Here is a 45,023-nt window from a genome sequence, read left to right on the forward strand (position 1 = left end):
GTCGACGTCGAACTCCTCGAGGATCCGGTCGTGGTACCGGCGGTAGAACTCGACCTCGGAGAGCTCGTCCGCGGCCACGCGCTGGGCGTCGCGGGCCATCTCCGCGCCGAGTTCGGCGTCGAACTCCGTCTCCTCGAGGAGCTGCCTGTCCTCCTCGTCTACGGTCGTGTACATCGATTCGTCGTCGGTGCTCATGGTGGAAGTGGAGTCGGTACCCCCCGCTCGCGGACGGGGGTCGCGGGACCGCCGTCGGACCCGCCGCGGACGTCGACGCGCGACTGACGCCGCAGGACCGGGTTCGACATTCCCGGTGATGCTACGCGATCCGGGGGGTCAACCGTGACTCAAATTCCAAACCCCTGGCAACGCCGCCGAAGATGTTCGATCTCTCGCATAAAAGATCGTGTCACAGCCGAAGACAGCCCGGAGCGGGTGAGGGGGCGCGTGGTCCGCTCCGCCGAGCCGGAACTACTTTTAAATGCCTCTCCGAACGCCGAGGACATGACCGACGAGACCGACGCAGGCGCTTCCGACGCGGACTCCCCGGCCTCCGACGCCGAAAGCGAGGATCCGAACGACGGGGCCGGCTACCACGTCGAGGCCGCGGCCGAGGACGTCGCGGACGCGGTCCTCCTCCCGGGGAACCCCGAGCGCGTCGACAAGATCACGGCGCTGTGGGACGACCACGAGGAGGTCGCGCGCCACCGCGAGTACCGCACCGCGACCGGGACGTACGACGGCGCGCCGATCTCCGTCACCTCCACGGGCATCGGCTCCCCGTCGGCCGCCATCGCCGTCGAGGAGCTGGCGCGCGTCGGCGTCGACACGTTCATCCGGGTCGGCTCCTGCGGCGCGATCCAGCCCGAGATGGACGTGGGCGATCTGGTGATCACGACCGGGGGCGTCCGCCAGGAGGGGACGAGCGACGAGTACGTCCGCGAGGACTACCCGGCGACCGCCGACGGCGAGGTCGTCTCCGCGCTGGTCGCCGCCGCAGAGCGGCTGGGCCACGAGTACCACACCGGCGTCACCATGAGCGCCGACTCCTTCTACGCCGGGCAGGGCCGCCCCGGGTTCGAGGGGTTCGAGGCCGCCGGCTCGGACGAGCTCGTCGCGGAGCTCCGCGACGCGAACGTGAAGAACATCGAGATGGAGGCGTCCGCGATCCTCACGATCGCCAACGTGTACGGGCTTCGGGCGGGCGCGGTCTGTTCCGTCTACGCGAACCGCGTGACCGGCGAGTTCCGGACGGAAGGCGAGTCGCGCGCCGCCGAGACCGCGAGCCTCGCGGTGAAGCTGCTCGCGCGCATGGACGAGGCGAAACGCGAGGCGGGCGCCGACCGCTGGCACGCGGGTCTCTCGCTGTAGCCGCCGCCCGCGACCCCGCCGCGTTGGCGATATCTGTCTGCGAGCGTTCCAAAGCGACTTTATCCGCGGGCCGCGGAGCGATACGCATGAGTACACAGGTCGTCGTCGTCGGCTCCGGGTACGCCGGCGCCGGGGCGGTGAAGGCGTTCGAAGACGAGGTCGGCGAGGGCGAGGCGGAGCTCACCTGGATATCCGAACACGACTATCACCTCGTCTTACACGAGGTCCACCGCGCGATCCGCAACCCCGCGGTCGAGGACAAGATCACGATCCCCGTCGACGAGATCAAATCGCCCCGGTCCGACTTCGTCCAGGGCCGGGTCGTCGACGTCGACACCGACGACCGCGTCGTCGAGACGGACGACGGGACCACCGTCGACTACGACTACCTCCTCCTCGGCGTCGGCTCGACGACCGCATTCTTCGGCATCGAGGGGCTGAAGGAGCACGCCCACCAGCTGAAGGGGCTCGACGACGCGAAGGCGATCCACGAGGACGTCCGCGAGGCGGCGGCCGAGGCGACCCGCTCCGACCCCGTCGAGGTCATCGTCGGCGGCGCCGGTCTCTCCGGCATCCAGACCGCCGGCGAGATCGCCGAGTACCGCGACAAACACCGCGCGCCGATCGAGATCAAGCTGGTCGAGGGACTCGACGAGGTCTTCCCCGGCAACGACCCGCAGATCCAGGGCGCGCTCCGCCAGCGGCTGGAGGACGCCGACGTGGAGATCCTCACCGGCGACTTCATCTCGAAGGCCGACGAGGACGCCGTCTACCTCGGCGGCGGCGACGAGGAGGAGCCGGCGGAGCTCGGCTACGACGTGCTGATCTGGACCGGCGGCATCACGGGCCAGCCGGAGCTGGAGAACGTCGAGGTCGAGAAGGACGAGCGCTCGAACCGCGTCCACGCCGACGCCGATTTCACCACCAGCGACGACCGCGTGTTCGCCATCGGCGACACCGCCCTCGTCGAGCAGGGCGACGACGACGTGGCGCCGCCGACCGCGCAGGCCGCCTGGCAGGCCGCCGAGGTCGCCGGCGAGAACCTCGCGCGCGCCGCACGCGGCGCGCCGCTCCGCTCGTGGACCCACGAGGACAAGGGGACCGTCATCTCCGTCGGCGAGGACGCGGTCGCCCACGACGTGATGGGCATGCCGATCAAGACGTTCGGCGGCACGCCCGCGAAGCTGCTGAAGAAGGCCATCGCCACGCGCTGGATCAACAAGGTCTCCTCCGCGAGCCGCGCGTTCGGCGCGTTCGGGGATATGTAGGCGCGGGCGACTCGCGACGGCGACGCGTCTCTCGGCTTCGACTTCCGACTCTTTTCGACGAGAAGCAGTTAGAACTGCGGCAGACAGCCGGTCGAAGAGCCTCGTTCCGCAGTCAGTGTTCCGCCGGCTCGTCGGGCGCCCGCATGTCGTCGATCCGAAGGATGAGCACGTTCGCGGTGTCGTCTTTGCCGTCGACGGTGCCGTCGATGACGAGCTTCGAGAGCGGCGTCGGGCCGACGGTGACGCTGTCGCCCTCGTGGAAGTCGCGGACCGACCCCTGGACGTGGATCTCGGCGCGACACAGCTCGGGGTGGTGGACGCTGGAGAGGTCGATCCCGTCGACGTTGACTCCCTCGACCTCCTCGCCCTCGTGGTAGATCGGGACGTCGGCCGGCTCGTCCATGCGCTGGATGTCGAGCGCCTCGTAGGCGTTCGAGGTGGGCTTGTAGCCGCCCTTCGGACCAGGTACCCCTTCGACCAGCTGGAGGGCCTTGAGGCTCTGCATCTGGTTGCGGATCGTCCCCGGATTACGGTCGACCTCCTCGGCGATCGCCTCGCCTTTCACGGCGTCCTCCTGTTCCCCGTACAGGTTGATCAGGGCCGAGAGGATGCTTTTCTGGCTCGATGTGAGCTCGATCGATGACATGGTCGCGAATACATCACGCCCCCGCTTAAATGCGATGGAACTCGCTTATAAATGATCGTGTGGAATCCGCTCGGTGGCCGGATACAGCCGGTTCCGACCGACCGGTTCACTCCCCGCGAAGCCGCTTCATCCGGACGTACGCGATCGGACTCGAGAGCGCGACGACCACGCCGACGCCGATCAGCGCGACCCCGAGATCCGCCGCGACGAACGAGACCGCGGCGCCGACGAGTCCGACCGCCGCGCCGGTGAACGCGACCGCGATGGTCGCGCCGATCGGCTCGATGTCGCCGGGGTCGACCGAGTAGGGATCGGAACTGCCCATGAACGCCCCGTGGCGGGCCGGGCGCAAAACGGTGTCCGATCCGGCGAGGGGGGGACGGTGGGGTCGCCGGCGAATCCAGGGCGACGCGAGCGCGCCGATCCCCACCATTCAAGCGCCGGCGCGCCGCGTAGCCGGTATGACCACGGTCAGGATCATCGGCGCGCCGACCGACTACGGGGCGAACCGACGCGGGGTCGACATGGGACCGTCGGCGATCCGATACGGCGGACTCGCCGACCAGCTCGCCGGCGCGGGCGTCGAGACGGTCGACGCGGGCGACCTCCTCGTCCCGCGGGCCGAGGAGCGCGATCCGGACGCGGACGCGCCCAGCGAGGGGAAAGCCAAGTTCCTCCGCGAGACGGCGGACGTCTGTCGACGGCTCGGCGACGAGGTCGCCGCGACGCTCGCGGACGGCGAGGTGCCGCTCGCGCTCGGGGGCGACCACTCAATCGCCATCGGGAGCCTCGTCGGGTCCGCGCGCGACGCCGATGTCGGCGCGGTATGGTTCGACGCGCACGCCGACCTCAACACGCCCGCGACGACGCCCTCGGGGAACGTCCACGGGATGCCGCTGGCGGCCGCGCTCGGGATCGGCGAGTTCGCGGACACCGAGTGGGCGAACGCGCCGGGGCTCTCGCCGGAGAACGTCGCGCTCGTCGGGCTTCGGTCGGTCGACGGCGCGGAGGCGGAGCTAATCCGCGACCGCGGCTTCGCGGCGTACACGATGTCGGACATCGACGAGCGGGGGATCACGGACGTCACCGAGGAGGCGCTCTCCGTCGCCTCGGCCGGCGTCGACGGGATCCACGTCAGCCTCGATCTGGACTGGCTCGACCCGAACGCGGCGCCCGGGGTCGGCACGCCCGTCCGCGGCGGCGTCACCTACCGGGAGGCGCACAGCGCGATGGAGATCGTCGACCGGACGGACGCGCTCCGGTCGATGGAGCTGGTCGAGGTGAATCCGACGCTCGACCAGCACAACGAGACGGCCGAGCTGGCGACGGAGCTGGCGGCGAGCGCGCTCGGGAAGCGCGTCCTATAAATCGAGGGCGGTCGAGCCGACCGAGCCGAACGCCTCAGACGCCGCGGTCCAACTCTTCGACGACCTGCTGGAGGTCCGCCGCGGCCTCGACGTCGCCTTTGATCTCCTCCCGGCGGCGGACCGCCGCCGAGTCGGCGTCGTACGCCCGGACGAACTCGGCGCGGGTGTGCTCGTCGAACGCGTGACGGATCGCGAAGTAGCCGTCGGGGACGATGGTGCCGCACACCTTGCACTCGTGGCGCTGGTGGTCGTTCGTCTGGTGGACGATCGCCGCCTCCACGTCGTCGAAGGCGGCGTCGCAGTCGCCGATGCCGCACGTCCAGCGAGGGGCCATACCCGAACACTCGCCCGAGGGGGATTAACGGTTTCCCAAGCCGTCCGGTTCTTCTCCCGGCGTCGACCGGCGCTCGCCGACGGGGCGCCCGGCCCGCGGTCGCGGCACCGTCGTCGTCGAACGATACGCCTTTGCGCGGGCGCGACGACCGTTCGACCGTGACCCGATCGAGAACGCGCGTCGACGCCCACGTCAAGGTGCTCGACGACGAGGTCGTCGCCCGCGCGAAGGCCCGCGGGATCGACGCGCTCGTGTACGCGCCGCACTTCACGCGCCTCCCGACGATCCGCGAGCGCGCCGCTCGGCACTCCGACGACGAGCTGACCGTCGTCCCCGCCCGCGAGGTGTTCACCGGCGACTGGGGCAACCGGCGCCACCTCCTCGTCTTCGGTCTCTCCGACCCGGTCCCCGACTACATCACCTTCGAGGGCGCGATGGCCGAGTTCGAGCGGCAGGACGCCGCCGTGCTCGTCCCGCATCCCGGTTTCGCCACCATCTCGCTCACGCGGCCCGAGGTCGACGCCCACGCCGACCGAATCGACGCGGTCGAGACGTACAACACGAAGCTGCTGCCACACCAGAACGCCCGCGCGCGCCGGACCGCCGAGGCGGCCGGTCGCGTCGGGTTCGGCTCGTCGTACGCGCACCTCCCCGGCACGGTCGGCGAGGCGTGGACCGCCTTCGAGGGCGACCTCGACGACGAGGAAGCAATCGTCGACGCCTTCCGCGACCGGCGCCCTCGGAAGGTGATCCATCGCGGCGGGGCCGGCCACCGGCTCCGCGGTCTCGTCGAGTTCGCACACCTCGCGTACGAGAACACGTGGGCGAAGCTCGACCGGATGTTCCTCTCCGGCAACGAGCCGACCCTCCCGTCGAACGTCGCCTACGAGGGACGGTTCGACGACGTGAGCGTGTACGAATAGATAGCCGTGCGGTGGCGCGTGCCTGCGAGGCCGCCCCGCGGCCGAGCCGCGAGGGACCGAAGGTCCCTCTGGAAGCCGGCGCGAAGCGCCGGCGACAGCACGCGCGAGGGAGTCGCTGGCGGCGCCAGCCGCCAGCGACGAGGCTGGGGAGGCGTGAGGTGCGGTCCCGCGAGCGATCGGAGAGAGCGAGCGGGAGTACGGAAGTCGCAGCCCGCGAAGCGAACGTAGTGAGCGAGCAGGAACGTCTTCCGGCGGTTGCGGTGTTGTGCGGGTGGGACTCAAAGGGGCAGCCGCGAGGCGGGCGCAGGCGATGTAAGCACCGCAGGAGCGAGCAACGCGAGCGACGAGGAGCGAAGCGAGCGTGCGCCCGCCTCGTGGCTGGGGCTTTGGAGGTGTTCACCGGCAATCTACAGCCGATTATTTATAAATAACCGCCTGGGGCTTTGGCGGTGTTCTCGGACCCACCGATCACCACGCGACGGTCACCATTGCTATCTACTTATAAGCCGAATCCGGCCGCGGCCTCCGAGACCGCGGAGAGATCCAGATCGAGGGTGAACAGGTAGGTGTGGATCGCCCAGAACGCCGCCAGCTCGATCGCGGTGATGATCACGGTGACGAGGTCGGCGTACTTGCTGCTCGTCGTCACGCCGCTCGGCATCCCGAACTCCCTGTCGGAGAACGGGTGGAACAGCGCGATGCCCCGCCGGCTCCCGACCACGTCGAGGACGTAGTGCGTCAACACGCCGATCCAGACGTACTGGAGGTTGCCGAAGAAGATCGGGTACGCGAGGAAGATCGCCAGCACGGGGAGGCTGTGAAGCGTCTTCCGGTGGCGCCCGAAGGCGGTGTCGACGTCGGGGAACAGCGCCCCCAACACAACCGGGACGGTGATCTCCGCGACGGTCGTCGCGGTCGCCGCGTCGAGACCCGGTTCGACGATGAAGCCGAGTCCCAAGGCGAGCAGCAGGCCGTTGAGGACGTGGCCGCGTTTGTTCATACCGTTCGCTTCGCGCGTCGACAGGTCAAACCACCGGATCGCGGCGACGACTGTCGGGCGCGCTTCCCTCCGATCCGCCGGGGCGCCGCTCGCGGGTCGAAAGAGCCACGGCGGGCGCGCTCGACCCGCCCGTATGGAGTACGAGGAGCCGAAGTTCTTCCACGTGATGCAGTACGCCGCGGCCGCCGCCGGCGACGTTATCGACATGGTGAGCGGCAACCCCGACTGGGAGCCGCCCGCCGCGCTCCGCGATGCGCTCCGCGAGTACGCCGACCTGCCGCCCGCCGACTTCCAGTACCCGCCGAGCGACGGCCTCCGCGAGCTACGGGAGGCGATCGCGACCCGCGAGAACGTCGCCCCCGAGCGCGTGGTCGTCACCAACGGCACCGGCGAGGCGAACTACCTCGCGATGGCGCGCGCGCTCGACCGCGGCGCCGGCGACGAGGCGCTGCTCACCGACCCGGTGTACCCGTACTACCCCGGGAAGACGCACCTGCTCGGCGGGGAGCCGACGCTCGTCCCGACCGCCCGCGACGGGAGCCTCGACCTCGACGCGGTCCGCGAGGCGGCGAGCGAGGACACCGCGCTCATCGTTCTCAACACGCCGAACAACCCGACCGGCGCCGTCTACGAACTCGACGCGATCCGGGAGGTCGTCGCGGTCGCCGAGGCGGTCGACGCGCTCGTCGTCGTCGACGAGGTGTACGACCGGTTCGATCTGTCCGGCTCGTTCGAGTCGGCGCTGACGCTCGGCTCCGACCGCGTCGTCGTCACGAGCGGCTTCTCGAAGTCGATGGCGATAACCGGGTTCCGCGTCGGGTACGGGATCTTCCCCGAGGCGCACGTCGACGACGCCAAGACGCGGCACATGCTCGTGAACGTCACCGGGGCGCGCCCCTCCCAGTACGCGGTCTACCACGCGCTCGTCGAGACGCCGCCGGAGTACTACGCCGAGTCGCGCGGCCTGCTCGCGGACCGCGTCGACGCCTTCACGGACGCGCTCGACGCGGCCGGCGCGGAGTACAGCCGCCCGGAGGGGGCGTTCTACGTCCTCGCGCGCTTCCAGGGGTTCCCCGGAACGATGGCGAACGTCAAGCGGCTGGTCGACGAGGCCGGCGTCGCCGGAATGCCGGGCGAGGCGTTCGGCACCGCTCGCGACGAGTGGATCCGGTTCGCGCTAGTGACGCCGCGCGCGACGGAAGCCGCCGAGCGGCTCGCGGACTACTTCGCCGACGGCGCGCCCGGTCCGAGGTGAACGACCTCCGCCGTGCGCCGCGGGACGCCGATCGGGACGGCAGCCGATCCGTCTCGCGTCCCGATGACTGAATCGTTCCCACGACTCCGCCGTATTCAAATACGCGCGCGAAGACCAACGCGTATGGAGCAGATCGACGACCAGTACGCGCCCGCGGACGTCGAGACCGCGGTCGACGAGTACTGGGACGACCACGACGCCTACGAGGCGGCGAAGGAGGCGCACGCCGACGACCCGCCGTTCTTCTTCGTGGACGGCCCGCCGTACACCTCCGGGCAGATGCACCTCGGAACGGCCTGGAACAAGACGCTGAAAGACGCCGTCATCCGGTACAAGCGGATGACCGGCCACCGCGTCACCGACCGTCCCGGCTACGACATGCACGGGCTCCCGATCGAAGTGAAAGTCGAGGAGGAGCTCGGCTTCGAGAACAAGCGGGACATCGAGGAGTACGGGATGGAGGCGTTCATCGAGCGGTGCAAGGAGTTCGCCGTCGAGAACCGGGCGGCGATGGACGAGGACTTCAAGTCCATCGGCGCGTGGATGGACTGGGACGACCCCTACGAGACGATAGACCCCGAGTACATGGAGGCCGCCTGGTGGGCGTTCTCCGAGGTCGCCGACAACGGTCTCGTCGAGCAGGGGAAACGCTCCATCTCGCAGTGTCCGCGCTGCGAGACCGGGCTGGCCAACAACGAAGTCGAGTACGAGGACGTCGAGGACCCCTCGATCTACGTGAAGTTCCCGCTCGCCGACCGCGAGGGGAGCCTCGTCATCTGGACGACGACGCCGTGGACGATCCCCGCGAACACCTTCGTCGCCGTCGACGAGGACCTGACCTACAACGCGGTCCGCGCGGAGAAGGACGGCGAGGAGGAGGTGCTGTACGTCGCGGAGGAGTGCGTCGAGGACGTACTTCAGGAGGGCCGATACGAGCGCTACGAGGTCGAGACCGAGCTGACCGGCGACGAGCTGGTCGGCTGGGCGTACGACCACCCGCTCGCCGACCGCGTCGCCGAGTACGCGGACTTCGAGGGCGCCGGGCAGGTATACGCCGCCGACTACGTCGAGGCGGACCGCACCGGGCTCGTCCACTCCGCGCCGGGCCACGGGGAGGAGGACTTCCACCGCGGCACCGAGCTCGGCCTGGAGATCTACTGCCCCGTGGAGCCGAACGGCGAGTTCACCGAGAGCGCCGGGGAGTACGCCGGGCAGTTCGTCCGCGACGCCAACGACGACATCGTCGACGACCTCGTCGCCGACGGCCACATGCTCGCGCACGGCACCGTCGAGCACAGCTACGGCCACTGCTGGCGCTGTGACACCGGGATCATCCAGCTGGTCACCGACCAGTGGTTCATCTCGATCACGGACGTGAAAGCGGACCTCCTCGACAACATGGAGGACTCCGAGTGGCACCCGGGGTGGGCGCGGGACAACCGCTTCCGCGACTTCATCGAGGACGCGCCCGACTGGAACGTCTCCCGCCAGCGCTACTGGGGGATCCCGATCCCCATCTGGGTGCCGGAGGACGCCGACTCCGGGAACCTCGACGAGGACATGATCGTGATCGGCACCCGCGAGGAGCTCGCCGAGCGCGTCGAAGAGGACGTCGACCCCGAGTCGATCGACCTCCACCGCCCCTCCGTCGACGACCTCACCGTCGTCGAGGCGGGGACGACCTACCGACGGATCGACGACGTGTTCGACGTGTGGATCGACTCCTCGGTGGCGTCGTGGGCGACGCTCGGCTACCCGAGCGACGAGGCGGCCCACGAGGAGCTGTGGCCCGCGGACCTCATCATCGAGGCGCACGACCAGACGCGCGGCTGGTTCTGGTCGCAGCTCGGGATGGGGACCGCCGCGGTGGACCAGATACCTTACGAGGAGGTGTTGATGCACGGCTTCGCCAACGACGAGGACGGCCGGAAGATGTCGAAGTCGGTCGGCAACATCGTCACGCCCGAGGAGGCTATCGACCGCGCCGGGCGCGACCCGCTCCGCACCTACCTCCTCAGCCACGACCAGCAGGGGGTCGACCTCGCGTTCGAGTGGGACGGACTCGGCGAGATCCAGGGCAAGCTCAACATCCTCTGGAACGTGTTCCGGTTTCCGCTGGAGTACATGGCCCTCGACGGCTACGACCCGGCCGACGCCGACCTCTCCGACGGCGAGCTCGAGTTCGTCGACGAGTGGGTGCTCTCGCGGCTCCAGTCCGTGGAGACCGAGGTCGCGGACGCTTGGGACGACTACCGGGTCAGCGACGCGGTCAACGCCGTCATCGAGTTCGTCACGCAGGACGTGTCGCGGTTCTACGTGAAGGCGGTCCGCGATCGCATGTGGGAGGAGGCCGACTCCGCCTCGAAGCGCGGCGCCTACGCCACGCTCGCGACCGTCCTCGACGAGGTGATCCGGCTGCTCGCGCCGATCGCGCCGTACCTGACCGAGCGGATGTACCAGCGGCTCGACGGCGAGGCGACGACGGTCCACGCGCTGTCGTACCCCGAGCCGGACGCGGCCCTGCGCGACCCCGACCTCGAACGCGACGTGGCGGTCTTCCGCGACGTCGAGGAGGCCGCCGCGAACGCGCGCCAGCAGGCGGGCCGCAAGCTCCGCTGGCCCGTGCCGCGCGTCGTCGTCGAGACCGACGACGAGACGGTCGCGGGCGCGGTCGACCGGCTCGAAGCGCTCATCGCCGACCGCGTCAACGCCCGCGAGGTGGTCGTCACCGACGCGTTCGACGAACTGGTCGAGACCGCGGAGCCGCAGATGGCCGCCATCGGGCCGGCCTTCGGCGGCGACGCACAGCGGGTGATGGAGGCGGTTCAGGGTGCGACCCGCGCCGCGGTCGAGGGCGGTGAAGTCGCGGTCGACGGCGAGCCGGTCGACCTCGACGACGAGATGGTCGAGTACGTCGCGGAGCCGCCGGAGCACGTCTCCGGCGCCGACTTCGAGGGCGGCACCGTCTACGTCGACACCTCCTTGACCTCCGACATCGAGTCCGAGGGGTACGCCCGCGACGTGATCCGCCGGATTCAGGAGATGCGCAAGGAACTCGACCTGGACGTGGAGGCAAGGATCCGCGTCGGAGTCGACGTCGACGACGGCCGCGTCGCCGGCTTCGTCGACGACCACGCCGACCTGATCGCCGGCGAGGTGCGCGCCGACGCGTGGCTCGACGACCCGAGCGACGCTGCGGACGCCGAGGGCGGTCTCGTCGAGGAGTGGGAGGTCGAGGGAATCGCGGTCACGATCGGTATCGAACCGGTCGCGTAGCGGTTTCGACGGCTCGGGCGTGCGGTTCGGTTCCCCGGTCGGAGCGGGTCGGTCGACCTGCGGCCGCCCGCCAATCACGCCGCCGCCGAAACCTATAGGTGCGTTCTTTACTCACGGTCGACCATGCATGTCCGGGCGGCCCGGCCCGACGACGCGGAAGTACTGCGGACCGCGGTCTCTCGAGCGCGCGAGGAGACGGTGTTCGACGACATCGGCGCGCCTTTACTCGACGTGTCCGCCGCGGGCGTCCGCGAGGCCGCCGCCGAGGCCGAGTGGACGTTTCTGATGGAGAGCGACGGGGACGACCCCGTGGGGCTGGCGATCGCACACCCGGATCCCGGCGGAACGGAGGCCGAGCTGCTGGCGCTGTGGGTTCACCCGAACCGTGTCGGAGAAGGCGTGGCGAACGAACTCCTCGCCCGCGTCGGAAACGCACTGGCTGACCGCGATATCGAGGTGCTCCGCGCGACGGTCCCCCCGGACCGCCCCAGCGCAGAGGAGTTCTTCAGCACGCACGGGTTCGCGCCGCGAGGGACCCGCCGAAGCCCGGCGGGCGACGAATCGGTCGTCGTCGCGGACCCGCGCGAACTCACCTGACGCGGTCGAACCGGCCGCCGCCCTGTCGGGTCGCTCGCTTACTTCAGACGCTCCTGGAGGAACGACGGGTGGGCCGCGGTCACGCCCTCGACGCCGAGCAGCTTCTCGGAGATGACGTCGCCGAGTTCGTCGCCGTCGCCGGCTCGCACCTCGGCCATCAGCATGTGGTCGCCCGAAGATGTGTACAACGCCTGAACCTCGTCGAGCGACTTCAGCTCTCTGGTGGCCTCCACGTACTGGCCCGAATCCACGTCCATCCCCACCATGGCGATCGACTGCGAGGAGAGCTTCTTCGGGTCGACCTCCGCGGAGTAGCCGACGATCACGCCCCGGTCTTCGAGGCGGTCGATGTACTTGCGCACCGTCGGCTTCGAGACGTCGGCTCGCTCGGCGATCTCTCCGCAGGACGCCTGCGCGTCCTCTTCTAACACGGAGAGGATCCGTTCTTCCGTCGATACCGTACTCATACCACTCCGTTTGTCACCAATGAAAAAATACCTTGCGAATCAAAAAACGAACTCACCGCGCCGTGAACGGCCGTCGACCCCGTTCAGGCGTGTTTGTCGAGGAACATGTCGTGGGAGCGCTCCCACTCGTACTCGTCGTCCCAGTAGCGCTCGGCGAGCGGTTCGTCGGGCATCTCGCCGATCGCCTGCTTCTCCTCGGTGTACGAGGGGCGGTCCTCGTCGACGTAGAAGCGACCGGTGAGCACCTCGCCCTCGTAGAGCGACTCCTCGGTCTCGCGCATCATCTCCTGGGCCTCGACGCGGTCCGTCTTGTCGAACTCGTAGTCGTCGGACTCGTTGACGTCGATGTACGGGACGTACTGGCGCGCGTCCTTGTTCCAGGTCGGACACTGGGTGAGGAAGTCGACGTGCGCGAACCCGTCGTGTTCGATCGCCTCGATGATGATCTCCTTCGCCTGGTTCGGGTTCACCGCGGCCGTACGGGCGACGTAGGAGGCGCCGGCGTTCAGCGACATCGAGAGCGGCTTGATCGGCTCCTTGGCGCTGCCCGAGGGCTGCGTCTTCGACTTGTGGCCCTTCGGGCTGGTCGGGGAGGTCTGCCCCTTCGTGAGCCCGAAGATCTCGTTGTTGAACACGATGTACGTCATGTCGTGGTTCTCCCGGGCCGTGTGGATGAAGTGGTTCCCGCCGATCCCGTAGCCGTCGCCGTCGCCGCCGGCGGCGATCACTTCGAGGTCGGGATTCGCGAGCTTCGCGGCGCGGGCCACGGGCAGCGAGCGCCCGTGGATCGTGTGGAACCCGTACGTGTCGAGGTAGCTGTTCAGCTTGCCGGAACAACCGATCCCGGTACACAGCAGGGTCTCCTCAGGCGTGCGCCCGACCTCCGGGAGCGCCTGCTTGAGCGCCTTCAGGACGCTGAAGTCACCGCAGCCCGGACACCACGTCGGCTGCGGCTCCACGCCGGGGGTGTACTCGTCGCGGTCGATCTCTCGCTCCTCTCCGATTGCTGAAAACGTGCTCATTGGTTAGTCACCTGCGGCTGGGACGAAGGTGGTCTGATGGCCGGACGCGTCGCCGTCGCCCTCGACGACCGCGGCCTCGAACCCGTCGACGATCTCCGCCGGCTCGAACGGGTTCCCGTTGTACTTCAGCAGGCTCGACAGCTTCTCGCCGTAGCGGCCGAGGTTCTTCTGGACGAGCCCGCGGAACTGTCCGGACGCCGTCATCTCGACGACGAGGACCTCGTCGACGCTCTCGACGAACGCCGCGACCTGCTCGGTCGGGAACGGCGCCATGTCGGAGACGCCGTACGACTTCACCGAGACGCCGGCGTCGTTGAGGCGACCGACCGCCTCCTCGACGGTGCCCTGCTGGCTCCCGAACGTGAGGATGCCGTACTGGGCGTCCTCGGGACCGGCGTAGGAGCCGGTGTCCTCGGTGTCGAGGTCGGCGCGGATCGCCTCCAGCTTCTCCGTGCGGCGGTCGATCTGCGCGACGCGGTTGTCGGGCGACTCGGCGATGTGACCGGTCGGGTCGTGCTCGTTGCCGGTCGCGAGGAAGCGACCGCCCTTCTGACCGGGGATCGAGCGCGGCGAGACGCCGTCGCCGACGTCGTGCTGGAACCGGTGGAACTTCCCGTCGGCCGAGTGCGGCTCGTCCGCCAGCGCGTCCTCGGAGAGCGTCTTCCCGAGCGTCGGGTTCGGCTCGCGGTCGAAGTGGCGCTTCGGGACGTTGGTCATCTCGCCGCCGAGCTTCTGATCGTACAGGAGGATCGACGGGATCTGGTACTCGTAGGCGAGCCGGAAGGCGAGCCGCGACTGCTCGTACGCCTCCTCGACGGTGCCGGGCGCCAGCACGACGCGCTGGGAGTCGCCCTGCGAGGTGTAGAGGACGTGTTCGAGGTCGGACTGCTCCGGCTTCGTCGGCATCCCGGTCGAGGGACCGGCGCGCATGGCCTCGACGAGGACGATCGGCGTCTCCGTCATCTCCGCCAGCCCGAGCGGCTCCGACATCAGCGCGAAGCCGCCGCCGGAGGAGCCGGACATGGCCTTCACGCCGGCGTGGGAGGCCCCGACCGCGAGCGCGGCCGCGGCGATCTCGTCTTCGACCTGCTCGGAGATCCCGCCGAGCTTCGGCAGGTTCTTCGTCATGATGGTGAACACCTCGGTCCACGGCGTCATCGGGTAGCCGGCGATGAACCGGCACCCCTCGTCGATGGCGCCGTAGGAGATGGCGTCCGAACCGGACATGAGAAGCTGCTGTTCGTCGTGTTCGCCGGTCGGGACCGACACGTCCGGGGCGTCCACGTCGTACTCCTCTCGCACCTGATCGTACGCGATCTGGAGGATCTCGAGGTTCGGCTCGAGGATCTTCTCCGGCATCGCGTCGCGCATGAGGTCCTGGACGTGGTCGAGGTCCATCCCGGTCAGCGCGCAGGTCGCGCCGACGCCGGCGGTGTTCCGCATGACCTCGCGGCCCTGGTCGCGGGCGAGCCCGCGGAGGTCGAGGGGGTACACGTGCCAGTCGTTCTCCTCGGCGCGCTCCTCGAAGTTCGGGATCTCCGAGGCGTCGAGGAGTCCCTCGTCGTACACGATGATCCCGCCCTCGCGGAGCTCGTCGAGGTTCTCGGAGAGGGGTTTGATCTCCTCGTTCCCGTAGACGGCCTCCTCCTGCGGGTTTCGGGCGAACGAGTCGCCGAGCGCGAGCAGGAAATTGTAGCCGTCTCCCCGGGATTCGACGGGGTCCGCCGACGCGCGGACCTCGGTGTAGGTGTGACCGCCGCGGATCCGCGACGGGTAGTGCCGATGCGTGAAGACGTTAAGCCCCGATCGCATCAAGGCCTTCGCGAAGTTCTGGCTGGTGGAAGCGATCCCGTCACCGGATCCTCCCGATATCCGCCAGATGAGTTCGTCGTCAGTCATAATGGTGTGTGAGCCCGTTCGGGCCTCGTGGCTCGACGTTACATTGGTTCCCTCTTAGGGCTTGCTATGGAATCGCAAGGGACAATCATGAAGGTCTATTAGGTTGCCATAGGTTCGCACAACTCCGGCGAGGTCTTCCGCGCCCTTTTACTTCGGCGGACGCCGAGCGCGGGCATGCTCACGTTCATCGGACTCGGTCTCTACGACGAGCGGTCGATCACCGTCGAGGGGCGCGAGGCGCTGCGCGGGACCGACCGGGTCTTCGCGGAGTTCTACACCAGTCGCCTGGTCGGCGCCGATGTCGCCGATCTGGAGGCGTACCACGACGTCGACGTGGAGGTGCGCGACCGCGCGGGCGTCGAGCGGGACCCCGAGCCGATCCTCGAGGCGGCCGAGTCCGGCGACGCGGCGTTCCTCACCGCCGGCGACACGATGATCTCGACTACCCACACCGACCTCCGGCTCCGCGCCGAGGAGCGCGGGATCGACACGCGGGTGATCCACGGCGTGACCGCGCAGTCGGCCGCGTCGAGCCTGACGGGTCTCCAGAACTACCGGTTCGGGAAGGCGACGACGCTCCCGTTCCCGTACGCCCACGGCGGCGACGACGTGCCCGCGAGCGTGATCGAGACGATCGAGGCGAACCGGGAGCGCGGCCTTCACACCGTCGTCTACCTCGACATCAAGGTCGGTACGGGTCCGACCGGACCCGACCCCGACCACGAGGAGTACATGACCGCGGACGTCGCCGCCGACCTGCTCGCCGAGGCGTGGGACGACGAACTCGCCGTCGTCGTCGCCCGCGCCGGATCGCCCGGCGCGGTCGTCGCCGCCGACCGGCTGAGCGCCCTCGCCGCCCGCGAGTTCGGCGACCCGCTCCACCTGCTGGTGATCCCCGGCGACCTCCACCACGTCGAGGCGGACGCCCTCGTCGGTCTCGCGGACGCTCCCGAATCGCTGGTCGAGGAGTGACCGTCGGACCGGACGTTTAATCACCGTGCTCAGCGTTGGCACACGGCATGAACGACGTACCCGTCGACCGGCTCATGTCGACCGACCTCACCACGATCGGCCGAGGAGCCGCCGCGGCCGACGCGGCGAAAAAGATGCGCGAGACCGGCGTCAGCTCGATTCTCGTCGTGGAATCCGACGGGACGCTGGCCGGCCTGATCACCGCGACGGACTTCGTCGCGCTCGTCCGCGACAACGATCCGAAGGACCGGACGCCGGTCGAGGCGTTCATGACGACCGACGTCGTCACCGTGAGCCGCGACGACACCGTCGCGGAGCTGGCGGAACCGACCGCCCACGGATACACCCATCTCCCGGTGACCGACGGCGACGGCAGACCGATCGGGATGGTGTCGACGACGGACCTCACGGCGTACCTCTCGCAGGCGGGGTGACGGGTCGGTCCCGCCCCGGACGGAACGGAGGCGCGGTCGCCGGGGCTGTGCGTTCCGGAAGAGTAATGAGACACGGTAACACACGACGGATATGGATCTCGACGACAGAACCCGCGTCGCGGACGTGATGTCGGCGCCGCTGGAGACGATCGGGGCGGACGTACCACTCCGAGAGGCCGCCCGACGCATGCGGGATCAGGACATCAGCGCGCTCGTCGTGACGACCGGCGGCGGGTGCATCGTCACGCAGAGCGACGTCGTCGGGGCGGTCGCCGACGAGCGCGACCTCGCGGCGACGACGGTCCGCGACGTGATGACCGAAGACGTCGAAACGGTGACGCCGGACCTCATGATGCAGGAGGTCGCCGCGATGATGACGATGTACGGCGTGAAACACCTCCCGGTCGTCGACGACGACTACGTTGGGATGGTCTCCTCGACGGACATCGCCGAACACCTCTCCTGAGACGGGTTCGGGGCGCGACTCCCGACCGGCGGCGGATCGCTCCTCAGAACAGCAGCAGCGGCAGCCCGGCGACCACGCCCACGGCGATCAACAGGAGGTTCCAGAGGAACACCGGCCGGACCAGCTCCCGCGCGATGCTCGCGGCGAAGGCGGTCTTGATCAGAATGCTGGCGGCGGTGCCGGCGACCACGCCCGCGACCGCGGTGTCGACGCCGATCTGTCCGGTACCCAGCAGCGAGACCGCCGTGGTCGTCGAGGTCCCCGAAGACACCAGTCCGGCGAGGAAGGAAGTGGCGACGAACCCGCCGGCGCCGAACGTCTCCTCGGCGACCGCGGAGGCGAGCAGCACGACGAGGAAGAGAGCGCCGAAGGTGAGGGCGTTGCCGAGGCTGAACGGCGAGGTCAGCTCCGCCTCCAGGTTCGTCCGCCAGTCGCTTCGCCACACGGCGACGCCGATCCCCGCGAGGGTGATCGCGCCCAGGGGCGCGCCGACGACGAGCGCCGCCTCCGGGACGAAGACGGCCACCACCGCGGCGTTCCGGAACGCCATCGCCGCGTTCGCGAGGAGGATCGAACCCACCGCTATCTCGCCGAGATCCGTCCGCCCCTTCGCGCGCTTGGCCATCTCGGCGACGACCGCCGTCGAGTTCACCAGCCCGCCGAAAAAGCCCGTGACGGCGTAGCCGCGCCCCTGATACCGCTTCACCAGCACGTAGTTGACGAACCCGATGGCGCTGACCGCGACCACGAGCGACCAGACGAGCCGCGGCTGGACCGCGTTCCACGGGTCGATGGTCTCGGCGGGCAAAAGCGGGAAGACGACGAACGCGAGGATGGTGAACTCCACCGCGCTGCGGACCTCCTCGCGGGAGAGTCCCCACGCGAACTCGTGGAGTTCGCGCTTCAACACGAGCAGCAGCGACGATAACACCGCCACCGTCACCGACTCGATGAACAGCCCCTCCGCGACGAGGACCCCGACCCCGTAGGCGACGAGCATCGACGCCGACGTCGTCAGCGAGAGACCGTCGACGGCTTCCTCCACGAAGCTTCGGACCGCCAACAGCACCGCGCTGGCGACCACCAGTACGCCGCCCACGACGAGCAGGCCCGGCTCGTCGAGCAGCGAGAACACCGCGGCCGCGAGGCTGATGAGCGCGAACGTCCGGATCCCCGCCGACTTCTGTGACCACTCGCGCTCCAGCCCGAGGAACATGCCGAGCGCGGTCGCCAAGACCAGCTTGGCGACGTTCGTCTCCAGGTAGACGAACGGGTCGACCGCGTCAATCACCGCCGACCACCTCGCCGCGACCGTCCTCTCCGACCGGACCCCGGTGATCCGTCTCGTCTCCTCGCCGTCATGGTCGTTCCTACCCGTCGGTCACGTCTATAGCTTGCTATATAGTACTATGTATTCGCTGGCGGTTTCGGGGACCCGACGCCGCTCCTACCGGTTCGTCGGCTCCCGCGGGAGGTCGAGCGCCTCCGTCAGGTCGTGTTCCTCGCCGGTGATGAGGTAGAGGACGTCCTCCAGGATGACCGCGAGTTCGGGCAGCTCGCGCACCGCGAGGAAGGTGATCGCGATGAGCGCCACGACCGCCAACAGCTGGCTCATGATGCGGTCGGAGATGAGGAAGGAGACCCGATACGGGTCGGTCGCCCCGAACATCGTCAACACGAGATCCGGGTACCAGTGCATGTACTGGTTGCCCGCCACCACCGAGATGAACGTCGTCCGGAGGATGTTCAGGACGTAGATGAGCGGAATCGTCACCCCGAGCGCGCGGAGCTTCCGGGAGAGCGGCGCCTCGACGGCGGCCACGAGGCCGCCGAAGATGGCCATGCTCCCCAGTCCGGTACACGCCAGCACGATGTGGATGACGACGGTGTGGCCGTCCGCGAGGGTCCACGAGTACGCCGCGTCGTACCCCTCGCGACTCGTCACCGCCTCCGGCGCGTACCCGAGGAGGTCGATGAGCATCCCCGTCTGCGTCGCGACGACCTCGATGAGGACCCGACGGGGTTCCGGGACCGCGATCCCGGCGAACGTGAACGCCGGAATCGTCTCGAACGGCAGGTAGATGAATAACATGATTGCGATGGCCCGAGTGAGGGTGAAAAGCGACGCGCGCCCGTCGTACAGGAGGTACCCCGCGTACACACTGGCCGGAAAGCCGACGAGCGCGAGGATCGACTCCACGTAGCTCTGGTGTTCGAACGCGAAGTACGGCACGGTCGAGAGCCAGAAGAGGCCGAACAGCGCCCACGTCGCGGCCGCGAGGGTGCGGCCCGCGGACAGTCCGCGGCTGTCCAGCAGCCACGCCGTCGCGAAGAGGACCGCGACGATCCACGCGAACGTGAACGTGTCGGGGATCACGCTCAACACCGCCGGCACGCCGTGGCCGAACATGTCCGTACGGTCCGTCGTCGTCGAATAAAGCCCTTGTCGTTGCGTGCGACACCGCCGTCAGCGCGTCGGACCGGGACGGCGCTGCTCCGCCGCGCGTCGTGCTGTCTGCTCGATACGAGAACTTACCGCTCCTCGCTGTCGGCTCGCGGCGTGTCACGCCGCTCGCTCAATATGAGGAGCTACCGCTCCTCACTGTCGAGCACGCGGATCTGGTCGCCGCGGACCGTCACCGGAATCGGGACGGTCGCCTCGTACAGCTCGACGGTCACCTGGTCTTTGCCCTCGTCGATCCGCTGGACGCGCGCCTTCTCGCCTTTGAACGGCCCGGCGATCAGCTCGACGATGTCGCCCTCGGCGATCCCCTCCACGTCCGGGGTCGGCGAGAGGAAGTGCTCGACCTCCGAGAAGGGGCTCTCGGCGGGACCGTCGCCGCCCTGAATGACGCCGTTAGCGTGCGGGATCTCGTCGAGGATCCGGCCGAACGCAGCGCCGTCGGTGGCCTCGACCATCACGTAGCTCGTGAGCTGGTCGGGGGCGATGACGGCCTGGATCTCGGGCGTCTCCTTCTCGGCGAGCATGTCCGCGACGGTGCGCTCCTGGCTCGCCGTCGTCTTGACCGAGTAGATCGGCATTACGCGCCGACCCCCGGGAGCAGGCTCATGATCGCAAAGATCAGGAAGCCGATGAACCCGATGAGCAGGATCCCGGCGCCGGCGATCTTCGACACCTGGAGGAACTCGTCGGTGCTCGGCGTGCTCGCCAGCTTCAGCACCCGAATGTAGCTGTTGAGATCGTACGGAACGTCCATGTTACCAGCGGATTCGAGACGAGACGGTTTTTACCTTTTGATGCGCCCCTGCGCGGTCGGACTACTCCACGTAGTCGATGTCCTCGACGTCGTTGGGAGCGCTCCCCTCCGGCGGCTCGCCGTTGTTCCCGTAGATCTGCGGCGACTCGACGCCGGTCACGACGATCATCGTGCGCATCTCGCCCTCCAGCTCGTCGTCGACCGAGGTCCCCCAGATGATCCGCGCGTCGGGGTCGATCCGGTCGTAGATCTCCTCGACGACGCCCTCGGCCTCCTCGATGGACATGTCGGTGCCGCCGGTGACGTTCACGAGCGCGGAGTTCGCCCCGGAGATGTCGACGTCGAGCAGCGGCGAACGCAGCGCCGACTTCACCGAGTCCTGCGCCTTCGAGTCGGAGTCGGACTCCCCGAGTCCGATCATCGCGACGCCGCCCTTCTCCATCACGGTCCGGACGTCGGCGAAGTCGAGGTTCACCAGCCCGGGCATCGTGATGAGTTCGGTGATCCCCTTCACCGACCGCATCAGCACCTCGTCGGACACCTTGAACGCCTGCCGGACCGGGAGCTTCCCGACCGCGTCGAGCAGGCGGTCGTTGGGGACGACGATGACGGTGTCGCTCACGTCGCGGAGCCGCTCTAAGCCGGCTTCCGCGTTCGTCCGCCGGACTTCGCCCTCCGCCGTGAACGGCGTCGTGACGATGGCGATAGTGAGCGCGCCGGACTCGCGGGCGGCCTTCGCGACGACCTGCGCCGAGCCGGTCCCCGTGCCGCCGCCCAGCCCGGCCGTGACGAACACCATGTCCGAGCCGTCGATGGCGTCCTGGATCTCCTCTTGGGACTCGATGGCGGCCTCCTCGCCCACCTGCGGGAGCGAGCCGGCGCCGCGGCCCTGCGTCTTCTGCTGGCCCATGAGGATCTTCGTGTCGGCCTCGATGTTGACGAGGTGCTGGACGTCGGTGTTCGCGGCGACCAGCTTCGCGCCGTGGATCCCCTCCTCAGTCATGCGGTTGACCGTGTTGCCGCCGGCGCCTCCGCAGCCGACGACCGTGATGTTCGTCTGGAGGTCCTGGAGGACGTCCTGTAGCTCGTCGTCGGTCATCGTTCCGGTCTGTGGCGGCGCGCCGGCGCTCCCTCCGGCGGCGCTCTCGCCGGCTCCCCCGGCGTCCGCTGCGGGGGCCTCTTCGGCTTCGTCGATGGCGTCCTCTACGATGGAGTCCATTATATGGTGTCGTTGCGACCCGGACGTATTTATTTTTGCCCGTTCGTCTGACGCGAGTCGGACGCCAAAATCGCCGGCATTCGCGCCCGATCGCCCGAGTACGGCCGCTCGGTCCGATATCGGACGATCGATGTCATTTATAAATCACTCAGTCCAGCGCGTCGCCGTCGATCGGGAACCGATCCGTCCGCGTCCGCGACACGTCGCCCGGCTCGACGGTCTCCCCGTCGACGTCGACGGTCTCCCCGTCGGCGAGCCGTCCGAACGCCGGTCCTTCCGGGACGCCTCGTTCGGCCGCCAAACCCGGATCGAACGCCGTTTCGCGGGCGACGACCGCCCCTTGCTCGGGGAGCGCCTCGACCGCGTCGTAGCCCGCCTCCAGCACCGCCGCCAGTCCCTCGACGAGATCCTCGTACCCCGGTGTACCCGGGGCCGTCGCGAACGCGACGCTCTCGGCCGCGCGGGTCCCTCCCTGCTCCGTGTCGAACGCGACGGCGACGGACTCGACCGCCTCTCGGGCGGCGTCGGCGTCGAGTCCCTGCGCCCGCGCGAGCAGATCCGTCGGGAGGTCGCGGACGCGGACCGCGTCGCCGATCGCGTCGACGTCGCCGTCGGCTCCGGCGGCCGCGACCGCCTCGGCCGCCTCGTCGACGACCGCACCGAACCGCAGTCCCTCGTCGACGGGACCGATCGCCGCCTCCAGCCGCTCGACGAGCGGGAGCGGCGCGTCGCCGACCTCGCGGACCCACGTCTCGCTCACGACCCGGTGGCCGAGGTCCTCGACGACCGCGGCGAGGTCGGGGTGGTCTCCGTCGACCACGGCGTGGTCGGCCCGACTCCGCTCGAAGGCGGCGTCGATCACCTCGCGGTTCGCCGCGGGCGCGCCGAGGTCGGCGAGCGCCCAGTCGGCGCCGACGTGGCCCACCCCCCACTCGGTCTCGCGGACGATCCGGGTGAACCGCGGCGCGTAGTGGCCGCCGCCGAAGCCGACGACGTGGCGGGGGCGACCCTCGGAACCATCGGACAGGTTCGCGCCCGTCCCGCGGAGGTCGAGGACTGCGCGCGCGACCGCCCGGGCCGCCTCCGGGTCCTCCCACTGCGGCTCGTCGGAGCCGAGTTCGACGAACAGCGACGGGGCGGAGACGTCGGTCGGTCCGTGGTGCGTGCACTCGATGCCGACCTCGTACCCGTCGGGCGCGTGTCGCGCGAGCGCCTCGACGACGCGCTTCTCCGCGCCCGGCGCGGCCCGCGCCAGCGACTCCGGCTCGCCGCCGTACTCGGCGCCGCCGAAGTTCCCGGTGACGTGTGCGGTCAGCAGCTCCCCGGTCTCGCCCGAGTGTCTGGAGACGAACGCGAGGAACGCCGGGTCGCAGTCGAACGCGGCGACCGGGTCCGACAGGCGGATGTGGAGGTCGTCGAACTCGCGGAGCTCGAACCCCGCCGTCCGGTAGTAGGTCCCGCCGCCGTCTGCGTCCGGGAGCGAGTCGTCCTCGCGAGCCTCCCAGTTACCGACCTCCAAGAGCCGCTCGCCGATGTGCGCCGAGGCGCTGTCGGCCCGGCTGACGACGATCGCTATCACGCCACCCGCTCCGCCGCCCGCGACCGAATACCCGTCGGTTCCGGTCTCCGGGACCGACCCCGCCGCGTTCGCACCGACCGCCACCGGTCCCCCGCGCTACGGCAACAACAGGTACACGAAGACGCCGTAGCCGACCGTGAGGACCGCGCCGTCGATCCGGGTGATCCGCTCGCCGTACGCCATCAGGCCGACGGCGCCCGCCGTGAACGCGAGCAGCGCGGGGAACTCGAAGCCGCGGACGCCCGGGGCGACGCCGATGGGGGTCACCACCGCGACGATGCCGATGACCGCGAGGACGTTGTAGATGTTCGAGCCGACGACGTTGCCGACGCTGAACTCGGCCTCGCCGCGCACCGCGGCGACGACGCTCGCGGCCAGTTCGGGCAGCGACGTGCCGAGCGCCAGCACCGTGAGTCCGATGAAGATGTCGGAGAAGCCGGCGGCCGACAAAAGCGACTCGCCGCCGTCGATCAGCCACCGCGAGCCGAGCACGAGCGCGACGATGCCGCCGACCACCATCGCGACGTCGCGCGCCTTCGCGTCGGGCATCGCGTCCCGCTGTTCGTCCGAGATGGCCGACTGGTTCCGCTGGACGTTGCGGAGGACCGCGGCGGTGAACACGACGAGCGCCGCCAGCAGCACGACGCCGTCGACGAGACCGATCCGCCCGTCCCAGCCGAGACCGACGAGCAGCAGCGCGGCCAGCACCATGAACGGGACGTGCCGGCGGAACACGGTGTCGGAGACGTCGAGCGGGCGGATCAGCGCGGAGATCCCCAACACCAGCCCGATGTTGGCGATGTTCGAGCCGACGATCGCGCCGAGTCCGATGTCGGTCGACACCGTGACCGCGCCGAGCAGGGAGACGAAAAGCTCCGGGGCGGTCGTCGCGAACGCGACGACGGTGACGCCGACGGTCGACGCCTTCAGCCCCACGGCGAGCGCGAGGTCGCTCGCGCCCGCGACGAGCAGTTCGGCGCCGGCGTACAGGAGGGCGACGCCGCCGGCGATCAACAGCAGTTCGACGAGTGGCGACCCGGGCAGCACGGCTCCGGGTTCGCGTCGCCGTTTCAAAAGGGTCGTGATCCCCGGTCGCTCGGGAGGACGCCCGCTATCGCTCCGCGATCAGGCGTGCGCCGACCGGAACTCGCCGTGTTTCACGCCGAGCGCGAACGCGATTCCCCCGAAGACGAGCATCGACGGGACGACCATCATCAGCGTCGTCTGAAGCGCCATCGGCGTGGCGACGATCAGCCCGGCGGCGCCGATCGCGACGATCAGTACGAGCACCGCTACCGCGCGCGGAAGGTCGAACTCCATGCCCGAAGTACGTCGCGAGCGATCCTAAACGTTCGGTCCGCGGTGCCGGCTTCCGGTGCGGGGCGAGGAGCCCGGGTCGGAGCGACGCCGTCCGCGGCTCCGCGGCCGCGCTCACGCCTCGATTATCTCGTCTTCCTCCTCGTCGGGGATCCGGATCTCCCCGTCGAGCGCGACCGTCGCGAGTCCGCCGACGCGGACCCCGTCCGACTCGACGCGAACGCGGACGTATCCGGGCCGGTCGACGAAGTGTCCCTGCTCGAAGCGGAGTTCGTCCGGTTCGTCGCCGTCGAAGGCGTCGACGTGCCGGAGGTACCCCCCGACCGCCCCGCTCGCGGTGCCCGTGACCGGGTCCTCGGAGATGCCGAGCGAGGGGACGAACGCCCGACCGTGGAGCGTCGAGTCCCCTTCGAGCGCGTCGAAGGTGAACGCGTACACGCCAGCGACGTCGAACTCCTCGGAGAGGCGCTCGACCGCCTCGTCGTCCGGGTCGGCCTCCCCGAGCCGCTCCAAGAAGTTCACGGGGACGACGAGGAACGGCAGTCCCGTCGACGCGACCGCGACGGGGAGGTCCGCGCCGACGTCGCGCAGCGCGGCGGGGTCGACCCCGAGGGCCGACGCGACGCGGTCGAGGTCGACGTCGACGACCTCGACGTCCGGCGCCTGCTGACGCATCCAGACGGTGCCGTCGTCGTCGACCGCGACCGTGAGGTCGCCGACGTTCGTCCGGAGCGTGCGCTCGCCGCCGTCGATCGCCCCCTCGGCGAACAGGGCGCCGTAGGTCGCTATCGTGGCGTGCCCGCAGAGGTCCACCTCCGTCGTCGGCGAGAAGTAGCGGAGCCGGTCGTCGGCCGCGCCGTCCCCGGCCGCTTCGTCCGCGGCGGTCAGGAACGCCGTCTCCGAGGCGCCGAGTTCGGCGGCGACGGCGGCCATCCGGTCGTCGCTCAACCCCTCGGCGTCGGGGACGACGCCGGCGGCGTTCCCGGCCAGCGACTCCGCGGCGAACGCGTCGACGAGCAGCGCGCGTCGGGTCTCCATGTCGACCCCTCCGCGAGTCACGGACAAAAAGCCTCCCGAGCGAGTCGGCGACGCCGGTGCCGCGACCGTCGCGGCCGTTTTCGCTCACTTCGTTCGGCGGCGGACCACGTTCCCGAACCCGAACCGCGCGCCCCCGCCGTCGGCGTCGGTCGCCAGCACGGTCCACCCGTGGGCCTCGGCCACCGCCTTGACGATGCCGAGTCCGAACCCGGTCCCCTCCGGACTCGTGGTGTACCCCGTCTCGAAGACGCGCTCGCGGTCCGATTCGGGGATCCCCGGTCCGTCGTCGGCGACGTAGAGGACGTCGTCGTCCCAGCCGACGGTCACCGTCGGGGCGTCGCCGTCTTCCGAACCGCCGTGTTCGGCGGCGTTGCGGAACAGGTTCTCGAACAGCGTGCGGATCCGCGAGGCGTCCCCGACGACGGTGCCGAGCGGCTCCGCCTCCAGCGCGGCGTCGCCCGTCGCTATCGTGTCCCACGCCTCGTCGACGACCCGGTCGAGGTCGACGGCTTCCGCGTCGACGACGCGCTCGCCGAGCCGGGCGAACGAGAGCGCGTCGGCGATCAGCTCCTCCATCCGATCGAGCGCCTTCGCCGTCCGCTCTAAGCGCTCGTCGTCCCGCGACTCTCTGACCAGGTCGACGTTGCCCGCGGCGATGTTCAGCGGGCTTCGGAGGTCGTGGCTCACGACGCTCGCGAACTGTTCGAGCCTGTCGCGTTCGCGGCGCATCTCCGCTTGGGTCTCCCGACGCTCCAGTTCGTACCCCACCCAGCGGGCCATCAGGTCGACCAGCGTCGCCTCCCACTCGGAGAACGGGACGGGCCGGTCCTCGCGGTCGTAAAAGCAGAACGTCCCGTACACGTCGCCGTCGACGACCACGGGGGCGCCGACGTAACAGGAGATTCCCTCCCGGACGAACCCGGGACGCGAGGACAGCTCCGGGTCGGACGCGATGTCGCGCACCTGAAGCGAGGCCTCGGTGCTCACGACGCGCTCGCAGTTCGTCTCCTCCAGGTCGACGACCGCGCCCGCCCCGAACGACCCCGTCGCGTCGTCCGCGACCTCGACGACGTACCGACTCCCCTGAACGTGCGAGAGCAGCCCCGACTCCGCGCCGATGACGTCGCGCCCGAGCGCGAGCAGCTTCTCGACCTTCCGCTCGAACGGGTCGTCCTTCGCGGAGATGATCTCGTAGAGCCGGCGCATCACGCGCTCCCGGCGCTCCAGCTCCTCCCGCTCCTCGACCGCCTCGGTGACGTCGCGGAAGTACACCGAGACCCCGCTCGCGGACGGGTAGATCCGCGCCTCGAACCAGCTGTCGGCCGGCTCGTAGTACGTCCGCGAGTCGGTCGGCTCGTCGGTCTCGCGGGCGCGCTCGAAGGCGATCTCGAACTCCGTTCCGGCCGCGTTCGGGAACGCGTCCCAGATGCTCGTCCCGACGAGCGCGTCCGCGTCGGTCGCGCCGCCGCCCGCTGTCGCGTCCCCGCCCGCTGTTGCGCCGTCGACGCGCCCCTCCGCTGCGTCCGCTCCGCGCCCGTCGACCGTGTCGGCGAGTGCGGCCGCCTGCGCGTTGAGGTATGTGATCGCGTCTTCGTCGTCGACGGCGACGAAGCCGTCCGCCATCCGATCGAAGACCTCGAATCGGTCCTCGTCAAACGGGAGCGTTTCCGCGTCCGACCGGTTGGCCGTGACCGCTCGACAGATCCGCTCCGCGACCGCTTCGGCGACGCGCTCGGCTGAACCGGCCGATTCGCCCTTTCGGACGTACCCCGTCGCGCCGGCGTCGACGGCCGCGGCCGCGATCCGCTCGCTGCCGGCGTCAGTGACGAGAAACACCGGGATCGTCGAATCTCTGTCGCGGACGCGACGGAGGACGTCGAGTCCGCTCTCCGTGTCATCGATCTCGGTCCCGTCCCGGCCGCCTCGGTCCTCCCCGTCCTCCGTTCCGCCGATTACGTACTCGGTGACGACGCAGTCGTACGACTCGCTCTCCACGGCGGTCGCGGCGGCCGCGTGATCGCGGACGCGTCGTATCGTCGCGTTTCCCGGGGACCGATCGAGCGCGTCGCCCAGCGCCGCGGCGAAGCGGTCGTCGCCGTCTGCGAGCAGCACGCGCACGGGCTCCGGAGTCATCGTTCGCATCTTCCCCGCTACTCACTTGTGTATATGGGTCTTCAGACGGGAACTCAGATCGGTCGATCGATCCGGCCGCGACGCGGGCCTCGCCCCCCGTCTCCCCGCGCGCCGATGTCAATCCTTTTGCCTTCGACCGCGGATGGGTGTGTATGGGTCTCTTCGACCGGCTGCGAGGGAGCGACACCCCGCGCGTGGCGTTCATCGGGATCGACGGGCTCTCGTACCGGCTCGTCGCCGACAACCCGGAGACGTTCCCGACGCTGTCGGCGATCGCGGACAACGGTGAAGGTGGGGGGATCGACAGCATCGTCCCCGCGGAGTCGAGCGCGTGTTGGCCGAGCCTCACGACTGGCAAGAACCCGGGCGAGACGGGCGTGTACGGGTTCCAGGACCGCGAGGTCGGCTCGTACGACACGTACGTACCGATGGGCCGCGACGTCCAGATCCCGCGGCTGTGGGACCGCGCGACCGACGCGGGGCTCGACGCGACCGTGATGAACGTCCCCGTCACGTTCCCGCCGCAGCGGACGGTCCAGCGGATGGTCTCGGGCTACCTCTCGCCCGACCTCGACGCGGCCGCGCACCCGGAGGAGCTTCGCGAGTATCTCACCGGCAGCGACTACCGGCTGTCGGTCAACGCGAAGCTCGGCCACAAGGCGGACAAGACCGAGTTCCTGACGCACGCCCGCGAGACCCTCGACGCCCGCGCCGCGGCGTTCGAGCGGTACGTCGAGCTGGACGACTGGGACCTCTTCGTCGGCGTCTTCACCGCTCCCGACCGCGTCAACCACTTCCTGTGGGGCGACTACGAGGACGGCGGGACCTACCGCGAGGAGCTGCTCTCGTTCCACGCCGCGCTCGACGAGCACATCGGCTCGATCCGCGAGGCGCTCCCGAGCGACGTCACGCTCGTCGTCGGCTCCACGCACGGGTTCACCCGACTGCGGCACGACGTCTACTGCAACGAGTGGCTCGAGCGCGAGGGGTGGCTCTCTTACGAGGGCGACGACCACGACGCGCTCGCCGACATCGACGACGACGCCCGCGCCTACTCGCTCGTTCCCGGCCGCTTCTACCTCAACGTGGAGGGCCGCGAGCCGAACGGCGTCGTTCTCGAAGACGAGTACGAGGAGACGCGCGCCGAACTGCGCGAGGCGCTGGAGTCGTGGACCGGGCCCGACGGCGACCCCGTCGCCGACCGCGTCGTCGACCGCGAGACCGTGTTCCGAGGCGACCACGCCGCCATCGCGCCCGATCTCGTCGTCGTCCCGAACGACGGGTTCGACCTCAAGTCCGGGTTCCGGTCGCACGACGGCGTGTTCGACGCCGACGGGCCGCGAACCGGGATGCACGCCTTCGACGACGCCGCGCTGTTCGTCGATCACCCGGACGCGACGGTCGGAGACGCGGACCTCCTCGACGTCGCGCCCACTCTCCTCCGCCTGCTCGACGTCGACTACGGCCGCACGGACTTCGACGGTGCCAGCCTGGTCTGACCCTTCGGCACCTTCCGCGTCTTCCCGCTCCGGGCGACCGAATTGAAGTGCGTCCGCCCCCACCGCCCGGTATGGAGCGCACCCCCGACGGGACCCCCGTCGGCGTCGACGACCCGTACGCGGTCGCCGGCGTCTGCGACCACCTCACCGACGACGGTCGCTGCCGCTTCGCGCTGACCCGGGCGGGCGACGACCCCGAGTTCGCGGCCGACCGACGCGGCGACGGCTACGACTGTCACGTCGGCGCCGACGGCGAGTGGCGCGCGTGTCCCCACTACCGGTCGACGACCGACGCGAAGGCCTGCGTCCGGTGCGGGGTGGCGGACGTGCGCCTGGCTCACGACGACTCTCGCCCGCTCGTAGAGGAGCACCACCTCTCGTACGGCGGGGGCGGCGACGACTCGCACGAGATCACGGTCGGCCTGTGTCGCTGGTGTCACGCGAAGGTCCACGAGTCGATCGCCCGGATCGACGACGACGCGAGACCGGACCCCGAGGCGATCGCGGAGCGCGAGCGACGGCGCGAGACCCAGCGCTCGGCGTCCGCGTTCGAAACCGCGAGCAAGCGGTACGACAGCGAAGAGTAGGTCCGCGGTTCAGGCGTCTTCAGTCGGCCGGATCAGGTTCGCCAGCGCGACGAGCAGCCCGAGGAACCACCCGAGCGGCACCGAGATACCGATCCACATCAGGACGTAGCCCAGCCCGGGCAGCCCCCACTGCTCGCCGAACGTCTCCAGGTCGAACGCGCCGCGGAGAATCTCGTTGATCCCGCCGACCGCGAGGAACGTGTCGAGGATCCACTCGGCGAGGTCGTAGCTCGGCGGTAAGATTAGCTCCTCCAGCGTCGGCGTGACGAGCGCGGCGACGACCGGGGGCAAGAACAGCGCCGTCATCGCGAACGGGTACGCGAGGAGGACGCTGACGAACCGCCCGCCGACCTTCGAGAAGCCGGCTGCCAACGCGGCCGAGACGACGGCCACCGCGCTGGCCGCCCCGACCGCGATCACCGCGTCGAACGGGAGTTGGAGGTGCGTGATCACCGTCAGCGTTCCCCAGACGACGGCGGCGACGAGCACGGCGCCGGCGACGCCGATGCGGGTGACCGCCGAGTCGAGCTTCGCCGCGTAGTAGCGCGTGGCGAACCCGACGAGCAACAGGGGGTACGCGACCGCGACGAGCGGCGCGCCCAGCACCGCCCAGAGGTAGTAGCCGACCGACTGAACGGTCGTCTCGGGCTTCCACTTGCCTAAGACCGCGCTCGGATCGAGCTGTCGCGGGAAGACGATCTCCATCCACGTCTCGTGGAGGCGAACCACGTCTAAGAAGAGGGCTTCCACCAGCCCGATTTGTCCTCGGCGTTCCATTTGCCTCACGTCGCGTGCGCCACGACGTGAACTTTGTGCCTTCGGCTGCGGCGTTCTCGCGACCGATACCCGCGCCGACAGTCTTAAAGAACCGTACTGACCTACGTACCCGTATGAAACGACGTGGGCTGCTCGCGGCACTCGCGGCGTCGACCTCGGTCGCCGTCGCCGGGTGTGCCGGCCAGAACCAGAGCTTCGACCTCGACGCGGAGTCGGCGCAGGTCCCGGAGAGCGCGTACGCTGACGGGTACTCCGGTCAGGAGCCGCAGTCGTTCTCCATCGACCGGGAGTTCAACGCCGCGGGCGTGAACGTGGAGGTGTCGGCGACAACGTGGGTCGCCCGGTACACCAACGAGACGATCGGATCCGCGCTGTTCGTGGCGAGCACCCCGGACGAGTCGGTCGCCGGACAGTCCGTCAACCCCCTCGTCAGAGCCGACGGCGCGGAGCTCATTCGGCAACTCCTCAACCAGGTCGATCAGCAGGGGATCGGCGGCAACGGGACCGACATCCAGACGGACGACATCGAGGAGGTGGGCGAGGAGACGCAAACGATCCTCGGCGAAGAGGACGTCACCGTCTCGAAACTCGAGACGACGGTCGACGCGGATGTCGCCGGTTCGAATGGTCAGAGCGGCTCCGTCGAAGACGTGCCCGTCCTCGTCTATATCGCCACCGTCCAACACGGCGACGACGTCATCGTACTGGTCGGTATCCATCCGGAAGCGATCGACCAGTCCGACCAGCTGCTCTCGATGATGGGATCGGTCGAACACTGACCGGCTTCGGCCACGCTCCCAGCGGCCCACTCCTCGTACTCTTGACCCGTTTCGAGGTCAGAAACTGCTCTAACTCTCCTGTGAATTTCTCTCCGAACACGGCCGCAGTCTTGCGGTTATTTCTTTGATCGGAAGCTTTCACGTCCGTAAGTCATTTATAAGTAATCAACCCGAGTGAAAGATCCCGCGGTGTGACAAGAGGCGCTTCGCGGGCGCCGCGGTCGACCCTCGATACCGCGCTGCCCCGAGAGCGATCGCTCTGGCATCCGTGGCCCGTTCGCTATGACCCGGATGCGATCGCTCCCATGGCTGTCGATTGGCATTGCCGTCTGCTTCGTGATTGGTACTGTTGTGCTGTTAATAAACTCAGGAACAATCGCAGTCTCTGGGGTATTATGGAACGTAGACGGTGCAAGTGATCTTACCATCGGAACTGAGGAGGAGCAGGTAATTAGCGGTATCGAAGTAATTCAGTCTGATAATCCTGTGAAAATTCACATTGGAGATCTCGTCGCTTCTGGAGCAAAATTAGATCATAATGCTACCTCATATCGAATTGTCTCCGAAGAGGGGACAACTAATACTGGTGTCTATTTAGAAAATGTAAATGACACTAATTCGACAGTTGTCATCTCTGAATCGGTGATCCCTGGTTCCAAACCATTTGATCTTTATATTGAGAATATCGACACAACAAATGTTAGTAGGTACAGTCGGGAAAGTTCAAGAATTAACCGCGACATTTCTTATACTGCCGAACAGGGAGGGAAGAAAGGTTCCGTTGAGTTCAACATATCATCACCTGGGTCTATTAAATTGGAGGGAGATACCTATGATGAAACAACACAATCTATTTTCTATAATTATTCTGTTAACGTCAGTTTAAGCTCCAATCTTTCTGTGACAATTTGGGAGGAAAAACACAACGGAGATCTTGGACAGAAGATTGGCACTGTAGGACTGTCCAGCAAAAATATATCGCTTAGCGATACTGATATTGAAGGTGAAACGGACGTTATTATAGGTCTCCATTCCCCTCAGAATAAGCACGGCTTTGATGCGATCTACGCGTTAGATACAGCAACTATCAATGTTTCAGTACCTGCCCAACTTGTAGGAGGTCCATTTTATTATAGCAGGACTCAAGCAAAGGCAGAGTCCAACAGTACTCTTCTATTTGAATTTAATACGAATATATCTGAGACTCAAGGTCACGTTGACATTAATTTCTCAGATGGAAATACAATAGAAATTGCGCTCAACGATCATGTTCAGAGATATGATGTAGACGATAATCTTCTGTACGTATATCCATCTAATTCATCAAATATCACTAAACTAATGATTAATGACATCTCCCTTAACAATATCACATCCACTTCAAGTAATACTCCGCTCAAAAATGTCTATACTTCACCTACTCATGTAGCTACGATAGTCTCTGATAGAGGTGAATACACTATTAATCGTGGGGCAAATATTGGATTTAGATCGCAACGCCGGACCCAGTATAACCTTTCCAGTGTTAATGGGAGAGTAGTCAGAAAAATAAATACTACAGATCAGAATAAAATCCATAAATTTAGCACCGACGGACTTGTGGCTGGATCCTATTCGTTGACCTCGAGATCTGGAGATCGAAATATCCCAATAGAATTGGTTAACTCTACGATCAGCATCGAGACCACAGATACAGTAGCCAGTTCACGGATACCAGTATATATTGAACAAAACGGAACGAGACGGGGTATAGCTCTTAAGATGTCAAAACCAAACTCTGAGGAGGTATATCGTGATGAGCTCATATTGAATAAATCCTCTAATACTAGCAGATTTATTCCAGTTTCTCAACCAGGAACCTACAGTATAATGATATATGACCCGAACACGGATATGACTGCTACTCAGGATGTGGATGTTGTTGAGGTCAAAAAACCCACAATATCTACGAACATCAACAAAAACCTCTCTACCGGTAGCCATCTCAATTTCACACTTAATACAACATACAATCGCTCATCAGTTTCGCTACTATCTTCAGATGACAATATTACCACACTCGAACTCACGACCACAGATACGGGCCCTACGCCTATCTCAATCAACACGTACGCGTCGCCGGACTCTCCATCGGAGTTCGTCACGACCGGTCCCGGCGTCAGCGTCGATTCGGTCACCGGGAGTACCGACCCACTCCCGCCCGGGACGTACGACCTCACGCTGCGGTCGGAACACGGTACCGCGGTCGCCAACGACACTACCACGATTACGGTGGACCCTCGATCGACGACCGACATGACCGCGTACACCACGCGCGAGGCCGCTCCGGAGGGCTTCGAGAACGCGACCGCGGTCCGGAACGCGATCGCCGACGGGACGCTCACCGCGGCGGCGACCGCGACCGCGAACGACACGCTGGTCTACGCCGTGAACGCGACCGGACTGACCGGTCTCCCGGCGGCCGCGAACGCGTCGCTGGAGCGCGGCGCGGACCTCGACCGCCTCGACGGTCTCTCGTTCGGGGTGACGCGGACGAGCACGGACGACGCCAACGGCTCCGTCGAGGGCGGTTCACTCGGGTCGACCCCGAACGAGTCCGCGGTCCACCTCGACCGCGACGGCCTGTTCCTCGTCGCCGACGGCGAGACCGCGTTCGGCACCGAGCCGCCGCCGGCCGACGGTGAGACGTTCGAAGCCGGGTTCAGGGTCGATGACGACCGACTACGCCGGGCGGACGACGGCGACCATCCGGTGACGACGCGGGTAACGTACGCCGCGACCGACTCGGTCGACGCGCACGCGGAGAACGGGAGCGAGGGCGGACCCGCCGCGACACCGCCGTCGGAAGCCGAACCGGCCGGCTCGTCCGGGACCGGGACGTCTTCCGAGTCGGGGACGTCGGGCGCCTCCGGCGCTCCGGGCGGCTCGGGCGACCCCAGCGGCTCGGGCGGCACCGATGGCTCGGACGCCACCGGCGGTTCTCCCGGTGCCGGTCCCAGCAGTTCGGCCGGTACCGGAAGCGCTGCGAGCGGGGACGGTCAGGGACCGTCCGACGGATCGCGCGGCTCGGACGGTGGTCGCGCGACCCCCCGTCCGGGAGTCGGGATCACGGTCGCTCCCGGTGTATCGGAGCTTCCGGCGTCCGCGGGGCCGCCGCAGATTTTCGGTCCCGGGCGGACGGACGACGGCACAGGCGGTCCCTCGGCGCAGGGGTCCAGTCCGGCCGACGAGCGGTCCAGCGGCGGCGGAGCGTCCGCGACCGATTCCGAGGCGGCGACCGGCTCGACCGAGTCTGTCGAGTCGCCCGGTGCGGGTGACTCCCCCTCCGACGAGGACGCCGCGAGCGACCTCGGGTACGACGACGCGCCGATCCGATCGACCGTGTACGACCTCCCCGGGTTCGGTCCCGTCGGATCGCTCGCGGCGGTGGCGTGTGCGTCGCTGCTCGCCCGCTGCCGTGCGCGTAAGCCGTGAAATCGGGACTGCCAAGACGACCCGGGATACCGGAAGACGCTTGCCGGATCGACCACCGAAGCTCGTTCGCTGCCGCCGATCCCCGATATCCTTTTCTCGGCGCCGCCGTTCGATCGGGTATGAGCGTGACCATCACACCGCCGGAGGAGCGCATCTGCGAGCTGTGCGGGCGGGAGGAGCGGTGGGACGACGAGGTCGACGGGTGGCGGATAGCCGACGACCCCGGGAACGTCTACTGTATCCACGAGTGGGACATCAATGGCACGTTCGTCCCCCTCGACGAGTAACTCCCGACTGGACGTTTCACCACTCGTTTCGGAATACGCGAAACGTTCTCAGAGCTGTTTCAGGATCTCCGTTGGGACCGTGCCCAGAAACGAAAATTACTGATCGGTTCTAAGGTGTGTGATTTGTTCACCACCCGTTATGAATAATTACCTTATATTCCCTAATGTGTGTACGATGGATCCTACCCCTATCAGGGTCATACCTTTAACTATTCATCCGTGAGGGGGCGTATGACCAAGTCACGTAGTACCACCCGGGGCGTACGCGACTCGGAGTCCTCGGGTCAGGAGGGGGGACTCGCGGCGCCGACGGACGACCGGTCGAACTGCGGTATCGGCGGCGTCGTCGACCTCGACGCCGCGCCGACGCACGAGGCCGTCACGGACGCGATCACGCTGCTCGAGAACCTCGAACACCGCGGGACGACCGGCGCCGAGGAGAACACCGGGGACGGCGCGGGGATCATGGTCGCCCGCCCCGACGGGTTCTTCCGCGAAGTCGTCGACGCCGACCTCCCGGAGGAGTACGCGGTCGGCTCCGTGTTCATGCCGCCGGAACCGGGCGTCCAGGCGGAGATCCACGACGTCATCGCCGAGGTGTGCGCCGTCTACGGGCTTGAGGTGCTCGCGTGGCGCTCGGTGCCCACCGACAACGCCGACCTCGGCGCCACGGCGCTCGAATCGGAGCCGGAGGTTTCGCAGGTGTTCGTCGCCCCGGTGGAGGGCGCGGATCTCGCCCAGCGGTTCACGACCGAGGAGACTCGCCCGGACGACGCCGACCCCGACTTGCTCGGATTCGACCGCGCGCTGTACGCGGCCCGCCGCGAGATCGAGAACGCGGTGTCCGAGGTCGACGGCGCCGGCCGCTTTTACGTCTGCTCGCTCGACCGCCAGCGCGTCGTCTACAAGGGGCTGCTGAAGGGGTCGCAGCTCGCCGACTACTACACGGACCTGACCGACGAGCGGTTCGCGAGCCACGTCGCCCTGGTCCACGCGCGCTTCTCGACGAACACGCTCGGCGCGTGGCACCTCGCGCACCCGTACCGGAACATCGTCCACAACGGCGAGTTCAACACGATCCGCGGGAACGTCAACTGGATGCGGGCCCGCGAGAACGACCTCGAACACCCGGCCTTCGGGGCCGAGCTCGACACGATCAAGCCGGTGATCGACGACCCGAACCAGTCGGACACCGCGAGCGTCGACAACGCGCTCGAACTCCTCCTCCAGACCGACCGCGACCTCCCGCACGCGCTCCGGATGCTGATCCCCGAGGCGTTCCGCGGCGACGACCTGATGGACGACGACCGGGCCGATTTCTACGACTACCACGCCTCGCTCGTCGAGCCGTGGGACGGGCCCGCGCTCGTCATCGGCTTCGACGGCGAGCGCGTCGCCGGTGTCCTGGACCGCAACGGTCTCCGGCCGTGTCGCTACGAGGTGACGACCGACGACCGCCTCGTCGTCGGCAGCGAGGTCGGCGCGCTCCCGACGGACCCCGCCGACGTGCGCCGCCGCGGTCGGCTCCAGCCCGGCGAGATTTTCGTCGCGGACCCGGAGACGGGCCGGATCGTCCCCGACGACGAGGTGTTCGAGGACCTCACCGACGAGAAGTACGGCGAGTGGGTCGACCGCGGCCAGGTCGGTCTCGACGGACTCACAGACGAGGACGGGGTCGCGGCCGGGATCGACACCGGCCACGACGCGGCTCGCGACGACGGATCGGAGGAGGTCGAGGCGGACGAGACCGAACCGACAGTCCGCGCCCATCAGGCCGCCTTCGGCTACACGACCGACTCGCTGAACCACCTCGTCGAGCCGATGGCGGAAGACGGGAAGGACCCGGTCGGCTCGATGGGCGACGACACGCCGCTGTCGGTCCTCGCCGACATCGACCGCCCCCTCTTCACCTACTTCAAACAGCTGTTCGCGCAGGTGTCGAACCCGCCGATCGACTACATCCGCGAAGAGCTGGTCACCTCGCTCGAGACCCGGATCGGGAACCAGCGCAACCTCCTGGACGAGACGCCGGAACACGCGGAGCAGATCGTCGCCGACACACCGGTCCTGACGGACGCAGAGACGACCGCCCTCCGCGACCTCCCGGGACCGGGCGAACGGACGCCCGGCGATAGCGACGAGGACGCGTCCGCCGGACCCTCGTTCACCTCCGTCGTCGTCGACACCACCTACGACCGAGACGGGTCGCTCGTCGACGCCGTGACCCGGGTCCGCCAGGACGCTGCGGCCGCGATCGAGGACGGCGCCGACGTCGTCGTGCTCTCGGACCGCGCCGTGGGACCGGATCGACTCGCGGTGCCGAGCCTGCTCGCGACCGGCGCGGTCCACCACCACCTCGTCCGCAAGGGGCTTCGCAACCGCGCGGGCGTCGTCGTCGAGTCCGGTGAGCCGCACGAGGTCCACCACCTCGCGACGCTCGTCGGCTACGGCGCGGACGCGGTCGACCCGTATCTCGCGTACGCCTCCATCGCCGACGTGGTCGCCGGTCCGGATGGCGCCGACGAGGACGAGGCGCTCGCGGCGTACCGCCACGCGCTGGAGGACGGTCTCCTCAAGACGATGGCGAAGATGGGCATCTCGACGATGGAGTCGTACCAGGGCGCCCAGATCTTCGAGGCGGTCGGGCTGGACTCCGAGTTCGTCGCCGAGTCCTTCGAGGGGACGGAGATCCGGACCGAGGGGATCGGGATCGAGCAGATCGAAGACGACCTCCGAACCCGCCACGCGATGGCGTTCGGCGCCGACCCCGAGCTTGAGACCACCGGCGAGTACGAACACCGGTCATCGGGCGTGAAACACGGCTGGAACCCCCAGACCGTCGGCACGCTCCAGCAGGCGGTCCGCGGCGGCGACTACGATCAGTACCGCGAGTTCGCCGAGCTGGTGAACGACCAGACCGAGGAGCTGCAGTCGCTGCGCGGTCTCCTGGAGTTCGACTCCGACCGCGACCCGGTACCCGTCGAACAGGTCGAGTCGGTCGAGTCGATCGTCGAGCGCTTCTCGACGGCCGCGATGAGCCTCGGGAGCATCTCGCCGGAGGCCCACGAGAACAACGCCATCGCGATGAACCGGCTGGGCGCGAAGTCGAACACGGGCGAGGGCGGCGAGCCGCCGGAGCGGTTCGACACCGAGAAGGAGTGTACCGTCAAGCAGGTCGCCTCCGGGCGCTTCGGCGTCACCTCGGAGTACCTCGCGAACGCGGAGGAGCTACAGATCAAGATGGCGCAGGGGTCGAAGCCCGGCGAGGGCGGCCACCTCCCCGGCGAGAAGGTCAACGAGATGATCGCGCACGTCCGGTGTTCGACGCCAGGCGTCGGGCTCATCTCGCCGCCGCCCCAACACGACATCTACTCGATCGAGGACCTCAAACAGCTCATCTTCGACCTGAAGGCCGCCAGCCCCGAGGCCGACGTCAACGTGAAGCTGGTCTCGGAGGCCGGTATCGGCACCATCGCGGCCGGGGTTGCGAAGGCGAACGCCGATGTCGTCCACATTTCCGGTCACGACGGCGGGACCGGCGCGTCGCCGAAGACGTCGATCAAGAACGCCGGCCTGCCGTGGGAGCTGGGACTCGCGGAGGCGAACCAGATGCTCCGCGCGACCGGCCTGCGCGACCGCATCCGCGTGTCGGCCGACGGCGGGCTGCGGACCGGCCGCGACGTCGCGGTCGCGGCCGCGCTCGGCGCCGAGGAGTACGTCTTCGGCACCGCGTCGCTCGTCACCTCCGGCTGCGTGATGGCCCGCCAGTGCCACGAGAACACCTGCCCGGTCGGCGTCGCCACCCAGCGCGAGGACCTCCGCCAGCGGTTCCCCGGCCAGCCCGACCACGTGATCAACTACATGACGTTCATCGCGCAGGAGCTGCGCGAGATCATGGCCGAGCAGGGGTACACCGAGCTGGAGGAGTTCATCGGTCGGCCCGAACTGCTCACGCAGCGGGAGACCGACCACGAGAAGGCGAAGCACCTCGACCTGTCGGCCGTGATCGCCGAGCCGGCGGGCGAGTCGCGCACGAAGGTCCGCGAGCAGGCCCACGCCGGCATCGACGACCTGCTCGACTGGGACCTCATCGACGAGGCCGCGCCCGCCATCGAGGACGGCGCGCCGGTTGCGCTCACCCGCGAGATTCGCAACGTCGACCGCGCGGTCGGCGCGACGCTCTCGAACCGCGTCGTCTCCGAACACGGCGGCGAGGGGCTGCCGGACGACACGGTCTCCTGCCGGTTCGACGGCGAGGCCGGGCAGAGCTTCGGCGCGTTCCTCGCGTCGGGGATCACGATGGAGCTGTCGGGCGCCGCCAACGACTATGTCGGTAAGGGCCTCTCCGGCGGCCGGCTCGTGATCGACACGCCAGCGGAGGCCAGCTACGACCCGACCGAGAACGTCGTCGTCGGCAATGTCGCGCTGTACGGCGCCACCTCGGGCGAGATGTACGTCAACGGCGTCGCCGGCGAGCGGTTCGGCGTCCGTAACTCGGGCGTCAGCGCGGTCGTCGAGGGCGTCGGGGACCACGGCTGCGAGTACATGACCGGCGGCGTCGTCGCCGTCCTCGGGGACACGGGCCGCAACTTCGCGGCCGGGATGTCGGGCGGCATCGCGTACGTGTACGACCCCGACGACCGGCTCGACGACCGCGTGAACCGCGGGATGGTCTCCGTCTCCGAGACGCTCGACGAGTCCGACGAGCGGATGCTCCGCCGACTCGTCGAGAATCACCGGGCGTACACCGACAGCGAGCGCGCGGCCGACCTGCTCGACGACTGGGACGCGGCGCTCGACGACTTCGTCCGCGTCTTCCCCGACGCGTACGCCGACGTCATCGCCGAGGGCGTCGGCGACGACGTGCGCGACGAACCGCCTGCGCCAGCCGCCGCGGTGCCGGACGCCGGCGTCGACGCGGCCGGGCAGGTCTCGGGCGACGACTGAGGGGCGGAAGAAAGCGGGCGTCCGCTAATCGAGCGTCTCCGAGTCGACCTCGCTCTCGGTCGTCGCGCGCTCGACCGCGCGGTCGACGTGGCGCTCGCGGGCGCGCTCGACAAACTCCTCCGGCAGCTCGTCTATCTCGCCGGCCTGAACGCCCCAGAGCTTCGCGTACAGCCCGTCCTCGGCGAGCAGGTCGTCGTGGGTGCCGCGCTCGACGACCTCGCCGTCCTCCAGCACGAGCGCGGTGTCGGCGTCCGTCACCGTCGAGAGGCGGTGCGCGATGACGAAGGTGGTGCGGTCGGCCGCGAGCCGGTCGAGCGAGCGCTGGATCAGCATCTCCGTCTCCGTGTCGACCGCCGAGGTCGCCTCGTCGAGGATTAAGATCGCGGGGTCCTGAAGGACGACCCGAGCGATGGCGAGCCGCTGGCGCTGGCCGCCGGAGAGCTTCACGCCGCGCTCGCCGATCCGCGTCTCGTAGCCGTTCGGCAGCGACGAGATGAACTCGTGGGCCTCCGCGGCCTTCGCGGCCTCGACCACGCGCTCGCGGATCGCCTCCGCGTCGCCCCGCGCGTCGTCACCCCCGTCACCGCCGCCCTCGTTGATCCGCGTAAACCGCCCGTAGCGGATGTTCTCGGCGATGGTGCCGTCGAACAGCGTGGTGTCCTGCGCGACGTAGCCGACCGACGAGCGCAGGCTCTCGACGGTCACGTCGCGGACGTCGTGGCCGTCGACGGAGATCGCGCCGTCGGTGACGTCGTACAGCCGGAGGAGGAGCTTCAACAGCGTCGACTTCCCGGCGCCGGTCGGTCCCACGAGGGCGACGGTGTCGCCCGGGTCGGCGGCAAAGGAGACGTCGCGGAGGACCTCTTCGTCGGCGTCCTCGGGGTCGACGAGGGCGTTCTCGGGGTACGCGAAGGAGACGTCGTCGTACTCGACGGCCCCCACGACGCCGCCGTGGTCGGCGGGAGTCTCGCCGGAGCCGTCGCCGCTTGCGTCGCCGCCGTCGTCGGTTCCGCGGTCGTCTCGGGTCCCGCCGTCGCCCCGGGCGTCGCCGCCGAGTTCGATCGCGTCGTCGTCGTCCTCGATGCGGACCGGGATGTCGCGGAGGCCGAACACGCGCTCGCAGGAGGCCTTCGCGTTCTCGTACTGGTCGATGATGTTCGACACCTCCGCGAGGGGGGCGACGAACTGCTGGGTGAGGAGGACGAAGGTGACGAACGTTCCGACCGTCAGCTCCGTCGTGAACGGTCCCGGCGGGCCGTTCTCCAGCCAGAAGCCGCCGACCGCGAAGGTGGCGGCGAACGCCAGCCCGGCGAGCAGCTCCATCCCGGGCCGGTAGACGTAGTTGAGCCGGAGGATCGACATCGTGCGCTGGAAGTACGAGAAGGACGCGTCCTCGACGCGCTCGCTCTCGTGGGACTCCGTGTTGGAGGTCTTCACCAGTTCGACGCCAGACAGCGCGTTTTCGAGGGCGGTGTTGAGGTCGCCGACGACCGAGCGCTGCGCGACGTACCGCGGCTCGACCGCGCGCATGAACCAGAGCGTAAAGAGGACCATCAGCGGGATCGCGGCGAGGGTGACGATCGCCAGCTCGTGGTTGTAGTAGACGAGGACGCCCGCGATCCCCACAAGCATCACGCCGAGCCGCGCGGAGTTCTGGAGGGCGTTGTCTAAGAACACCTCCAGGTTCGAGGCGTCGTTGTTGAGGACGGACATGACCTCGCCCGTCTGTTTGTCGTCGAAGAAGGTCATGTCGAGCCGTTGCATCTGGTCGAAGGAGTCGGTGCGGACCGCGTGCATCACGCGGTGCGCGAAGTTGTTCGCGGCGATGCCGTAGATGTACGTGAACACGCCCGTCACGATGAACGACCCGAAGATGAGCAGCACCGAGAGCCGGAACTGCGCGTCCCCCTCGGTGGGCAGCCAGGCGTCCGGCACGATCGGGAGCGTGTAGGGGCCGGTGCCGGTGAAGACGGCGTCGATGGCGACGCCGAGGACGACCGGCGGGATCAGCCCCGCGACCCGGGCGATCACGTTGGCGACCATTCCGATCACGAGCCAATGGGCCTCCGAGGCCCCGTACTCGCGGAACAGCCGACTCAGGGGTCGGTCGACCCGGTCGCGGTACACTTCGAAGGCGTTGCGATCGTCTGCGGACATAGGCGTAGAAACGCGGCGACCCCCATGTATCCGGCGGCTTCGGCGGCCCGTTCCGGGTTCCGACGACCGCGGTTCTCGACCCACCAATCACTTATAAATAACCGACCGAGCGCGGTGGCGCGTGCCTCCGAGCGCCCACGGGGCGCGAGGAGCACGCGCGAGGGACGCCGTGAGCGACGGGCGACCGAAGGGAGCCCGGAGCGAACGGCGAGGCTGGGGAGGTGTGAGGCGCTGTGCGGGTCGGGACTCAAAGGGGCAGCCGCGAGGGCGGCGCAGGCGACGTAAGGACCACAGAGAGCGAGCGAAGCGAGCGACCGAGGACCGCAGCGAGCGTGCGCCGCCCTCGCGGCTGGGGCTTTGGCGGTATTCTCCGCAGATCTGCGATCGGCAGTTTATAAGCAAGCGGCTGGGGCTTTGGCGGTATTCTCCGCTGATCCACCACCTACTATTTATAAGTGTCATACTTCGACGCCTGAAGCGGTGACCGACCCGTCCCAGCGAGAGTGATCTGGTCGCCGGTCGGTTTAATAAGCGTCACTCGAACTCCCGTACGTGGACGAACTTGTCGTGAGTACGGAGGTGTACGCCGACCCCGAGGAGGTGTACGCGTTCCTGCTCGATTTCCCGCGGTACGCGAACTACTCGGAGTACCTCCGGGAGGTCCGAACCGTCACCGGCGACGGCGGTCCCGGAACCCAGTACGCGCTCACGTTCGCGTGGTGGAAGATATCCTACACCGCACGCTCGGAGGTGACCGGCGTCGACCCGCCCGAGCGGATCGACTGGGAGATTACGAAGGACATCGACGCTGGCGGCTGCTGGCGGGTGACGCCGCCCGCGACCGACGGCGGTGACGAGAGCGCCGCCCAGACCGTCGACGCCCCTTGCGAGGTCGCGCTCGAAGTCGAGTTCGACCCCGGCTCCGCCAGCGCCGACGCGCTCGACCTGCCGCGGCTAGTCTCGTTCGACTGGGTGTTGAAGAAGGCGATCCCGCTGATCAGAAGCGAGGCCGAGCAGGTCGTCGAGCGCGCCGTCCGCGACTTGGAGGGGTCGAAGCGCGACGTCGATCTCGACGTGTACGTGGATTCGAACCGAATCTGACGCCCTGCGGCAGCGCCAAACAGCCCACGTCCCCGAGTCGAAGGCCTTAATATATCCAGCGGGGAACGAACAAATGCGTTCGCGGGCTCGTAGATCAGTGGTAGATCATCCCCCTGGCACGGGGAAGGCCCGGGGTTCAAATCCCCGCGAGTCCACTCCTTCACTCCCTTCGGTCGTTCAGTCGTTCCCTCGCTTGGTCCCACTCGCTCACTTCGTTCGCTCGCGGGACCCCCGCGAGTCCATTCGGCTTCCTCCGGTTCCCTGTGTAGTCGAGTAGGTGGTTGCGCTGTGGGTGGAGATTCTTTCCCAGGTCGAGAACCTCGTGTAGACGGCTGTGTTCGCCATGCTTCTGCCCGCAACCTGTATTAAAACTAAGCCCCTATTCGCCAGTTGGGCGAGAAGGATATGCTTCTCGCCAGGAATCCCGTTATGGTATGACCATTTAGTTCTGAGCTTCCTTTTCAATCTCTGAACTGCTGCTAGCGTTTTCCTCTTCTTCACCGTTTAACTCGTCTTTATATTCAAGTGAGTATGGAGGGTCGAACCTCAGAGTTGAGTCTCGACCTGAGATTCGATCCGGAACAACGCGAGAGAGTATTCCGAACACTAGCAAGACGCTCAAGAATACCAATAGTAGCTCACTTAGTGGGATCGGCGCCCCCAGCAGCAGCCTATATCCTATCATCGACAGGATAATGATACTGAATAGCAGAGATATCTTCCCGGCCATTAGTATTCGGTCCAGAGAAAATATGATCCTATCGTTCTGTTCAATTCTACCTCTGTAATCCTGAAGGCGGGTTCTCAGGTAGTCTGAAGACGATTTCTCCGAAGTAATTGTATTGTGGATATCATTTGGATTAGTCATATTGCGAGTATTATATGCTTCATATCCGCCTGCGACTATATTCGCGATGGCTGTTGTGAGCAATCCTATAGAACCAGCTACCGTAGCATGTCTTATTGAAGGACACGACGTCGCATTATACATACACTTGTCAGATATAATTGAATTCCCGAGCTGAGTAAGCGTAGTCGGATCCAAAGCGCCCAGTACGGCAATAGGAACCCCAATTAGGACCAAAATCAGCCGCAAATAGCGTGCCCCCTCCTCGGAGAAGGATTTAATTGCTTCTTGCTGTGTGCTCAAGCGCTGCTTAGCGTTTTCATATTCAACTTTTAGTATGTCTTCAGACTGTGAATTCTTGCTTCCGTATGGACTCTCGTCATCTTCCGGTTCTTCCTCACTCATGTATTATAACCAATGAATATAGAAAGTAGAAAAAGATAGTGTTGAGAGACATCCAGAAGACCTGCGACATGTCGATTTTATACAGAAGCAGATCCTATACTGCGATCTGTAGGGACTGCGAAATATATTTCCTGATGAACGTTGAATGTCGGCCATGAATAATATTGGACTCAAAGAGGTCTTTGCGGTTGTAGCTGGGCTGGTTATACTAGTCGCAATTTTCCGATGGATCTACACAGATATTTCACCATTATTATAGGTGACCTATGATCAGTACATCACAAAGCCGGTTAGTTGAGACGTCTGCTTGCTGAAGGTGTGTCTAATACCAAGCAAGCAGACGGTGAAATCCACGAGGACCAGCT

The 45,023-nt window shown here is 67.4% G+C and carries 38 protein-coding genes and 1 tRNA gene (1 of these 39 only partly in view); 18 read left to right on the plus strand and 21 right to left on the minus strand.

All coding sequences use genetic code 11. From position 1 onward, the window contains the following. Window positions 1–195 carry the 5' portion of a 4Fe-4S ferredoxin N-terminal domain-containing protein gene (locus J2744_RS10300; protein WP_210113272.1) on the minus strand. It extends 1,071 nt beyond the left edge of the window, so the window shows 195 of its 1,266 coding nt (coding positions 1–195); its start codon is at window positions 193–195; its stop codon lies beyond the left edge, outside the window. 306 nt (window positions 196–501) lie between these two features. Between J2744_RS10300 and J2744_RS10305 the strand changes: the two genes are divergently transcribed. Then, a complete protein-coding gene (locus J2744_RS10305; RefSeq protein WP_210113273.1) occupies window positions 502–1,368 on the plus strand; it encodes a nucleoside phosphorylase in 867 nt (288 codons plus the stop codon). 86 nt (window positions 1,369–1,454) lie between these two features. Then, window positions 1,455–2,636: an NAD(P)/FAD-dependent oxidoreductase gene (locus J2744_RS10310; RefSeq protein WP_210113274.1), complete on the plus strand. Its 1,182-nt coding sequence runs from the start codon at window positions 1,455–1,457 to the stop codon at window positions 2,634–2,636. A 112-nt stretch (window positions 2,637–2,748) separates the two neighbouring features. On the opposite strand, the gene J2744_RS10315 is transcribed toward J2744_RS10310, so the two are convergent. Together J2744_RS10315 and J2744_RS10320 are read right to left on the minus strand one after the other, a co-directional pair. Continuing rightward, on the minus strand, window positions 2,749–3,282 hold the full coding sequence (locus tag J2744_RS10315) for an Rrf2 family transcriptional regulator (RefSeq protein WP_210113275.1): 534 nt from the start codon (window positions 3,280–3,282) through the stop codon (window positions 2,749–2,751). 106 nt (window positions 3,283–3,388) lie between these two features. Then, window positions 3,389–3,607 (minus strand): hypothetical protein, encoded by a 219-nt coding sequence (locus J2744_RS10320; protein WP_210113276.1) that lies wholly within the window; start codon window positions 3,605–3,607, stop codon window positions 3,389–3,391. Between the two features lie 136 nt (window positions 3,608–3,743). On the opposite strand from J2744_RS10320, the gene rocF reads away from it, so the two are divergent. Further along, entirely contained in the window at window positions 3,744–4,649 is a 906-nt protein-coding gene (gene rocF, locus J2744_RS10325) for an arginase (protein ID WP_210113277.1), read from the plus strand. Window positions 4,650–4,683: 34 nt separating this feature from the next. Here rocF and J2744_RS10330 read toward each other — a convergent pair whose 3' ends face one another. Continuing rightward, complete coding sequence (locus J2744_RS10330) at window positions 4,684–4,983, minus strand: DUF7565 family protein (RefSeq protein WP_210113278.1); 300 nt, start codon at window positions 4,981–4,983, stop codon at window positions 4,684–4,686. 131 nt (window positions 4,984–5,114) lie between these two features. On the opposite strand from J2744_RS10330, the gene J2744_RS10335 reads away from it, so the two are divergent. Then, window positions 5,115–5,906, plus strand: coding sequence for a PHP domain-containing protein (locus tag J2744_RS10335; RefSeq protein WP_210113279.1), 792 nt, complete (start codon window positions 5,115–5,117; stop codon window positions 5,904–5,906). A 499-nt stretch (window positions 5,907–6,405) separates the two neighbouring features. On the opposite strand, the gene J2744_RS10340 is transcribed toward J2744_RS10335, so the two are convergent. Beyond that, window positions 6,406–6,906: a metal-dependent hydrolase gene (locus tag J2744_RS10340; RefSeq protein WP_210113280.1), complete on the minus strand. Its 501-nt coding sequence runs from the start codon at window positions 6,904–6,906 to the stop codon at window positions 6,406–6,408. A gap of 133 nt (window positions 6,907–7,039) precedes the next feature. On the opposite strand from J2744_RS10340, the gene J2744_RS10345 reads away from it, so the two are divergent. From J2744_RS10345 to J2744_RS10355, 3 genes are all read left to right on the plus strand, one after another. After that, window positions 7,040–8,161: a pyridoxal phosphate-dependent aminotransferase gene (locus J2744_RS10345; RefSeq protein WP_210113281.1), complete on the plus strand. Its 1,122-nt coding sequence runs from the start codon at window positions 7,040–7,042 to the stop codon at window positions 8,159–8,161. Between the two features lie 123 nt (window positions 8,162–8,284). Next, the gene (gene ileS / locus J2744_RS10350) at window positions 8,285–11,437 is read left to right on the plus strand and encodes an isoleucine--tRNA ligase (RefSeq protein WP_210113282.1); all 3,153 of its coding nucleotides are present in this window, start codon (window positions 8,285–8,287) and stop codon (window positions 11,435–11,437) included. Window positions 11,438–11,560: 123 nt separating this feature from the next. Next, window positions 11,561–12,034, plus strand: coding sequence for a GNAT family N-acetyltransferase (locus tag J2744_RS10355; protein ID WP_210113283.1), 474 nt, complete (start codon window positions 11,561–11,563; stop codon window positions 12,032–12,034). A gap of 38 nt (window positions 12,035–12,072) precedes the next feature. Here J2744_RS10355 and lrpA1 read toward each other — a convergent pair whose 3' ends face one another. The 3 genes from lrpA1 to J2744_RS10370 form a co-directional block, all read right to left on the minus strand. Then, entirely contained in the window at window positions 12,073–12,501 is a 429-nt protein-coding gene (gene lrpA1 / locus J2744_RS10360; RefSeq protein ID WP_006628872.1) for an HTH-type transcriptional regulator LrpA1, read from the minus strand. A gap of 83 nt (window positions 12,502–12,584) precedes the next feature. Beyond that, window positions 12,585–13,523, minus strand: coding sequence for a thiamine pyrophosphate-dependent enzyme (locus J2744_RS10365; RefSeq protein ID WP_210113284.1), 939 nt, complete (start codon window positions 13,521–13,523; stop codon window positions 12,585–12,587). A gap of 3 nt (window positions 13,524–13,526) precedes the next feature. Then, on the minus strand, window positions 13,527–15,422 hold the full coding sequence (locus J2744_RS10370) for a 2-oxoacid:acceptor oxidoreductase subunit alpha (RefSeq protein ID WP_210113285.1): 1,896 nt from the start codon (window positions 15,420–15,422) through the stop codon (window positions 13,527–13,529). A 174-nt stretch (window positions 15,423–15,596) separates the two neighbouring features. Between J2744_RS10370 and dph5 the strand changes: the two genes are divergently transcribed. The 3 genes from dph5 (at window position 15,597) to J2744_RS10385 (ending at window position 17,294) form a co-directional block, all read left to right on the plus strand. Continuing rightward, window positions 15,597–16,394 carry a diphthine synthase gene (gene dph5 / locus J2744_RS10375; protein ID WP_210113286.1) on the plus strand — a complete coding sequence of 266 codons (798 nt, stop codon included), beginning with the start codon at window positions 15,597–15,599 and terminating at the stop codon, window positions 16,392–16,394. 47 nt (window positions 16,395–16,441) lie between these two features. Beyond that, a complete protein-coding gene (locus tag J2744_RS10380; RefSeq protein WP_210113287.1) occupies window positions 16,442–16,828 on the plus strand; it encodes a CBS domain-containing protein in 387 nt (128 codons plus the stop codon). A gap of 91 nt (window positions 16,829–16,919) precedes the next feature. Further along, window positions 16,920–17,294, plus strand: a complete 375-nt coding sequence (locus tag J2744_RS10385; protein ID WP_210113288.1) for a CBS domain-containing protein — start codon at window positions 16,920–16,922, stop codon at window positions 17,292–17,294. A 43-nt stretch (window positions 17,295–17,337) separates the two neighbouring features. On the opposite strand, the gene J2744_RS10390 is transcribed toward J2744_RS10385, so the two are convergent. The 10 genes from J2744_RS10390 to J2744_RS10435 all read right to left on the minus strand — a co-directional run bounded on the left by J2744_RS10390 (window position 17,338) and on the right by J2744_RS10435 (window position 27,807). After that, entirely contained in the window at window positions 17,338–18,585 is a 1,248-nt protein-coding gene (locus J2744_RS10390) for a DUF4010 domain-containing protein (RefSeq protein ID WP_210113289.1), read from the minus strand. Window positions 18,586–18,741: 156 nt separating this feature from the next. After that, window positions 18,742–19,704, minus strand: a complete 963-nt coding sequence (artA, locus tag J2744_RS10395; protein ID WP_210113290.1) for an archaeosortase A — start codon at window positions 19,702–19,704, stop codon at window positions 18,742–18,744. A gap of 179 nt (window positions 19,705–19,883) precedes the next feature. Then, complete coding sequence (locus tag J2744_RS10400) at window positions 19,884–20,336, minus strand: transcription elongation factor Spt5 (protein WP_210113291.1); 453 nt, start codon at window positions 20,334–20,336, stop codon at window positions 19,884–19,886. Next, a complete protein-coding gene (locus J2744_RS10405; protein WP_017342689.1) occupies window positions 20,336–20,512 on the minus strand; it encodes a protein translocase SEC61 complex subunit gamma in 177 nt (58 codons plus the stop codon). The genes J2744_RS10400 and J2744_RS10405 overlap by 1 nt, the downstream gene beginning before the upstream one ends. Before the next feature lie 61 nt (window positions 20,513–20,573). Beyond that, window positions 20,574–21,731: a cell division protein FtsZ gene (ftsZ, locus tag J2744_RS10410; protein ID WP_210113292.1), complete on the minus strand. Its 1,158-nt coding sequence runs from the start codon at window positions 21,729–21,731 to the stop codon at window positions 20,574–20,576. Window positions 21,732–21,879: 148 nt separating this feature from the next. Further along, window positions 21,880–23,310: a D-aminoacyl-tRNA deacylase gene (locus J2744_RS10415; protein WP_210113306.1), complete on the minus strand. Its 1,431-nt coding sequence runs from the start codon at window positions 23,308–23,310 to the stop codon at window positions 21,880–21,882. A 96-nt stretch (window positions 23,311–23,406) separates the two neighbouring features. Continuing rightward, window positions 23,407–24,357, minus strand: a complete 951-nt coding sequence (locus tag J2744_RS10420) for a calcium/sodium antiporter (protein ID WP_210113293.1) — start codon at window positions 24,355–24,357, stop codon at window positions 23,407–23,409. A 78-nt stretch (window positions 24,358–24,435) separates the two neighbouring features. Next, entirely contained in the window at window positions 24,436–24,630 is a 195-nt protein-coding gene (locus J2744_RS10425; RefSeq protein ID WP_210113294.1) for a DUF7333 family protein, read from the minus strand. Between the two features lie 111 nt (window positions 24,631–24,741). After that, on the minus strand, window positions 24,742–25,665 hold the full coding sequence (locus tag J2744_RS10430) for a PhzF family phenazine biosynthesis protein (RefSeq protein ID WP_210113295.1): 924 nt from the start codon (window positions 25,663–25,665) through the stop codon (window positions 24,742–24,744). 84 nt (window positions 25,666–25,749) lie between these two features. Next, window positions 25,750–27,807, minus strand: coding sequence for an ATP-binding protein (locus J2744_RS10435; RefSeq protein ID WP_245203303.1), 2,058 nt, complete (start codon window positions 27,805–27,807; stop codon window positions 25,750–25,752). A gap of 143 nt (window positions 27,808–27,950) precedes the next feature. Between J2744_RS10435 and J2744_RS10440 the strand changes: the two genes are divergently transcribed. Further along, on the plus strand, window positions 27,951–29,297 hold the full coding sequence (locus J2744_RS10440; protein ID WP_210113296.1) for an alkaline phosphatase family protein: 1,347 nt from the start codon (window positions 27,951–27,953) through the stop codon (window positions 29,295–29,297). Window positions 29,298–29,368: 71 nt separating this feature from the next. Beyond that, a complete protein-coding gene (locus J2744_RS10445; RefSeq protein WP_210113297.1) occupies window positions 29,369–29,884 on the plus strand; it encodes a DUF7097 family protein in 516 nt (171 codons plus the stop codon). A 9-nt stretch (window positions 29,885–29,893) separates the two neighbouring features. Here J2744_RS10445 and J2744_RS10450 read toward each other — a convergent pair whose 3' ends face one another. Further along, window positions 29,894–30,634, minus strand: a complete 741-nt coding sequence (locus J2744_RS10450) for a hypothetical protein (protein WP_210113308.1) — start codon at window positions 30,632–30,634, stop codon at window positions 29,894–29,896. A gap of 140 nt (window positions 30,635–30,774) precedes the next feature. Between J2744_RS10450 and J2744_RS10455 the strand changes: the two genes are divergently transcribed. The 4 genes from J2744_RS10455 to gltB all read left to right on the plus strand — a co-directional run bounded on the left by J2744_RS10455 (window position 30,775) and on the right by gltB (window position 40,148). After that, on the plus strand, window positions 30,775–31,440 hold the full coding sequence (locus J2744_RS10455; protein ID WP_210113298.1) for a DUF6517 family protein: 666 nt from the start codon (window positions 30,775–30,777) through the stop codon (window positions 31,438–31,440). A gap of 2,295 nt (window positions 31,441–33,735) precedes the next feature. Further along, a complete protein-coding gene (locus tag J2744_RS10460) occupies window positions 33,736–34,914 on the plus strand; it encodes a hypothetical protein (protein WP_245203305.1) in 1,179 nt (392 codons plus the stop codon). 119 nt (window positions 34,915–35,033) lie between these two features. After that, complete coding sequence (locus tag J2744_RS10465; protein WP_210113299.1) at window positions 35,034–35,201, plus strand: HEWD family protein; 168 nt, start codon at window positions 35,034–35,036, stop codon at window positions 35,199–35,201. Between the two features lie 231 nt (window positions 35,202–35,432). Next, window positions 35,433–40,148, plus strand: a complete 4,716-nt coding sequence (gene gltB, locus J2744_RS10470; RefSeq protein ID WP_210113300.1) for a glutamate synthase large subunit — start codon at window positions 35,433–35,435, stop codon at window positions 40,146–40,148. A gap of 24 nt (window positions 40,149–40,172) precedes the next feature. Here gltB and J2744_RS10475 read toward each other — a convergent pair whose 3' ends face one another. Beyond that, window positions 40,173–42,305 (minus strand): ABC transporter ATP-binding protein, encoded by a 2,133-nt coding sequence (locus J2744_RS10475; protein ID WP_210113301.1) that lies wholly within the window; start codon window positions 42,303–42,305, stop codon window positions 40,173–40,175. A gap of 552 nt (window positions 42,306–42,857) precedes the next feature. Between J2744_RS10475 and J2744_RS10480 the strand changes: the two genes are divergently transcribed. Together J2744_RS10480 and J2744_RS10485 are read left to right on the plus strand one after the other, a co-directional pair. Then, window positions 42,858–43,406: an SRPBCC family protein gene (locus J2744_RS10480; protein ID WP_210113302.1), complete on the plus strand. Its 549-nt coding sequence runs from the start codon at window positions 42,858–42,860 to the stop codon at window positions 43,404–43,406. An 83-nt stretch (window positions 43,407–43,489) separates the two neighbouring features. Beyond that, window positions 43,490–43,561, plus strand: a tRNA-Ala gene (locus tag J2744_RS10485). 287 nt (window positions 43,562–43,848) lie between these two features. Here J2744_RS10485 and J2744_RS10490 read toward each other — a convergent pair. Next, on the minus strand, window positions 43,849–44,658 hold the full coding sequence (locus J2744_RS10490; RefSeq protein ID WP_210113303.1) for a hypothetical protein: 810 nt from the start codon (window positions 44,656–44,658) through the stop codon (window positions 43,849–43,851). Between the last annotated feature and the right edge of the window lie 365 nt (window positions 44,659–45,023).

Origin of the sequence: Halorubrum trapanicum (assembly GCF_017873555.1) — an archaeon.
Classification (GTDB): domain Archaea; phylum Halobacteriota; class Halobacteria; order Halobacteriales; family Haloferacaceae; genus Halorubrum; species Halorubrum trapanicum.

Excerpts from the sequence above, each read along its gene's own strand:
- J2744_RS10310 (WP_210113274.1), top strand. The coding sequence starts at position 1,455 with ATGAGTACACAGGTCGTCGTCGTCGGCTCCGGGTACGCCGGCGCCGGG.
- J2744_RS10405 (WP_017342689.1), bottom strand. The coding sequence starts at position 20,512 with ATGGACGTTCCGTACGATCTCAACAGCTACATTCGGGTGCTGAAGCTG.
- dph5 (WP_210113286.1), top strand. The coding sequence starts at position 15,597 with ATGCTCACGTTCATCGGACTCGGTCTCTACGACGAGCGGTCGATCACC.
- J2744_RS10380 (WP_210113287.1), top strand. The coding sequence starts at position 16,442 with ATGAACGACGTACCCGTCGACCGGCTCATGTCGACCGACCTCACCACG.
- J2744_RS10345 (WP_210113281.1), top strand. The coding sequence starts at position 7,040 with ATGGAGTACGAGGAGCCGAAGTTCTTCCACGTGATGCAGTACGCCGCG.
- J2744_RS10315 (WP_210113275.1), bottom strand. The coding sequence starts at position 3,282 with ATGTCATCGATCGAGCTCACATCGAGCCAGAAAAGCATCCTCTCGGCC.
- J2744_RS10430 (WP_210113295.1), bottom strand. The coding sequence starts at position 25,665 with ATGGAGACCCGACGCGCGCTGCTCGTCGACGCGTTCGCCGCGGAGTCG.
- J2744_RS10465 (WP_210113299.1), top strand. The coding sequence starts at position 35,034 with ATGAGCGTGACCATCACACCGCCGGAGGAGCGCATCTGCGAGCTGTGC.
- J2744_RS10460 (WP_245203305.1), top strand. The coding sequence starts at position 33,736 with ATGACCGCGTACACCACGCGCGAGGCCGCTCCGGAGGGCTTCGAGAAC.
- ileS (WP_210113282.1), top strand. The coding sequence starts at position 8,285 with ATGGAGCAGATCGACGACCAGTACGCGCCCGCGGACGTCGAGACCGCG.
- lrpA1 (WP_006628872.1), bottom strand. The coding sequence starts at position 12,501 with ATGAGTACGGTATCGACGGAAGAACGGATCCTCTCCGTGTTAGAAGAG.
- J2744_RS10440 (WP_210113296.1), top strand. The coding sequence starts at position 27,951 with ATGGGTCTCTTCGACCGGCTGCGAGGGAGCGACACCCCGCGCGTGGCG.
- J2744_RS10365 (WP_210113284.1), bottom strand. The coding sequence starts at position 13,523 with ATGAGCACGTTTTCAGCAATCGGAGAGGAGCGAGAGATCGACCGCGAC.
- J2744_RS10355 (WP_210113283.1), top strand. The coding sequence starts at position 11,561 with ATGCATGTCCGGGCGGCCCGGCCCGACGACGCGGAAGTACTGCGGACC.
- J2744_RS10435 (WP_245203303.1), bottom strand. The coding sequence starts at position 27,807 with ATGCGAACGATGACTCCGGAGCCCGTGCGCGTGCTGCTCGCAGACGGC.
- J2744_RS10425 (WP_210113294.1), bottom strand. The coding sequence starts at position 24,630 with ATGGAGTTCGACCTTCCGCGCGCGGTAGCGGTGCTCGTACTGATCGTC.
- J2744_RS10320 (WP_210113276.1), bottom strand. The coding sequence starts at position 3,607 with ATGGGCAGTTCCGATCCCTACTCGGTCGACCCCGGCGACATCGAGCCG.
- J2744_RS10455 (WP_210113298.1), top strand. The coding sequence starts at position 30,775 with ATGAAACGACGTGGGCTGCTCGCGGCACTCGCGGCGTCGACCTCGGTC.
- J2744_RS10385 (WP_210113288.1), top strand. The coding sequence starts at position 16,920 with ATGGATCTCGACGACAGAACCCGCGTCGCGGACGTGATGTCGGCGCCG.
- J2744_RS10370 (WP_210113285.1), bottom strand. The coding sequence starts at position 15,422 with ATGACTGACGACGAACTCATCTGGCGGATATCGGGAGGATCCGGTGAC.
- J2744_RS10490 (WP_210113303.1), bottom strand. The coding sequence starts at position 44,658 with ATGAGTGAGGAAGAACCGGAAGATGACGAGAGTCCATACGGAAGCAAG.
- artA (WP_210113290.1), bottom strand. The coding sequence starts at position 19,704 with ATGTTCGGCCACGGCGTGCCGGCGGTGTTGAGCGTGATCCCCGACACG.
- J2744_RS10445 (WP_210113297.1), top strand. The coding sequence starts at position 29,369 with ATGGAGCGCACCCCCGACGGGACCCCCGTCGGCGTCGACGACCCGTAC.
- J2744_RS10400 (WP_210113291.1), bottom strand. The coding sequence starts at position 20,336 with ATGCCGATCTACTCGGTCAAGACGACGGCGAGCCAGGAGCGCACCGTC.
- rocF (WP_210113277.1), top strand. The coding sequence starts at position 3,744 with ATGACCACGGTCAGGATCATCGGCGCGCCGACCGACTACGGGGCGAAC.
- gltB (WP_210113300.1), top strand. The coding sequence starts at position 35,433 with ATGACCAAGTCACGTAGTACCACCCGGGGCGTACGCGACTCGGAGTCC.
- J2744_RS10475 (WP_210113301.1), bottom strand. The coding sequence starts at position 42,305 with ATGTCCGCAGACGATCGCAACGCCTTCGAAGTGTACCGCGACCGGGTC.
- J2744_RS10340 (WP_210113280.1), bottom strand. The coding sequence starts at position 6,906 with ATGAACAAACGCGGCCACGTCCTCAACGGCCTGCTGCTCGCCTTGGGA.
- ftsZ (WP_210113292.1), bottom strand. The coding sequence starts at position 21,731 with ATGGACTCCATCGTAGAGGACGCCATCGACGAAGCCGAAGAGGCCCCC.
- J2744_RS10330 (WP_210113278.1), bottom strand. The coding sequence starts at position 4,983 with ATGGCCCCTCGCTGGACGTGCGGCATCGGCGACTGCGACGCCGCCTTC.
- J2744_RS10305 (WP_210113273.1), top strand. The coding sequence starts at position 502 with ATGACCGACGAGACCGACGCAGGCGCTTCCGACGCGGACTCCCCGGCC.